Raw genomic sequence first — 57,671 nt, 5'->3', positions numbered from 1 at the left:
CAGATGTTGCAGTAGCATTGATGGGTTCCTTATTTGGTGAAACCTTAGTTTAAAGATATTTGACAAAAAATTTCCTATTGCCACAATGTATAAAAATCTTTTGCTATAATTAATAATAAAATGAAACTTTTCTTATCGATAGGTCGTATAGTATAAGACAGTTGTAAAGGTGGAGAAATCAACACAATGGATGCGTTAGTAAACAAGAGAATAAAACAAGTGCTTAAAGGTGATCAAAACGCATTTGCAGATATTGTGAGTCTCTATCAGCACAAACTGTACCAAGTATGCTATAGGATGTTAGGGAACAAGCAAGAATCTGAAGATATTACACAAGAAGCGTTTGTTCGTGCTTATATGAATTTGCATACTTTTGATCAAAAAAGAAAATTTTCGACGTGGCTTTATCGCATAGCGACAAACCTTTGTATAGACCGAATCCGGAAGAAAAAGCCGGATTATTATTTAGATGCGGAAGTAGCTGGTACAGAAGGGCTTGATATGTATTCGCAGATCGCAGCAGATGACCAGCTACCAGAGGAACAGATCGAGCAAATGGAACTGCAAGATCGCATTCAATATGAGATTGGACGTTTGCCGGATAAATACCGTTCAGTTATAGTATTGAAATATATTGAAGAATTATCATTACAGGAAATTAGCGAGATTTTAGATATGCCTCTTGGAACGGTGAAAACGAGGATTCACCGCGGACGTGAAGCATTACGTAAGCAATTAAACAATCTGTAGGAGGGGGAGCGTCATGAATACTTGTCCGGAGCATATTATAGACTATATCCATGATTATTTAGATGGTGACATTAGTCGTGAGCATGAGCAAGAGTTGAAACGCCATTTGCATACATGCAATGATTGTAAACAATTGATGCAGGAATTAAGTGAAACAATCGCCTTTGTGAAGAGTGCTTCCCACATTACAGCACCTCCGCATTTTGAAGAAGCCGTCATGGCTCGTTTACCGAAACCCAAAAGTCGTGTAGGCATGCAAAAATGGATTCGCCGGCATCCATTCTTTGTGGCAGCAGCAGTATTTTGTTTATTCATGAGTGCAACTTTACTAGGTAATTTCATGGATGACCAACATTTCTCTGTGACTAAACAGCCGAACCTTGTTGTTGAAGGTCAAACGGTTATTGTACCGGAGGGAGAAGTTGTAAAAGGCGACATAGTTGTTAAAAATGGTGATTTAATTGTTGAAGGTGAAGTGGATGGCAATGTTACCGTTATTAATGGACAGTATATGGCATCTTCGGCAGTTGTTTCAGGAAAAATAGAAGAAATCGACGAAGTATTTGAATGGCTTTGGTATACAATTAAAAATTCAGTAAAGTCTGCTGTAACATTCGAGGAGAACCAAGCAACTAAATAACACTCTATACGTCCTAATAGATAGTGCACGTGAGAGGCTGAAAGGTCTACTCTTTTGAGTAGACTTTTTATTTGAAAAAAGTTACATTTGTTAAGAATGTGCTATACTTAAATGTGTATGGATTCGCAATGAAAAGTGGGGGATGCCACGTGCAAATTATCGAACATTTCGCTAATTTAACACCTGTGAATATTGTTATTAACTTATTAGATGTACTGCTCGTATGGTACGTTATTTATAAAATTTTAACCCTCATTAAAGGTACGAAGGCTGTCCAATTATTAAAAGGGATATTCGTAATTATTATTGCGCGCCTTGCTACAGACTTTTTTGGGTTAGAAACGTTAGGGTGGATGTTACAACAAGTTATCGAGTTCGGTTTCTTGGCGATTATTATCATTTTCCAACCTGAAATAAGACGTGGTCTTGAACAAATTGGTAGAGGGAAGCTATTCCAACGTTCAATTAGTCAAGTTGAAGAAGAACAAACTAGGCTTATTGAGGCGATGAAGAAATCTGTTAGTTATATGGCCAAACGTCGTATAGGGGCGTTAATTTCTATTGAAAAAGAAACTGGTCTAAATGAATATATAGAAACGGGCATAGGACTAAATTCCGAAATTTCATCGGAGTTACTTATTAACATTTTTATACCTAATACACCGCTTCATGATGGAGCAGTGATTATGCAAAAAGATAAAATATCGGCAGCAGCTTGTTATTTACCGCTTTCTGAGAGTCCATTTATCTCTAAAGAGCTTGGGACACGCCACCGAGCTGCACTAGGCTTAAGTGAAGTGACAGATGCCATTACTATTGTCGTATCAGAAGAAACCGGTGCCATTAGTCTTACAATGAATGGTAATCTACATCGAAATCTTTCTCTAGAGGAATTCGAAGGGCTGTTACGTAAAATGTGGTTCGGATTAGCACAGGAGTCAAATGCAGCCTCTAAGTTAACTTGGAGGGGGAAAAAGAATGGATAAAATGATGGATAGCCCTTGGGTGTTACGAATCGTCGCACTATTTCTAGCCTTTTTGTTATTTTTCTCCGTTCGTACCGAATTATCTCCTAAAAATAAAACAATATCGAGTGAGCAAACAGAGGTAATTCGAGAAGTACCTGTAGATGTTTTTTATGATGATAAGAACCTCATTGTTACAGGTATACCTAAGACGGTGGATGTTACGATAAAAGGTCCAATGCCACTTGTAATGAAAACAAAGGCAACGAAGGATTTTTCTGTATTTGTGGATTTGAGTAAATTACTTATAGGTGAACATAATGTTAACCTACAATACGAAAACATTTCTGATAAGTTGCAAGTTACATTTGACCCCGAGACTATTAAGGTAAACATTGAGGAAAAAGTAACACAGGAGTTCCGTGTGGACCCTGAGATGAGTAATCGTTTACTTGAAGAAGGGTATATTTTAAATGGCATGACTGCTAATCCAGCTTCGGTGTATGTTACAGGTGCCAAAAGTGCAATTGAAAGCATTAGCTATGTAAAAGCTACTGTAACGGGTGAACAAGGCTTGAAAGAATCGTTCTCACAGGTAGCAGCAGTTCAAGTACTAGATCGTGATTTAAATAAGCTAGACGTTACGATTGAACCAGAAACTGTGAAGGTACAAGTAGATATTGGAGCATACAGCAGGGAGTTGCCTGTAGTGCTTAAGGAAATAGGGAAAGTGGCAAATGGCATTTCAGTTAACCAATTAACATTTAGCCCTACAATGGTGAGGGTATACGGTAGGAAATCTATCCTAGATAGTTTAACTGTCATACCAATAGAGGTGGACTTATCAAAAATTACAGAATCAAAAACTTATGAATTTGATGTGAAATTACCAGAAGGTGTGACAAAAATATCTGAATCAAGGATTAAAGTGAAAGCGGACGTTACGAAGGTAGAGCAGGAGAAAACAACAACTACGACAACAACTACTAACCCTCCTGCTCCTACACCTACTCCACCGCCTACACTTACTCCGCCACCTAATAAGGAGGAACCGGACACTCCTTCTGAGGAAAACACTCCACCAACAGAAAAAACAGAAGATGTTGATTCTTAAACAATAACTGACTATAATTTTATTTTGATTCAGTAGAGATTTCGTTCTCTATCGGTAGGGTGTCATTTTCGATTTTGAAACATAACGAAAAAAGTTGCTCGGGCTAAAATCAAAATACCTTATGCTCAATTTATCTTCGCTGATTTACAAGTCCGAATAAATGGGCATAGGGGTAAAATGAATAGTTACCAGAAAATGAACGAAAATAGACTTTTCCAAAAGTAAGCAGACGAGTGATCTAGTTGTCAGTGTAGACAAGCGTGACCACCGTCTTGCATTGAAGGAGAGAATAATCAAAATGGGTAAATATTTTGGAACAGATGGCGTCCGTGGCGTCGCGAATAGTGAATTAACACCGGAGTTTGCATTTAAGCTTGGCCGCGTAGGTGGCTACGTTTTAACGAAGGATGCAACGGACCGTCCAAAGGTTTTAATTGGTCGTGACACACGTATTTCAGGTGAAATGCTTGAAGGTGCACTTGTAGCTGGTCTTTTATCAATCGGCGTGGAGGTAATGCGTCTTGGTGTTATTTCAACACCAGGTGTGGCTTACCTTACTCGAATTATGAGCGCAAATGCAGGCGTTATGATTTCAGCTTCACATAACCCAGTTGCTGATAATGGCATTAAATTTTTCGGTCCTGATGGTTTTAAACTAACAGATGCGCAAGAGGCCGAAATCGAAGCAATATTAGATGCACAAGAAGATACATTGCCACGTCCAATCGGGGCAGATTTAGGTTCAGTAAGTGACTACTTCGAAGGTGGACAAAAATATATTCAATATTTAAAGCAAACAGTGACTGAAGAATTTGAGGGCATCCATGTAGCATTAGATTGTGCACATGGCGCTACGTCTTCACTAGCTACACACCTATTTGCAGATTTGGAAGCAGATATCTCCACAATGGGTGCCTCACCAACAGGCTTAAATATTAATGAAGGTGTCGGTTCAACACATCCAGAAGGGTTAGCTAAATTTGTCACAGAAAAAAGTGCTGACGTTGGTTTAGCATTCGATGGCGATGGTGACCGTTTAATCGCAGTAGATGAAAACGGAAAAATTGTTGATGGTGATCAAATTATGTTCATCATTGGTAAGCATTTAAATACAGTTGGTCGCTTGAAAAAGCAAACAATCGTGTCAACGGTTATGAGTAACATGGGCTTCTACAAAGCTGTTGAAGATAACGATATGCACAGTGTACAAACAGCTGTAGGTGATCGTTATGTCGTAGAAGAAATGCGCGCTAATGATTATAATTTAGGTGGTGAGCAATCTGGTCATATTGTTTTCCTAGACTATAATACAACTGGTGATGGCTTATTAACGGGCATTCAGCTTGTTAATATTATGAAATCTACAGGTAAAAAACTGTCAGAGCTTGCTTCTGAAATGAAAATTTTCCCACAGCGTTTAGTCAACGTACGTGTAACAGACAAGCATGCTGTGACGGAAAATGCAAAAGTTGCTGCAGTAATCGCTGAGGTAGAAGTAGATATGGCTGGTAACGGTCGCGTGCTAGTACGTCCTTCTGGTACTGAGCCACTTGTACGAGTAATGGTAGAAGCTGCGACAGAAGAAGACTGCGAGCGTTACGTAGAGCGTATAGCAGTTGTTGTCCGTACTGAAATGGGCTTAACGGAATAAAGAGTTTAGCTTCATTCAGTAGTTGATAAACACCCACTGAATGAAGTAAAGCCTCCAGCGGATATCACGGATTTTGAATTGTGCAGGCACAATTCAAAATTCAGACGAAATTACGGCAAGGCAAAATTTATCAATAACTCGATTTCCTTTCAAAGGAGGTCGGGTTTTTTTATTAGGCTCAGAAAAGTGACGGATAGAAAAGCAAGAGTTGTGGATAGAACCACCGAAGTGATGGATAGAACGATCTTGTGTTTCAAGTATTGAAAGAGCCTTTCGAGAAATGAATGTTTTCAAAGAGAATGGGAACAGTAGTACAGAGTCACAATGACAAGGAGTGTTATATTGCAATGGCTAAAATTGCTACGGTAATTACTAATATGTTCGAGGATGCCGAATTTACGAGTCCTAAAGGAGCATTAGAAGCGGCAGGTCATGAACTAATAACGATTGATACGACAGCGGGCATTGAGGTAGAAGGTAAGCATGGAGAGAAAGTAAAAATTGATAGATGCATCGATGAGGTAACTGCTTCTGAATTTGATGCATTGTTCATCCCAGGTGGGTTTTCTCCTGATATATTACGTGTAGATGATCGTGTTGTGGCATTTGTAAAGGAGTTTATGGACGATATGAAACCAACCTTTGCTATTTGTCATGGACCTCAATTACTCATTACAGCAAAAACATTAAATGGTCGTGACGCAACTGGCTACAAATCCATTCGAGTAGACTTAGAAAATGCAGGTGCAATATTTCATGACGAGGAAGTGTTTGTTTGCCAAAAACAATTAGTCACAAGTCGCACACCTGAGGATCTACCAGCATTTAATCGAGAAATTGTGAAATTATTAGAGAGTGAAGAAGGCTAAGTTTAAAAGGCACAAGTGAATTTGCTTGTGTCTTTTATGTTTTAACTTCTTGTAGCAGAATTCTCCCACCTCTATAGTGGGGGGAATTAATGCGAATTAAAGTTACTTTTCAGCGGGTGCCCAAATACCTGCTAAAATATAGGAACTCAGTCTAAGAACGCTACGTCCTGTGGCAACGACTGAGTGACCAACATCATGCTGACGCTTCGCTTTCGCACAGGCTGCGTTAGCACTACGCTTTCGGGCAAAAAACATCTGTTGGTCCAAAGCCTCCGGCGGATGTCACTGAATCGGAAAGGAATTCTTTGTGTTTAGGCTTGCACGAGGGTATGGAAAAAACATCATAAATTTAATAGGAATTTCAAAATAATACTTTATAGCAGATTTTTTGTCTACACTTTGTCACTAATAAGTAGGATAAATAGGTGTTTTTTATAACGAAAATTTGACGTATAGCATATGATTGAGTATGATGGAGAAGTTGAATATGAGGTCCGACCTTATCATTTAACGAGAGCGCATAAGGAGGGAAGTACGCGCAAAATCGGAAAAACAATTATAGCGCCTGAGCTGAAGAAATTGGACGAAGCTAACTTCAGCAGACGAGGTGGAGGTTTATCGAAAATTCGGCGGATGCCTCCCGATCGACATACCCGATTGTCACTTTTCATTTTGAAAGCATTTGAGTGATTGAATGTACAGGAAATGGAGAAGGTATAGTTAAAGCAATAGATAAATAGAAAATCTCACGTATCGAATGGTTACTATTCAGATGGCTGGATGAGTATTAAGTTTATGTATGTATGAGTATGCTTATTTTATATAAAATCGGCATAGCTTTTACATTCATAAAAAATTCGATAGGTTGAGGTCTAATTTGTCATTGCGTCAAATTGACGATATCGGAGGACAAGAAATTTATGTGTGGAATTGTAGGATATATTGGTGAATCAGATGCAAAGGAAATCTTATTAAAAGGTTTAGAGAAACTAGAGTACCGAGGTTATGACTCAGCAGGTATTGCAGTACGTAATGAAGATGGAGTAACAGTCTTCAAAGAAAAGGGACGTATTGCTGATTTACGTGATGCAGTAGACGAGGACGTTGCTGCAAAAGTTGGTATTGGTCATACACGTTGGGCAACTCATGGTGTGCCAAACCGTCTGAATGCACATCCTCATCAAAGTGCATCAGGACGTTTTACTTTAGTACACAACGGAGTTATTGAAAACTATCATTTATTACAAAAAACATATTTAAAAGGTATCCCGATGAAATCTGATACAGATACAGAAGTCATCGTGCAATTAGTAGAGCTATTTGTAAAAGAAGGTTTAAGTACAACTGAGGCGTTCCGTAAAACTTTATCTTTATTACATGGCTCATACGCATTAGCTCTTTTAGATGCAGAAGCGGCTGATACAATTTTCGTTGCGAAAAACAAATCACCACTTTTAGTAGGTGTTGGTGAAGGCTTCAATGTAGTAGCTTCAGATGCAATGGCGATGCTACAGGTAACAGATCAATATGTGGAGCTACACGATAAAGAGGTCGTAATCGTACACAAAGCTAGCATTGAAATTACAAAATTAGACGGTTCATTAGTAGAGCGCGCACCATACACAGCAGAGCTTGATATGAGCGATATTGAAAAAGGTACGTACCCTCACTATATGTTAAAAGAAATGGATGAGCAGCCAACAGTTATTCGTAAAATCATTCAAGCATACGAAGGCGAGAATGGCGATTTAACAATTGACGCAAATATTTTAGAAGCATTACGAGCAGCAGACCGTCTATATATTATTGCAGCCGGCACAAGCTATCATGCAGGTCTAATTGGTAAGCAATATTTCGAAAAAATGGCTGGTATTCCAGTGGAAGTTCATATTTCAAGTGAATTTGGCTACAATATGCCATTACTTTCAGAAAAACCATTGTTTATCTTTATTACACAATCAGGTGAAACAGCAGATAGCCGTCAAGTACTTGTGAAAATTAAAGAGCTTGGTTATCCAACATTAACAATTACAAATGTACCTGGCTCTACACTATCACGTGAGGCGGATCATACGCTTTTACTACATGCAGGCCCAGAAATTGCAGTAGCTTCTACAAAAGCATATGTAGCACAAGTAGCTGTACTTGCTGTAACAGCATATGTAACGGCGAAGGCTAATGGCAAAGGCTTAGAATTCGATTTAAAACAAGAACTTGCGATTGCGGCAAATGGTATCCAAACAATTATCGATTCAAAAGATGTATTAGAGGATATCGCAGAGGACTACTTAAAAATCGCACGCAACGCATTCTTTATCGGCCGTAACATCGACTTTTATGTAAGCCTTGAGGGTGCCTTGAAGCTAAAAGAAATCTCTTACATTCAAGCAGAAGGCTTCGCAGGTGGCGAGCTAAAACACGGAACAATTGCCTTAATCGAAGAAGGTACACCAGTGTTTGCCCTTGTCACACAAGAAGCAGTATCATTAAATATCCGTGGTAATGTTAAAGAGGTAGCTGCACGTGGAGCATACCCATGCATTATTGCCATGGCGGGAGTAGACGAAGACGGTGACCGTTTAGTGATCCCTCAAGTACATGAATACCTAACACCACTTGTATCTGTAGTGCCATTACAGTTAATTAGCTATTACGCAGCACTACACCGCCGCTGTGATGTAGATAAACCACGTAACTTGGCTAAATCAGTGACGGTTGAGTAATTTTATGTAGGTACAGGCTTCTTCTTGCCCATGTACAACTAAGTTGTACCCTTAGGTATATTTTCAAAGAAAAATTTAATTTCACATCAGAAAAGCGCGAGAAATCAACAATTTTAAAAGTTGAGTTCTCGTGCTTTTAAATTTTTTTATATTAGTTATATCCCTGCTTCTTTAAAGTTGTTTTAATGCCTGTACACAACTCAATCGTTACACATACAAATTAGTCGTGATGTATGAAACATTTGTGAATAACAAAAAGAGGTTTATTAACTGGTACTCAACAGTAAGTAAACCTCTTTTTCAAAATTAAAATGAACAAAAAACATGATTTCCATCCTCACCGTCAAGCATGATACGATCATAACCTTTTACATCTTTAAACCATTTAACAATTCCCTCTCTGAGGTTGTGAATTTAAAAAGAGCGCAAGTGGTCAGAAGAATTTAAGAAGGTGATTTTATCTTAACGCTTCACAATCAAAACTTTGGACGGATTTAAAGGAACATTCCTCAATAAAAAGTGAGAACACAGAGAGTGTTAAAAATAAATGATGGGGGTCATAGTCTATTTGCATATCCGTGCCAAAATGGCAAAAGCACTGACTTTTCTTGGTGAAAATTAGTGTACATATAAACATAAAAAAAATACAAACTAATTGTAACGTCGAAATTTTAGGAGGTTACCATGGATAATTCAAGACACTCAAAACCAGATGATAGGTCCAATAATGTTGAACGAATTCGAGATATCGTTAAGAACACTGAAGAAAAACTTCATGAAGCGGAGATTAGTTTGGAATTTGCAGACCCTATGCAAAGTGAAATGATTAAAGAAAAAAATAAGCGACGTCAAAAGTCAATTGAAGGATTAAAAGAAGAAATGCAAGATGAAATGGCAGCACGTAAAAAAGGAGAAGTGTAGAATTGGAGACTTTGGAAGAGTAACTACCTTTTCTCCAACTTAAAAGTACTTCCCAACAAAAGCAGATGGCTTAGAAGTTCTATAATGGGCTTCTATATCGCCGTCTGCTTTTATTATGAGATTGTAAATGACTTATTATAAACCTAAGGACTTTCCGGAAGAAGATTACCACATTAGATTTTTATATAGCTAAAAATATTTAGTGGATTAGTATGTCAGATTGGCGAAACCAGTGGGAATTTAACAGAACTTGAAGAGATATATTTTTAATTGAAAATCTAACTCCTACTAAATGATGTAACGTAAAAACCCAGCTTCTTTTATATTAATTTGCAGAGAAGTTGGGCTTTTGATTAAAGTAACAAGCACTTTTAAATGAGATTAACTATGACGCTCCGTTATTCTACTTTCTCAATTTACAACTTTATTATCTCTTCACATCAATCACCTCTTTAGCTTCTCTTTGAGATGGTTTTTTTTATGGGTATTTGTGTTAAAATTAATGATTGTCTTGTGAATTATATAATGAGCAATTATCAAGAAGGGTAATATGTAACTTTCTTTTTTATTGATGAGGGAGAAATTAACGGGGTCTGACGATAATTGTTTTATTGATATCATTATTGAAATCCGTTTCAATGGTGGAGGTATTCAAATTGACGATTTAGAAGATACATAGTTTTAGTTGATATATAATTAAAAAAACTTAGCTATATATTGGGTTTTTAACTAGATGAAAGTGAAAGGGAAAAGTATGAGAAAAAAAGTTATTTTATCATTAATGTTAATGACATTTCTTTCTGCTGTAGAAGGAACAATTATTAGTACAGCAATCCCCCGTATTACGAATGATCTGTCCGGTGTCGAACTTGTTAGTTGGGTTTATGCAATTTATATGCTTGCCACAGCTGTTTCGACTCCAATCTACGGGAAACTGGCTGATTTATTCGGTCGTAAAAAAGTTTTACTGATCGGAGCTACAATATTTTTAATTGGCTCTGCACTTTGCGGTATCGTTACATCGATGGAACAGCTCATCGTCTTTCGTGCCCTTCAAGGTCTAGGTGCTGGCGCTATTATGCCAATAACAATGACAATCATTGGTGACTTATATAGCGAAGTGAAAGACCGTGCAAAAGCACAGGGGTGGATTAGTGCTGTTTGGGGTATCTCTGGTGTGATCGGACCATTAGTTGGCGGATTTTTAGTCGATTCCCTTTCTTGGCGCTATATCTTCTTCTTAAACGTTCCATTTGGAATTATCGCTTGCATAATGATTGTCATTTATTATAAAGAATCTATTAAGCCAGCTAAGCATCATGTCGACTATCTTGGTGCAACAGTATTCTCTTTAAGTACAATCGCTCTACTATACGCGTTATTAACAGGTAGCAGTCAGCAAAACTGGGAGGACATGACAATTGTTGGTCTCTTAATCTTTGCAGCTGTTTCATTCATTATTTTCTTATTCATTGAGAAAAAATCTCCGGAACCATTAATTCCGCTAGCACTTTTCTCTAACCGTACATTATCTATTATTAATATACTAACACTTATTTCGGGTGCAATGATTATTAGTATTACAATGTATCTTCCGATTTGGAGCCAAGGTGTATTAGGAAAAAACGCCACAGACGCCGGACTCATTTTAATGCCACTACCTGTAATGTGGACATTCGGCACTATTTTTTCAGGTAAATTAGTTGGTAGTCTAAATACAAAACAAATTATTCTACTTGGAGCTAGCGTTCTTTCAGTTGCTGCCTTTTCATTATTTACATTATCGACAGATTCACCAGCATTCCTAATTTATGTTGCAGTTGGGTTATTCGGCTTAGGGATGGGACTTATTACACCTATCTACATGGTAACAATTCAAGCAGCTGTTCCAAATCATACGCGCGGGACGGCAATTGGCTTAAACACATTTATCAATACGTTTAGCCAAACATTAGGAGCCGCAGTTTTCGGGGCGATGTTCAATACGATGATTCATGCACGTGGTATTAAAAACCTTGATCTTGTAACTTCTGGAGGACATGAAGGAACTACAGCAAACGTAGTAACCGAATCGCAAGAAGCATTAGCTTCAAGTGTACATTTTATTTATATGGGAACTTTTATATTAGCACTAGGAACTTTAGTAATTGTTTGGTTCTTATTAAAGCCAACCACACAAACTAGGGAGCAATAAAAAAAGAGGACAAAGCTTGTCCTCTTTTTTTATATGTATATACTAGTAACTCCATATTGTTTTCGATTTTGTTTATCTAATTTATAGATTGCGGACCATCAGGTAAAGTTTGATCACAATAGATTTGTTGTTCTTTATCTATACCTTTAATAGATGCATACTTATTACCCCATGCACACATTGTGTTTAATACTGGCACAAATGATCTTCCTAAATCCGTTAAGCTGTATTCTACTTTTGGTGGTACCTCTTTAAAAATTTCTCTTCGTAAAAGTCCATCTCTTTCTAACTGTTTCAATTGATCCGTTAAGACCTTTTGTGTAATTCCAGGTAATAAATCATAAAACTCTTTTGTCCTTATTGATTTTTGGCTCAAGAAAAAGAGTATTAAACATTTCCATTTTCCACCTGCGATATTCATAAAAATGTTGATTCCAGTATTATAGTTAACCATGTGCTTTCTCCCCTAAATAGGCACATAAAAGTGGCTATACCACATTTTTGTGCGTTATTTTCTTATTTATTATTGCTTACTATAATTAAAGGTGCAATAAATAAAAATGTCGGAGTTGATACAATGAGTGTAAAAAATATTTTGGAAAAAAGACGTTCAGTTAGACATTACGATTCAAGCTATAACATAAGTTCTGAAATTCTAACGTCATTAGTTGAAAGCGCAAGTAAGTCACCTAATGGAAATAATATTCAAGCTACTCGATACTTAATTATTGATGATCCGGATTTAAGAAATTTATTAATGCCTATAGCTTTTAATCAACAACAAGTGACAGAAGCTTCAACTTTAATTGTTATGTTGGGTGATTATCAGGCATTTGACAAAGATAATATTATTAAGATACATGAAGAAGGCTTTCAAGCGGGCTATTTTGATGAATCGCTAAGAGATTATTTAGCGAATGCGGCAATAAATTATTATGAAAATAAATCAAAAGAAGATTTAAAACTAGAATTAACTCGAGATGTGAGTCTTGCGTCAATGTCATTAATTTTGTTAGCAAATGAAGCTGGTTTTGACACAATTACTATGTCAGGCTATGATTCTAAGGAATTAAAAGATATCTTAAATATTTCTGAAAGGTATTTAGACGTTATGCTTATAGCCATTGGTAAAGGTACTAAAGCCGGCCATAAGACCGTAAGGCATAATGTTAGTAAGATAATGTATAGAAACAACATAATTTAGTGTTCTTATCGTCTTTACAAAAATAGTATCACCTTAATTTATTGACAATTCAAATAAAGGTACTATAATAATTAACAAGATTTGCATAACGAAAAACTGTTGATAACAGTTTGGAGTATAAGAGTAAAAGCATAGAAGAGAACGAGTAGTTTTAATGGAACTTACAGAAAGTAGCCGGTCGATGAGAGGCGCAAGGAAAGTTAAAATGAATACATCTTGGAGCTGCGTACCGAACTTTAGTAGGCTACGACGGGTTTGCATCCGTAATCATTGCAAAGGTATCGCCATTTGGCCGTACCTATTGAGAAGGGTTATGTGAATAACTCTTAAATTAAGGTGGTAACACGTTCATACGCGTCCTTTAGGTTAATTCCTAAAGGGCGTTTTTTTTATTTTCATTAGCAAAAGAGCATCTGCTGAATGAAGATTTAGCTTTCGGACGTAATTACGCCAAGGCGAAATTGATTTTTGCTCTTATAGAACTTGCAATATGAATTCAATATTTAAGGAGTTGTATTGTATGTTTTTAAAACCAGAGGAACAATTAGAAATTATTCAAAAGGGTGTAGGTAAGATTGTTAATAGAGAAGAGTTATTAGTAAAATTAGACCATTCTTTTAAGGAACAAAAGCCTTTAACGATTAAGCTTGGTTTAGATCCTTCTGCGCCAGACATTCATTTAGGGCATGCTGTTGTGCTACGGAAAATTAAACAAATGCAAGATTTAGGTCATCGAGTGGTCATTATTATTGGCAATTTTACGGGGCGTATAGGAGACCCAACAGGAAAAGCAAAAGGGCGCATTGCGTTAAGTGATGAAATTGTAAAGGAAAACGCTAAAACATATTGTGAGCAAATTTATAAAATTTTAAATAAGGAAAAGACTGCTGTACCTTTTAATAGTGAGTGGTTATCAACGTTAACGTTTGAGGAGTTTATCAAATTAGCTGCGACGACTTCTGTAGCGCGTATGTTAGAACGTGATGATTTCCAAAAGCGCTATAACAATCATGTGCCAATTGGCATTCATGAATTTTTCTATCCTTTAATGCAAGCGTATGATTCAGTCGAAACTTTTGCTGATATTGAATTAGGCGGTACCGACCAAACGTTTAATATTTTAATGGGGCGCACATTACAAAAGCATTTAGGGCTTGAGAAACAAATTGCCATTTTCATGCCGTTATTAGAAGGTTTAGATGGTGTTGAAAAAATGAGTAAAAGCTTAGGGAATTATATTGGCGTAAATGAAGTACCAGAAGTAATGTTCAAAAAAGTAATGGAAGTACCTGATGCATTAATTATTAAATATTTTGAACTTGCAACAGATGAACATCCTAACGTGATTAAAGAAGTGGAAGAGCGATTATTAAAAGGTGAAAATCCGCGAGATATCAAACTAGAGTTAGCAGAAATTATTACTACTTTGTATCATGGGGGAAAGTCTATGAAGGAAGCGAAGTAATATTTTGAAACAGCATTTCAAAAGAAAAAAATCCCTGATAACATACCCTCGATAGTAATTGAAATAGGAAAAGAATCTGTACTAGATATTATTCCCTCATTAATTGCCAAAGACTATATTAAAAGTAAAAGTGAATTTATACGTTTAATGAAACAAAATGGCGTTTCTTTAAATGGTGAAAAACTTACAGTAGATGATATTGATAAAATCTTAATGAATGATGAAGTTTTACAAATTGGGAAGAAACGATTTATACGATTTATAAAATAAGAGTGATTAAGTTAATTATTCGTAAAAGGGTAGAAAAGATAAAATCACCTTCGAATAACGAAGGTGATTCTATCTTTTATTATTTCCCTAAAACAAATTCAGCAATTTCATCTAAAATCATTTCTTTACCAAGAGGGAAGTATCCTTTATTGACTGCATCATTTTTAATAATAAATACGTGGTTGTTCTTAACTGCGTTCATGTTTTTCCAAATTGTTTCTTCTTGGAATTCTTTTAAACGTTCAGAACCGTCACCTGTTGTAAATACGAATAGGTATTCTGGATTGTAGTCAATTAAAGCTTCTTTTTGTACTTGTACTAATGGTTCATCCATTGGTGTACCTGGAACTGCTGGTAATTTTAAATCTTTAAAGAGTACGCTACCATAACCATAGTCACCGTATACACGGAATGCATTTGGATATGCTGCCATTTTCATGAACGTCGCGTCACCAGTTTTAGCAACGATTTTGTCGTGTAACTTGCTTGCCTTTTCGTCATACTGTTTGAACCATTCTTCTGTCTCTTTTTCTTTATCGAAGATTTTGCCTAACTCCTCGAACTTTGGACGCCATTGATCTAATGGAGTTTTTAACATAACAGTCGGTGCAATTTTAGATAGTTGATCATAGATTTTTTCTTGACGATCATTGATAAGAATTAAATCTGGTTTTGCAGCAGCTACTGCTTCGATGTTAATTTTGTCACCCCATGCTGAGCCTACGGGTTTTACATCTTTTAATTTATCTGCAATATGTGGATCAATCTCTTCCTGAGACGTATTTGCAGTAATGATTGGTTTCATGCCAAAGATTAATAATTCTTCTGTTGAACCACTAAGGTCAGCAATTTTCTTTGGATTAGCAGGGATTTTAATTTCCCCTTTTGCGTGTTCTACCGTACGCTCTTCTGCTTTTGCGTCGGTCTTTTCTTCTTCTTTCTTATCTGAAGAACAAGCTGCAAATAGTATAGATGTAACAACTAATACCATTGCTAGTAACGATAGTTTAAATTTCTTCATATTTTTGTTCCTCCCGGATAATTTGTCTACGACCCATTTCATTCTAATGGGTGTTCAGCCTCTCAGGCTAAGTGAGGAGCTCAGCACCCATTAGAATGCTTCCTCTCTATCTATTTAAGAGGGGAAGGGGGATTTCCTAGTATGCTTTTTCCTGTCATAGATTATTAACTAATGTTAAATCGTAAGTTAAACAAATAGGCTTACTGTTTACAGGACACGAAACGATTAGTGCTTCAATTTCAAACACATTTCGAAGTGTGTCACTTGTCATTACTTCGTCTGGAGTTCCTTGATGCATCAGTTTACCAGCTTTTAAAGCAACCATATGATCAGAAAAACGAGAAGCATGGTTTAAATCATGAATGACCATCACGATTGTACGGCCTTCTTCCTGATTTAATTTTTTCAATAGCTTTAATATTTCTAACTGGTGAGCCATATCTAAGTAAGTTGTCGGCTCATCTAATACAAGTAAATCCGTTCCTTGAGCAAGCGCCATCGCAATCCAAACTCGTTGGCGTTGGCCACCTGATAAAGCTTCTGCTGAACGGTTTGCAAATTCTGTCATCCCTGTCACTTCAAGTGCCCAGTGAATATAGCGATAATCTTCTTCCTTCAGCGTTCCAAATCCATTTTGGTGTGGAAAACGACCATATGAAACAAGCTCAAACACAGTAAGACCTGTCGGCACTTCTGCAGTCTGCGGTAAAATTGCCATTTTCTTTGCAATTTCTTTCGTTGACTGTTTCTCAATTGCTTTTCCATCAAGATAAACAGACCCGCGTTTTGCCTTTAAGATGCGAGAAGCTGCTTTTAACAATGTAGATTTCCCACATCCATTTGGTCCAATAATCGTTGTAATCTTTCCTTCGGGGATCTCCACTGATAGTCCATCTATAATTAATCCTTCATTATAGCCAACGGATATCGAATCAACTGCTAAAGTTACCATTAAAAAAGACTCCTTTTATTTTGTCCTCATAAGTAAATAAATAAAATAGGGTGCACCAATAATAGAAATAACAAAACCGACTGGTATCTCTGAGGTTGTTAGTACACTTCTTGAAATTAAATCTGCAAATAGTAATAGAAGCGTGCCAATTAATGCTGCTGTCGGTAACATAATTTGATGTTTCCCCCCAACAAGGCGTCTTGCCAAATGGGGTGCCATTAATCCGATAAATCCAATTCCACCAGCAACGGCTACCGATGCACCGGCCAAGCAAACGGCGATAAATAATAACTTACGTCTTTCCTTCTCTACATTTAGACCAAGGCCAACCGCTGCTGCATCTCCTAAATTCATGACATTCAATACATGTGCCTTGCAAAATGCAATTGGTATAAATATGAGCATCCAAGGAAGTGTACTTAATACAAATTTCCAATCGGTACCCCATAAACTCCCTGCCAACCAAATAGTTGCAAAACGAAAATCATTTGAAGTCATTTTCATCGAGAAGATTAAACTAACAGCACCGAATCCTGCTGCAACTGCAATACCGACAAGAATTAAACGAGTGGATGAAACACCGTTCTTCCAAGCTAGCGTATAAATAATAACCGCTGCTAATAATGCACCAACTAACGCAAATAACGGAAGAATGAATACAGATAGTGGCGTACCGGTTTCAACTTTCCCGAAGAAAAAATAGACGAAAACTACAACTGTTAATCCGGCACCAGCATTTATACCGATGATGCCTGGGTCAGCAAGTGGATTTCGAGATAAACCTTGCATGATAGCCCCTGATATCGCCAGCGCTGAGCCAACTAAAATAGCAATAACCATACGAGGCATACGAAACTCGAATAAAATGACTGATTGTTCTTCAGAACCTAAACCAATTAACGATTTCAATACTTCTATTGGCGGTATTTTAAACGTTCCTGTATTTAAGCTAATGAGAAATACTGATACAATTAGGCAAGCTAAAATAGCTAAAACTGAAATATTCTTTGTTGTTAAGATACGTTGCCTCATATTTTCCCTCTCCCTTCATTACGAGCTAAATAAAGGAAGAATGGAACACCGATTAAAGCTGTAATTGCACCAATTGGCGTTTCAAATGGAGGGTTGATCACCCGCGATAACATATCTGCACATTCTATTAATAACCCACCTAGTACTGCTGAACATGGAATGACCCATCTATAATCGGATCCGACGAGAAAACGCGTCATATGTGGGATAACAAGTCCAACAAATCCGACAGAGCCTGCCATAGATACAGCTGAGCCCGTTAAAACAAGCACAAGTACAGTACCTATAAATTTAATGAAGGTTGTATTTTGCCCAAGTCCAATTGCAATCTCTTCACCGAAACTTAAAATAGTAATGTATCTTGACAATAATATGGCAATAACAAGACAAAGCAGTCCAATTGGTAGCAACATTTCAATACTTACCCATTTCACACCTGAAACGCCTCCTGCATTCCACATGCTTACTTCTTGAGCAAGATTGAAATAAAGTGCGATACTAGACGAAATGGCCCCAAGCAGTGCACTAATCGCTGCACCAGCTAACGCTAATTTAACAGGTGTTAGCCCTCCTGGTGAGAACGAACCCACACCATATACAATACTTGCACCAAATGCAGCACCAATAAATGAAGCAAAAACAAACATTATGTATGGGGAATTAGGGAAAAAAGCATATGTAATGGCAATTCCAAATACCGCACCATCTGTAATCCCCATTAAAGAAGGTGAGGCAAGAGGGTTACGTGTCATACCTTGCATAATTGCTCCAGATACAGCTAGAAACGCACCAGCGACTACTCCTCCAATTGCTCTCGGGATGCGAAGCTCCCAAATGACATTATGATGTGTAAGTGAATCATCAAATTGAAAAACAGCTTGCCAGACAGTCTTTAAACTAATATCTGCTGCTCCAAATGAAATGGACGTGCTCATACTTAAAGCTAATAAAATCGTACCTGCTATTAAAATAATAGAAGCTATAAGCGGTCTGCTCTTAATCTTTTTCATATTCGCTTCTTGTTGTTCTACGCTCTTTGCGCTTGCTTCCATTCGTTAACCATCCTAACTAACAACATATATTCTTTTGAATGAGAGATATTCTCAATCGATAATAAAAAAATATGGTTCTCATCTTAATTGATAATGATTCTCATAATCACTCGTCCTATTCTACATACCGTCCTTTTAAGTGTCAAACTTTATTTTTTTAAATATATTAATTTTGTTTATTTTTATACGTTTGAAAATTCGTTTACAGCGCTTACATTAAGTGGTTTATCAAGAATAGTGGAGGATGTAAAATTATACGTAGGATAATAAATTTGCATAGAAGTTTAAAAAGTAGATTTTACAAAATTTAGGTAAAACAGATTGAATTAAAAAGTTGAATTACTGTTTTTTTGTTTTCTTACTATAGTAATTATGTGAAGCTGCACTTGAAAGGTTGTGTACTATAACGACTTAGGACCTTCTTAAGGTTAATAGTATAGAAGGAAATCATTCAATAAATCCAAGTTCCTAATAGTTTAACCGCTACAATGCCAATCTAATTTTAGGTGTTGCATAAAATCCTTTATTTAAAAGATATTGATAAACAATTTATAAAAATGCAATGAATTGTTATGTCAAATAATAGGGTATATGTATATGTAATGTTTAACTGTAATATTGAATTTTTTGTTAATTTATCTCTCATTTTACCATTATCATGCGAATTGGTGGTATGCTATATCACGATAATAGTTTATGGAGGCGGTATTATGTATTACAGTAATGGTAATTATGAGGCTTTCGCACGTCCTAAAAAACCTGAGGGTGTTGATGAGAAGTCAGCGTATCTTGTTGGTTCGGGGTTAGCTTCACTGTCAGCCGCATGTTTTTTAATTCGTGATGGTCAAATGAAGGGAGAGAATATTCATATTCTCGAAGAGCTAGATATCTCAGGAGGTAGCCTTGATGGTATTCTAAATCCGACAAGAGGTTTTATTATCCGTGGTGGTCGGGAAATGGAAGATCATTTTGAGTGCTTATGGGATTTATTCCGTTCAATCCCATCTTTAGAAGTAGAAAACGCTTCTGTTTTAGATGAATTTTATTGGTTAAACAAAGAGGATCCTAACTATTCTAAATGTAGATTGATTGATAATAGAGGGCAAAGACTTGAGGATGATGGCAAGTTTACATTATCTGATAAATCTTCTGAAGAAATGATTAAATTATTCTTTACTCCTGAAGAGAAGTTAGACGATGTGAAAATTACAGATGTTTTCTCTGAAGAGTTCTTTGAATCAAACTTCTGGCTATATTGGTCAACGATGTTTGCTTTTGAAAAATGGCATTCAGCAATGGAAATGCGTCGTTATATTATGCGTTTCATTCACCATGTTGGGGGTCTACCTGATTTATCTGCTTTAAAATTTACGAAATATAATCAGTACGAATCGTTAGTACTGCCTATGATTAAATATTTAGAAAGCCATAATGTTGATTTCCAATTTAATACTGTTGTAGAGAATGTTTTAGTTGATAAAGTGGGAGACAAAAAAGTAGCTCATACTTTAGTGTTAAAACAAAATGGTGTGAAAAAGAACATTGAGTTAACAGAAAATGAATTAGTATTTGTTACAAATGGCAGTATTACGGAGAGTACAACTTATGGTGACAATAATACGCCAGCACCTATAAGCACTGATTTAGGCGGAAGCTGGTCACTTTGGAAAAACATCGCTTCTCAAGATTCTGAGTTTGGTAGACCAGAAAAATTCTGCGATGATCTTCCAGAAGAGAGTTGGTTTGTTTCAGCAACACTAACTACATTGGACGCTAAAGTAGCTCCATATATTGAAAAGATAAGTAAAAGAGATCCATATGCAGGCAAGGTAGTAACTGGTGGTATCGTAACTGCTACAGATTCTAATTGGATGCTAAGCTATACATTAAACCGACAACCTCACTTTAAAGATCAACCAAAAGACCAATTAGTAGTTTGGATCTATGGTTTACTATCTAATAAACCTGGTGATTTTATTAAAAAGAGTATCACTGAATGTTCTGGAAGTGAGATAGCGCAAGAGTGGTTGTATCATATGGGTGTACCAGTAGATGAAATACCGGATTTAGCGCAAAATTCTTGTAATACAATTCCGTGTTACATGCCTTATATAACATCTTATTTCATGCCTAGAGCAATGGGAGATCGTCCTTTAGTTGTACCTAAAGGATCTACTAACATAGCCTTCATTGGTAACTTTAGTGAAACAGAAAGAGACACAGTATTCACAACTGAATATTCAGTAAGAACAGCGATGGAAGCTGTTTATCAATTGTTAGATATTGATCGAGGCGTTCCAGAAGTATTTGGATCTACTTATGATATTCGTACTTTGTTAGCTTCAACTGCTCGCTTACTAGATGGTAAAAAGTTAACAGATGTAGATGCGCCGTTTATGTTAAAACAAATAGGTAAATTTGGTATTCATAAAGTAAAAGACACGATTATCTATGATTTACTAAAAGACAGTAAATTGATATAAAAATATATGTTAAAAAAGCTGATTCAATTATGAATCAGCTTTTTTATATTAAATAGTGAATTTTTTCATTTCGTCTCTTAAAGCATCAGCAATAGTATTTAGGTCTTTAGCTTTTTCAGAGACAGTCTCGATGCTTTTAAGCTGTTCATTTGCGGAAGCAGAAACTTGTTCTGTTCCAGCAGAAGTTTCTACTGCAGAAGCAGATATATTTTGTACGGCACTAATGATTTGCTCCTTACGCTCATCCATCTCATGAGATAAATGTTTCACCTCTTGTGCCACTTCACTCGTTTGATCTAGAGCAATTTTTATTGTATTAAAGATCTCACTAGTATCCTTTGTAGCTTTTGCATTTTGTTCGACAATGCTAAGGCTTGTACTAATTTCCTGCACAGCACTTTTAGAAATATCCTGAATTGCAGAGATTTTATTCTTAATATCTTCAGTAGCATTAGATGTCTGTTCCGATAATTTTCGAATTTCATCAGCAACAACTGCGAAACCTTTCCCTGCTTCGCCCACGCGAGCTGACTCAATGGATGCATTTAGAGCTAATAAATTAGTTTGAGTTGCGATATCTGTAATTGTATTGACAATACTTGATATATCAGATGAAGTTTTATCTACTTCTTGAACGATTTTACTTACCTGTTGTGAAGATTCACGATTCTTCTCTGACCAAACAGAGAGTTGGTTAACAGTTTCTACACCTTCATTACTTAAATGATCAATATCCTCTGTCATGGAAGCAATCTTCTCTGTGTGCTCAATAACACGATCAATATTTCCAGATAGTTGATTTAATTGTTCTGCACTTTTCTCTGTATCATGAGCCTGCTCCTCTGTAGCTTTTGCCATTTCATTAATGGCTGAACTAATTTCATCAGTCGTACGTACCGTATCTTCAGCTATTTGAATAAGAATCTTAGAGGAATCTGATAACTCAGAACTAGTATTATGTATATTGACTGTAACATTCTTTAATGCAGAACGCATGCTAGAGATGCCTTTTGCCATAAGACCAATTTCATCTTGATGATTTAATAGCTTCTCTAATTCTTGATTTTCGGTAAAGTCTAGGCTAGTAGTTTGATGAATGACATTTTCAAGGTTCTTAATGGCAGCAACGATGCGACCGATAATCCACCACATTAAAGCACCTATAATGATAAAACTCACTATGCCTGTAATAATCTGATAGCTTAGTACAGAGTTTGTAATAGATTGAATACCGCTTTCAGGCACCCCGATATCAATTACTCCATAAAGCTCACCATCTTTATAGATAGGCTCCATGATGTCATATGTCCATATACCTTGAACTTCGGCATACCATCTTGTGAATTGTTTTTTCCCGTGTTTAGCACCGTCGATTGTGTATGCATCCTCATATGATTTCCCTAATTTCCCCTTATCACTATGCGCCACTGCTTTTACATTGGTATCAATGACAATGGCATAGGTCACATTATCTTGTTGTGCTTTTAACTCCACAAAATCTTGTAAAGATGAGATGGGATCACTCTCGGAATTTAATATAGTTTCTGCTTGCTTTGCGATTTCATAGACTTGTTCATTGGCCTTCTCAATTAAAACTTCTTTACTATTTTTACCAACAACCCATACACCTAATACGGAATTAACTACAGATGACAATAACAGCAAACTTAATGTAAAAAACAATAATCGTCTTTTAATGCTTTTGTTTTTCATATAGGTCCCCCTCAGAGTTTTCGGAACTTTATACCTAAAAAAACTCGAAATTTAAGTATAGTATTATGTAATAAAACAGGAATGTCAATAACGGATTGCGAGACTTGCTACTTAGTTTGTAGCAAAGTGAGGTATAAAAGTCCTTTGGATTTTCGACAATTCTATGAAGCTTTGAACAGATCGAAAATACCTAGAGAGTGAACAGTTAGAGTAATAAACTAATAAATCATGCAACTAACTATCAATTAAAATGCTCTAACGGTATGTAAGAGAAAAAAGAGGTGATGACATGGAATCTGAGTTTCTTGTAAAAAAAGCAAAGAAGGGCGATGGAGAAGCGTTTATACAATTAATCCGTCAATACGAAATGACACTTTATCGGACAGCAAAACGACTTGGTTTGAAAGATGAGGATATTGCAGACCTTCTACAAGATACGATTCTGACAGCGTTTGAAAAAATAGATTCTCTAAAAGAAGCGAAATATTTTAATACATGGATTTGTCGAATTCTTCTAAATAACTGTTATCGCTTTATGAAGCAGGATCAGCGTACTGTACCACTGGATGTGACGACATTACATGAACTACGACACCAAGATCAAATTTCACTTGAGTTCGATGAAGCTTTAGAGAGTTTAGATGAGCACTATCGCATTGCTTTAACGCTTTATTATGTAAGTGGACTCACGACAAAAGAAATTAGCGAATTTCTTCATGAATCAGAAGGGACGATTAAGTCGAGGATTTCTAGAGCGAAGCAATATCTGAAAAATAATTATTATGTTGAGGAGGCAGCATTACTATGAAAAAATCATTAGACGAACGTTTACATGAGGAAATGAATAAAGAACAAGAAATACCGGATATTGTGCAAAAAGCTTTTGATCGTTCCTATACAGAGATTCGCTCTACATCAAAGAAAAAGACAAAAAAACGTTGGTTGAAGCCTATCTCAGCTGCGGCTGCATGTATAGTGTTCGCATCGAGTGTGATTTTGTCTAATGATACAGCAATAGCTAAACTAAAAGCATTCCTAGGTTTCCAGGAGGATGCTGGGATTGAACTTGCTAGTCAAAATGGTGCAGTACAATATGTTGGGGTATCACAAGATTCACAAGATATTACGGTTACACTTGAAAATACATTTGCTGATGCTTATCGTGTAGGACTTCAACTGGAAATTTTGCCGAGAAATATGGATATAAAAGATATTTATAACGTAGACATTGAATATCGTATGTATGATTCGGCAGGGAAAGAAATTAACTCCCACGTGTCAGATTCAAAACCTCTCGCCCCAACAGCCATTTCGGTAAGCCCATACATGAATACGCTAAAAGATAACGATCAATCTATAATAGTAGAACTTTTATTAGAATCCAAAGAAATAGCATGGCCATCCTTAGATAATGCCCAATTAGTCATTGAAACCATTCATTTCTATACAGAGAAGAAAGGGCTTGTCACTATTAATGGAGAATGGCCATTTACATTGACACCAATGAATGTTGTAACACAATCATTTGAAGCGGAAAAATTTGTTGAGGGCATTCAACTTCAATCAGCAACTCTTACGAATGGCTCTATGCATGTAGCTTTAACGGTCGATGCAGATATTTACGAGGATGAAAATCAATTGTTTGAATGGGCATTAACAAATGAAAAGGGACAGTCCTTTTATGCACGAGGAGCCAATATAGAAATGAAAGATGGAAAAAACGTTGTTAATTTAGTTTACCCTTATAGTATTTGGAATAAAGAAAAACAATTAAGCTTAAATATAAAAGGCTACGAAAAAATAAAATTAATAAGTAAAGAATGATAGATAATTTAAATATTTAGAAGTACATTAGCAGCTATATCGCTAATGTACTTTTTCATTTGTTTATCAATAATAAAGCGAACAGGGAACATGAATCTATAAAACCTCTTTGTATTTTTGGTAATATGGGGCTCATTACCGAAAGGTGTGGACGACATTAGTAAAAACGTATGCTATGAACATAAGTAGATCTTCGTCGTTACGCTGGGCGACTCCTTGGGGATTAGCGATTTAGAGGAACGAAGGCTAAAAGCATCACGTCCTATGATAACGCCTTCGTGACCAACATCCTGTTGCCCCAAGCGGCTCATCGGACACCCCCAGGAAGCTTTGCTCTGTGCGAAAGCGAAACGACAGCAATAACAAAGCGCCCGGCCGTAACGGAAATCAACCACACGTTTTGGTGATGAATCTTATATGGTATAATATGGGTTAAAACTACAGGGATATAAGGGGGATTGTTTGATGAGAAGGTATACTATTTTGCATAGCAAAGGCTATTGCAATATAAGATAAATAAAATAGCCTTTGCTCTTCCTAAGAAATATTAACATTTAGGAGTGCAAATATGAGCTATAAAAAGGCAAAGCATATTCTACCAGCTGAGTTATTAGAGTTAATACAAGAATATGTTGATGGTGAATATATTTATATACCGCGGAGAGCAGAACATAAGAAGGACTGGGGATCCAATACTGCGACAAGAAAAGAATTAGATGTAAGAGATTTTAATATTTATAACGATTATCTGTCGGGAGCGGACACGGTTACTTTAGGTAAAAAATATTATTTGTCTTCAAAGAGTATTCAAAGAATTGTACTAAAAGAGAAAAGAAGAAGAATAGAATAGAATTAGCCAGTGTGGTTTTGACCACATTGGCTTATTTTCTTTTAGGAAATATATATGAGGTTTTTTCAGTCAATCTAGGCAGGGTATAATTTAATCAGCTTCTTTTGAACTTTCATCTTTAGTTTATTTTGATATTCATTCAAACAAAGGGGAGAAAAAAATGAACTTTACCGAATTATTAGGAACCTCTTTTCCAACAGTACAAACTGAACGGATTATATTAAGAAAGTTGAAGTTGGAGGATGCTCCTGCGCTATTCAATTATTATTCAAATGAAAATGTATATCGTTATCTTGATTGGAACGGACCAGAGACTTTAGAAAGAAGTTATGAAGTAATTCATTTTTGGAACGAAGGCTATGATAAAGGTTGGATTATTCGTTTTGCTATTGCTAACAAAGAAACGGATGAAGTTATTGGTACCATTTTCTTGAGTGAATTTGCAGGCAAACGAGCTGAACTAGGCTATGAATTATCTGAAGAATATTGGCATCGTGGCATTATGTCGGAAGCTGTTAAAGAAGTATTATCAATAGGATTTAATCAGTTAGGTTTAGTAAGAATACAGGCAATTGTCACGGAAGAAAATATAGCTTCAAAGCAGTTATTGTCGAAATTCAACTTTAAGGAAGAAGGCTGCTTAAGACAGTTTGAATGCCATAGCGTTACAGGAAAATGTAAAGATATGTTGATCTATAGTTTGTTGAATACCGAGTTTTCGAAGAAGAATATATAAGTTATATGGTAATCTCAGATGAGTTTCCAATGAAAAAAGTGTATTGGATCATAATAATCTCGAAGATGTGATATGGAAATGATGATGATTATGCTTTGTGATATTTATAGAATATATTTATGAAACGGATTGTTATACGGGCTTTGAAAAAATGCGACAAAAACCTATTTAATGAGTTTTGTCGCATTTTTACTTAGTGTTCTATTTTTTTCTATTTTCTAAACTTCCTGTAAATAGAAATTCTGATATGTAATAATAATCATAAATTCTGGTAATTGGAGGGGATAAAATGGAGAAAAATATTTTAAGTTTAAAACTAAAAAGATACCGAGAAGAAAAAGGAATCACTCAACAAGAACTAGCTGAGATCTTGGATGTAAGTGATAAGACTATATCTAAAGGCGAGGAGGAAATTCAAATGGACGGCCTAAAGTTGCCGTAAACGAGTTGAAGTTGTTGCACTTAAAGGATGCTGGGAAAAGTAATAGAGAGATTGCACGATTACTTCGCGTTTCAGAAGCTACTATTCGGAGACGATTGAAAGATTTAGAAGGATGATTTTTCTTAGTAGTCATACGTATATATGCTAGAAAGAAAGGTTTGTATATTTCTTTATTTCAATTCCAATATGATACCGCAAACGGTTTGTTTTCAAATATTGATTTTGTGACTTATTTTAAAGAACGAGGGGATGGGTTAGGTTGGAAATATCAATTAATAGCTTACAAGAACGTGACGCAGAAGAATTGTATCAGTTTGAAACAGATAATAGACTATTTTTTGAACAAATGGTATCTAGTCGTGGGGAAGATTATTATAAGTTTGAAGCGTTTAAAATAAGACATAGAGAACTTTTAGCTGAACAAGAAGAAGAGAAATCGAAATTCTACTTAATAAGGGATAACTCAAGCAATATTGTTGGAAGAATTAATTTAGTGGATATAGATATAATGAATGATGTAGCAGAGGTTGGTTATAGAGTAGGTGAAGAATATGGTGGGAAGGGGATAGGGGCCAAAGCTTTAAAACTACTATTAGAAACAGAAATTAGTGTTAAAAAGATTAAAGCAAAAACAACAACAAATAATATTGCATCTCAAAAGGTTCTTGAAAAAAACGGTTTTAAACAAGTGTGTATAAGTAGTGATGAGTTCGAAATGAATGGCCAAAAGATGCGGTTTATCGATTACATGTTGGAACTCTAAAAGCTATACAAATGTTGTTGGCGGAAATTATTAATTTGTTTTTGATGAATAGTAAAAATCTTGTGAGAGGTGGTTGAAATACAGGTTTAAACGAATCTTGATACTTTTTTCAATCATTGTGACAAGTTATATTATTCATCAAAACGATTTATCAAAGGAAGATCAATTATTTACGCCAACAGGGAAAAGGGTAGAAGTGAATGGTCATAAGATGCATGTGTACCTAGAAGGAGCTGGAGAAGATACGCTTGTATTTATGTCTGGTATTGAAGCATTGTATTGGGCTCAAGTCTACCCGAATGAAGTAAAGCAATTATAGGATTGGATATGGCTGTTCCTGCTACATATAAAGATTATGATATAAATATGCCTCTAGTTCATTTAAGTGCCTTTACTGCTAATATTGGTTTTACTAGATGGATTTCTGGCCTGTCTGAAAGTTAGGCTATAGAATATGGGACTTTGACAGATGAAGAAAAAGAATTGTATAAAGTGATTTTTTATCGTAGAACGGCAACTAAAAATATAATGAATGAAGTAAAGCATATTCAGGCAAATGCTGAAAAAGTAGGAGCAGCAGGAATACCAAAAGTACCTATGCTTTTGTTCTCTTCAAACGGTCAAGGGACAGGTTGGAATGAGGATGAGTGGAATGAATTTCAAAAGAAGTTCATCAATAAGCATAAAGACGGCACATTAATAAAATTAGATTGCTCACACTATATTCATGATATTGAATTTAAGCGAATAGCTGATGAATCAGAGAAGTATATAGAAAGTTTAAATCGTTAAATCTTCAGAGCATGTTTTGAACAATCCTTTCAAAACATGCTCTACTTTTATGTGATATGAAAACCCCTAGTTTTTGAAATCTAATGTAATCCCAGATAGTATATAAGGAATTGACAATTTAATAAATTCCTCTGGGGATATATCCATACTATTTTTTCTCCATTCCATAGAAGCACCGTAAATTCCCCAGCTTAGTATGACAGCGGTAGTTTTTAGTGCTGCATCCTCTTTCGTATTATGTTGTTTTAATAACATCTTGTAAAAAACGATTTCGAGATGTTCCCTAATAATACGAGAAATAGTATCTTCGTATCCTCTATGACAACGATTAGATAAAGATTTCTGAAAGGTCGTTATGGCTGTGAAAATTTGAATAATCAATTCTTCATTGAGTTCGCCGTTTTCGAAATTACTATAATTTAAATTAACTAATAATACTTCTGATAATACTTTTTCCAATAGATCATATATATCTTGAAAGTGATAATAGAATGTTGCGCGATTAATCATAGCTTCTGTCGTAATATCCTTCACAGTAATATCCTTAAACTCTTTTTGACCTGAAAGTTCCATAAAAGAATCCATAATTAATTTGCGAGTACGAAGAACACGAGGGTCAGTCTTTGATTGAGTCATTTTTTTGTATCACTCCTACTTTTTAATCAATTTCTTCGATGTGTTGTATATACGACAAATCTAAAGAACTATTGGTACAGATGATTTTTATTATTTACTAAAATACGATTATAAAGCAATTAAAATGAAAGTGGTGAGTAGGATGATGAACAATAATAATTTAATCTGTGATTTGGAAACGGGTGTATGTGGTGTTTCAGAAGATAACGAAATGCAGGTGGTTGATTTCGATCAAAAACGGAAGTCGATTGATTTATATTATGTGACAGATCCAATCTGCTCGCATTGTTGGGCATTAGAGCCAGTTCTTCGTCGCTTTGTAGAGCAATATGGTCATTATGTAAATTTCCATACTGTTATGGGCGGTTTGCTAGAAAAATGGGCAGGCTTTGCTGATGTATCTAATGGTATATCAAGCCCATCAGATGTGGCTGGACACTGGAGAGAGGTTGGTGAGCATAGTCGTATGCCGATTGATGGTACGCTTTGGCTTGAGAATCCCATTCAATCCTCCTATCCTCCATCTAAGGTTTTTAAAGTGATTCAACAGCAAAATGAGGTTTTAGCAAATATATTTTTACGCCGTGCAAGAGAAGCAGTTTTCGTATCTAATCAAAATATTGCAGAGAAATCTGTTTTAATTGAAATCGTTAATAATATCGGACTTGATGGGGAAAAGGTTATAAAAGAGGCCGAACTACCGATTGGACAGCAATTATTAAGTGAAGATTTTGCGCTAGCTTCAAAACTAGGCGTTAGAGGATTTCCAACGATTATCATGTTGAACGAAGAAAATAAAGGTGTAAAAATTGTTGGTAGCCGAACGTTAGAATCCTATATTGCTGGGCTAAAACAAGTTCTTCATTTAGATGAACTACAGCCAAAATCACAACCAGCACTTTTTAGTTTACTTGAGAAAGAAAAGCTTCTTTTTTCGAAAGAGATTGAAGTTATGTATGACATTGAGCAAAAGGACATTCACAAATTTGTGGAGAACGAGCTTTCACCAACTGATTATGATGCAAAAGAAATACTTGGTGAAACCTATTTTGTAAATAAATAAAAAAGTCATTTTTGTATAAAACTAATTGTTATAAAAAAATCAAAAAGGGAGTTTTAATCATGAAATATTTATTACAAGTTGATTTTACAATGGACGGCCCATTCGGCGAAGAAATGTCTAAGGCATTCGTTGATTTAGCAAAAAGTATTAACGAAGAGCCAGGTATGATTTGGAAAATTTGGACTGAGAATGCCGCGGAGAAAGAATCTGGTGGGATCTATTTATTTGAAACTAAAACAGATGCTGAAAAATATTTAGTTATGCATTCAGAACGATTAACAAGTTTCGGTATTACCAATATTCGTGGGAAAATCTTTGAAGTGAATGAAGTATTATCAACAATTAATAATGCTCCGATTAAATAGTTTCCTAAGCTAATTAAGGCCATCATTGGCAGTTTTATCAACTAAATAACTCAGAATTGAAAACATGGGATTGTAATTTAACAGTCTCATGTTCTTTTTTTTGAGCTCAATAATAATTTATTACTTGCAAAATAAATCCAATATGTATATATTGTATATAGAGTGTATACACAATATTTTTAGGGAGATTTCGAGAAATACGGACTTATTCTATCTGTTCGTTTATTTCGCGAAAGAAACGGACGCTCAAGGAAATGCTTACATTATTGTATACGGAGGATGGATGATGGAAAATGTCATTGAATTACAGAATATTCATAAATCTTTTAAAGGATTTCAGGTAAAAGATTTTTCGATTAACGTTAAAAAGGGCTACGTAACGGGATTTATTGGAGGAAATGGTGCAGGTAAATCAACAACGATTAAGTTGATTATGAACTTATTACAGCAAGATAGTGGTACTGTTTCATTATTTGGTATGAAATATAAGGGACATGAGAAAGAAATAAAAGAACGTATTGGTTTTGTCTATGATGAAAATGTCTTTTATGAAAATGTAACGTTAAAGGATATGAAAAAGATTATTAAACCGGCCTATAAAAACTGGGATGATAAAATTTTCCATTATTATGTAAAAAAATTCGAACTACCATTGAATAAAAATATGAAGAACTTTTCGAAGGGAATGAAGATGAAAGCTTCGTTAGCCATTGCTCTAGCTCACCATGCGGAACTAATTATTATGGATGAGCCAACTGCTGGACTCGATCCGATATTTCGTAGAGAGTTACTAAACATTTTACATGAGTTAATGCAGGATGGTGAAAAAACAATTTTCTTTTCGACACATATTACAACAGATTTAGATCGTATTGCGGACTATATTACCTTTATACATAACGGAGAGCATATTTTCACGAAAGAATTTTATAAGATTGAAGAGGAATATGCCATTGTCAAAGGGAAGCTGGATTTATTGGATAAAGAAACGGAACAAGAGTTTATTTCAATCAGAAAAACGAATGTAGGCTTTGAAGCATTAACAGCTGATAAAAATCGTGTGGCGAACATATTTGGGGATTTTGTTATTATGGAAAAACCAACGCTTGAAGATATTATGTATTATACGAAGAAAGGATGGTAACTGTATGTTTAACCTTATATTTAAGGATATTTTAATACAAAAGAAAGTATTTTTATTTTACATTGCTACTTTAGTAATTTACTTATTGGTAGATATTTCTCCAATTCTTATTGTAGTCGTATATAGTCTAACATTTATTAATACGGCTTTGTCTTACGATGAAAAAGATAACGCTAATATTCTGCTCAATTCGCTTCCATATACGAGAAAGGAAATTGTATCTTCAAGGTATGTAGGTGTATTAATATTTACATCACTATTTATAATGCTTACTTACGGAGGGCGTTTCTTCTTATATGGAAAAGAAGCATCGTTTTCATGGAAAGCTATATTGTTAATTATGGGTCTTGTTATGGTCGCTATTTCATTCATGCTCCCTGTGTTTTATAAATTTAAAAGACAGTATTTAGTGTTTTTTGCAGGTGCTTTAGTTGGCATCTATCTATTAATGAAAAATTTTTTAGTCCCCAATTTAAATAATGCATTAAGGGATTTAACACAAAAGTTCTTAACTTTACAAGAAACGCAAATGTATTTCGTAGCTATCTTTACAATTGTTATATTGTATATTGGGTCATGGCTACTATCTATTCGTATATATGAGAGAAAAGCTTTTTAATACGATTTTTTACTTATAGGCTCCAACAAAAACAGCTTCATCCTAATTGACTAGCTATTAAATAAGTGTAGCTCTGTGAACACATCTAATGACATGTTTTTAAAGGAGGAGGATAATTATGGGCAAATCTATTGTAAAAGCTCTTATTTCTACATTAGTGACCTTACTTGGAATTTTTGTTGTTTTTTGGTTATTGGATAAAATTGAAGCTAGTGTAAGGGGAACTGACAATCTATTTAGCACTTTAGATAATGTAGGCATTACATTTATAAATTTATACAATTTAGAAGCTTATAATATCGGTGCGAGTATTGCTGTAATTATCTCTGTATTACATTTAATTGTTGTTGTAGCTAGTGAGAAAGTTAAAAAAGCTAATGAAAAATAACTTGATCCGATTAGACCAAGTTATTTATACATAATAGTTCGTAAAATGTAGGTAGGAGGGGCATCCACTAAGCAAAGTGATGGTTAGTATAGCTTGCTGGATTTTTTACGGTCATTAAATATTACTGTGTTCGTTTAAAAACTAGTTTCCATATAATATAGTTCATGATAATAAGCACAATTAGATAAATAATTGACCCAAAGGAAATCTGACTAGCTATTAAATAGTGTAGCCCCGCCAGCATACCTAATGGAATTAACAACAAAAGAGTTTTCCAGCTCTGGGCATCGCCAACTTCATTATAAGGCTTTGTGAAAGGAATCTTACTTCCTATGCCGAGGTAACAAATGACTGTGTACATGCAGCTTGCTACTAAAACAGTCAGTAAATCAGGGATAATTCTCGTACCATAAATGAAGCAGAAAATGATGCTCAGAACAATATACAATGGAATATACAATTTAATCAAAAATGCTTTTAAGCTACCTTTTTTTAAGTTTGTATAATCTTTCATTGGAAAGACTTTATAGATCCAAGCGGCTTTATATTTTCCTGAATGCCCAAGCAAAAGCACAGCTGTCGGAATAATTAGCATGCTGAAATAAATATTTAAATAGCCCATGCTAACGGAATAATCAGTAGCTTCGTTCCTTGAAAAAGAAAACATAAAAATAAATGGAATAACAAACGAAAATCCTAAAGATGGATATACTTTCAGTTTAAACTCTCGCTCCTGTTTCATCATAAGGGAGGCGAAGCGGTAAAAAGCTCTTTCTTCATTTGTTCTACAAATGATTGTTAATAAAAGCGTCTTAAGTCGATTGTTCTTTTCTTTTTTCGATTTGCTAGTGTTTAATAGTTTTTGCAGATTACGTTCAAAGGTTGGAATTAGCTTTAGGTAAAGCCATATCGAAATGATTGGCATGACGACAGCTAAAATACTAAATATCACTGTAGATAAAGAGAAGTCACCATTTAGCAGTAACTCATAAGGAGCGGCAAACCACATAGGAATGAGAAAAACACTCCACCAATGAAATGTTACTACCATATCAAAATTGACGAATTCAAAGGATCTAATAAGAACTTGATAGCCAATCATCAGCATTAAGGATAAGCCGATTTGTACATAATTGATGATATCTTTCAGCTTTTCTCCATCAAAGAATCTTAAAATAGCAATATATAAAACAGCAGTTAATACGACAATAAAAATATTAATTAAAACTAGTAAGAGCAACGTTAAAATAAAGAATACAATTCCTTGTCTGAATAGGCCAACGACTAGGGAGATGGCAGTAAAAGCAATCGTTAAATATGTCAAGTAGATGAAAATATGCATAAACTTGGCCGCATTGATCGTTCTAGCAGAGATAGGTTTGGTCGAGAGAATGCTTCTGTCCCGTACATCCAAAAGTACGGAAGAAAAATCAGAAATCAATGTTGTCATGATGATAAAAATAATCATGGCATAAGCAATACTCATCTGGAAAAGATAGTTTTGACCAAATCCTATAAAAGGAATTAACATCAGTCCAAATAAAACATAAATCCATAAAGATTTGATGTAGCCGTATTTTTGCTCTTCTTTGTTTTTATTTGATGCTTGGTTAAATATAGTCGGTACTTTGCGCTCATCCATTGTTAGTTTAATATGGAGGATCTTTCGCATGATATCGTAATCGACGCCCATTTTCACAAAAATAAATTGAATTTTATCAAGAAATTGTAGGATTTTGAAATCTTTCATGTTCATACCTCTTGTACAATAGAAACGAATTTCTCGCCAATTTCCTGATGATCATGGAAGCCTGTCAATTGGTTGAAAATTCTTTCCAGAGTTCCTTCAGTATTGTCTGCCTGTAGTTGGGCAAATGTCCCGTCGGCAGCAATTTTCCCATCATTCAACAGGATGATACGACTACTGATTTTTTCGACAACATCCATGATATGAGAGGAATAAAATATCGTTTTTCCTTGGGCAGCTAGTTGAGTCAAAATTTCTTTGAAAATCATCACACTATTCGCATCTAACCCATTGATTGGCTCATCTAAAAATAACAAATCAGGATTATGTATAAGGCTAGCGATAATCAATAGCTTTTGCCGCATTCCTTTTGAATAAGAAGATATTCTTGAATGATACGCTTCTCCAACACCAAATAACTCCATTAAGGATTTTGATTTATCAGCAGCGACTTCTAATTCAAGGCCATAAAGCTGGCCGATAAAGGTTAAATACTCATACCCCGTTAAATTATCATAAACGTCTGCTATCTCCGGTACATAGCCAATTCTTCGTTTATATTCAAGGCTATCTTTTCCGATACTCTCTCCGAAAAGTTTAATTTCTCCACCGTAATCGCCTTCGATCCCTAAAATGATTTTGACGGTGGTACTTTTACCTGCACCGTTTGGACCAATATAACCAATTATTTCTCCTCTCGAGACGTGCAAGTCGATCCCTTTTAAAATTTCTTTGCTACCATAACTTTTCGTCAAATTCGTAATCGTCAAGATTTCTTCCATGTTGCAACTCCTTTTTGTTTATTCACTTAATCTTATGTATAGTGTAATTGATTTAGAGAAAATATCCATAGTATTGCTTTTAAAAAGGAATAATTTAACTACCTGTAAAAATGAAGCCAGATCCTTTCTAGTCTTGTCTAACAATAGGTATGTAGTTCAGATTTATAAAAAATTTTTTCATATTATGTGAGAATTTCTTTTTTTGGAGTGAAAGGTTGACCTTTTGAAAAACCGATAAATTTTCTGTATTTCAAGATGGGTCAACTTTCTTTGAGAGATAGATAATTATACAAAATGAATAAAATTCGGGGTATTGACATATTTAGGGTTTGAATTATATATTTATCTCAGCTTAATTTTTAGAATATTCATTATAATATTACAACTTAACTTGTACCTACAACGTGTTGTCATGTAGTGGTGTTGTTGTGGATGTTTTATTGTTAGTTTTTAATTATGTAAACGTTTACGTATCACAATTGAATGCAGCATTCTTAGAGGGGGAAAATCAATGAAGAAAGTACGTATTGGAGTAATTGGAGCTGGATTAAGAGGGAATTTGGCTCAATATTGGCATAACCCTAATGGGGAATCAGAAATTGTAGCTTTAGCTGATATTTCTCAAGAACGTTTAGATAAATTTCAAGCAAAATTCGATACAGCTTTATTTTTAACGAAAGATTATAAGGAATTATTAATAAGAGACGATATTGACGCTATTGCAGTTTTATCGCCAGATTATTTACACGAAGAACATATTGTCTGTTGTTTAGAAGCAGGGAAGCACGTGTATGCTGAAAAACCTTTAGCAATTACAGTGGAAGGTTGCGATCGAATTTTAGATGCATGGAAAACATCAGGGAAGCATCTAATGGTTGGCTTTAATATGCGATATATGAGTATGTATCAAACGATGAAAGGCTTAATTGATTCAGGGGTTATTGGAGAATTAAAAGCCGTATGGGTACGTCATTTTGTTGGTTTTGGCGGTTACTTTTACTATCACGATTGGCATGGGAACTCAAAAAATACAACATCTCTGCTATTGCAAAAAGGCTCTCATGATCTAGATGTGATTCATTGGATTTCTGGAAAATATACAACGAAAGTTTCTGCGTTCGGTAGCTTAGATTATTATGGTGGAAATAAGTCAAATACGTTAACGTGTCCGACGTGTGATCAGAAAAAAACATGTCCAGAGTACGTCCCACATACATTTACGGAATGTGCGTTCCGAGAAGAAATTGATGTAGAGGATAATAACATGCTCATTATGGAATTAGAAGGCGGCATAAAAGCTTCATATTTACAATGTCACTTCACACCAGATTATTCGCGAAATTATACATTTATCGGTACAAAGGGGCGTATCGAAAATGATGATGTGAATAATAAAATTTATTTAAAAACGCGTAAATCAAACTCTTGGGAAGAGCTTAGCGATGTTGTTTATGAAATGAAACCTGAAGAAGGAAGCCATGGGGGAGCGGATCCTAAAATTGCACAAGATTTCGTAGAACTAATACTTTACAACAAAGAGCCACTAACAACTCCATTTGCAGGACGTATGAGTGTCGCAGTCGGCTGTGCAGCAACGGAATCAATCCGCGATGGAGGGAAGGTCGTTGAAATTTCACAAGAATCTACAATTCTACAGCATTAATGAATAGGGGGGGTATGTATGACGCTTTTGGACGAAAGAACTATTGAAGAAAAGCCATCCAAGGCAAGACGTTTTTTCAAAAAGCAATCAAAGGTAAAGAAAAATCACTGGGTAGAGTGGAAAAAATCTATCAGAAAAAATTGGGAGCTTTATTTATTACTAGTTCCTGTAATACTTTACTTTTTGGTTTTCCATTACTATCCATTATACGGTTTGCAAATTGCCTTTAAGGACTTCATTGCTACGAAGGGGATTACTGGTAGCCCATGGGTAGGTTTTAAGCATTTTGAACGTTTCTTTGATAGTTATTATTTTTGGAGACTTATTAAAAATACAGTAGGTATTGGTGTATTTACACTACTCATATCTTTCCCTGTACCAATCATTATTGCATTGCTGTTGAATGAAGTGAAAAGTCTTCGTTTCAAAAAATTTGTACAGACCATTATTTATGCACCGCATTTTCTATCAACGGTCGTTGTAGTTGGTATGTTGTTACTGTTTTTAAAGTCTGACGGGATGATTAACCAAGTTATCACGTTGTTTGGTGGTACACCGATTGATTTTATTTCTGAGCCAGCATGGTTTAAGTCAATCTATGTATTATCAGACGTATGGCAAACAATGGGATGGAGTTCCATTATATACATTGCAGCTTTATCGGCAGTAGATCCAGCGCAGCACGAAGCAGCAATGATGGATGGGGCATCGAAGTTCCAGAGAATTATTCATATTAACATCCCAGCGATTATGCCAACCATCGTTATCTTATTTATCTTGAACGTTGGATCCGTTATGGCAATTGGGTTTGAGAAAGTGTTTTTATTGCAAAATGAATTAAATATGTCGACTTCCGACGTCATTTCAACCTTTGTGTATCGAAGCGGAATTTTAGAAGCACAGTATAGCTTTTCAGCGGCTGTAGGTCTATTCAACTCTATCATTAACTTTATCCTTCTCATTATGGTGAACCGAATAGCGAAAAAAGTAAGTGATACAAGCTTATGGTAAGGGAGTGGCGAAATTGAAAGAATCGAGAGGGGATCGAGCGTTTACAATCTTTAATTATGTTTTCTTAGCAATTGTTGCAATTGTTGTGCTTTACCCATTGCTTTTTGTGTTAAGTGCTTCACTTAGTAATCCGCAGTATGTTATTTCAGGTGATATGTGGCTATGGCCGAAAGAGTTTACTGTCGAGGCATATAAAAGAGTATTCCAAAATCCAGATATTATTAATGGATTTATCAATACATTGAAATATACATTTTTCGGAACGGTATTGAATATTGTGATGACCATTTGTGCAGCCTACCCACTTTCACGTAGAGACTTGAAAGGTAAAGGTTTCATTATGGCATTTATGGTATTCACGATGTTTTTCAGTGGAGGGCTAATTCCAACATATTTATTAATTCGTGACTTAGGCATGATTAATACATTTTGGGTCATGATTATTCCGAATGCTGTTGCTGTATGGAACATAATTATTATGCGGACATTCTTTCAGTCGATTCCTCATGAATTAGAGGAGTCCGCAATGATTGATGGAGCAGGAAACTTCCGTATTTTATGGAGTATTGTATTGCCGTTATCATTCCCTGTTATGGCCGTAATGGTTTTATTCTATGCAGTAGGACATTGGAATTCTTATTTTCAAGCTTTAATTTATTTGCAAGACCAAAGCAAGTATCCACTTCAACTTATACTTAGACAAATCTTAATTCAAGGGCAAGCCGATGATATGATTCAAGCAACATCAGAAAGCTTTCTAGCTCAAAAACTTAGCGTCGAAGGGTTGAAATATGCTGTTTTAATCGTTGCCAACCTACCAATGCTAATGCTTTATCCATTCTTACAAAGATATTTTGTAAAAGGTGTCATGATTGGTTCATTAAAAGGTTAAAGAAAAGGAGCGATTTAAATGACGATAAAAAAGAAACGTGTTTATGGTTTAGTAGCAACTATGATGTTAGCAGCTAGTATTTTAGGAGCTTGTTCTGATAATAAAGGAAATAAAGCAGAGATAAGCGGCAACGCAGACAATATGAATGCTACGGGGATGCCCATTGCAAAAGAAAAAATTGAAGTAGATGGGTTTGCGGCTAAGTTTTTTGCTTCACAAGATTGGAATAAGTTAATGCTATGGGAAGAATACGAAAAAATGTCTAACATCCATATTAATTGGACAACGGTTCAAACCGAAGTATTAGCAGATAAAAAGAACTTACTTTTAGCTGCAGGGAATTATCCAGAAATTTTCTTTGCATCGGCATTCTCAAGAACTGATTTAATCAAGTATGGTCAGCAAGGCGTATTCGTGCCATTAAATGATTATATAGATAAATATGCACCGAATTTCAAAAAGCTTTTAGAAGAATACCCAACTGTAAAGCAAGGTATTACGATGGCAGATGGCAACATTTACGGATTCCCAACAATCTATGATCCAAAGTTTGAATCGCTTCGAGTAGGAGCACCATGGATCAATCAGAAGTGGCTAGATAAACTAGGCTTAAAATCACCTGAAACGACAGAAGATTTTTATAAAGTGCTTAAAGCATTTAAAGAAAATGATCCAAACGGTAACGGTCAACAGGATGAGCAAGGCTGGGGATCTGGCTATGGAATTAGGCAATTTATTGATTATTTAAGAGGTTCATACGGCTTGAACAAACAAGGAACAATGAATCCGAATTTAGACTTTAAAGAGGGAACTGAAGAATTCCGCTTTGTTCCAACGACAGATGAATACAAACAATTAATTGAATTTTTAAATAAATTGTACAGTGAAGATTTAATCAATAAAGATGTATTTACAACTGAGCCTCAAAAATTCGCTGCTGAAGCAGGTAAAGGGACTTACGGTATGCTAAGTGAAGTAGATCCGAAAGAATTGTTCAAATTAGATGGTTATGTAGGTGCGCAAGTTTTAGAAGGTCCCAATGGGGATCGTCAATATACAGCGATGTCTAACGGGCTTGGAAATTTAGGAATGTTTGTTTTAACAGATAAAGCGAAAAACCCTGAAGCGATGGTACGTTGGATTGACCATTTATATGGTGATGAGGGAGCAAAAATGTTCTTTATGGGCTTTAAGGGTGTAACTTACGAGGAAGATGCAGCTGGTAATGTAAAGTATGTAGATAACATCACCAACAATCCCGATGGTAAAAACTTAGATCAAGCAATAAGTGACTATTTAACATGGCCAGGTGGTTACTACCCTGGAATCGTTACGCAAAAGTATTTCCAAGGGGCAGAAGCTAAAGAAAATTCAATTAACAGTGCTAAGCAAGTAATGCCATATGCATTGAAAGATGAAGAAATTATTCCAGGCTTAAACTTCACATTAGAGGAAAATGATCAAGTGTCAGCTATTTTAACAGACATTCAAACGTATGTGGATGAGATGACAGCAAGCTTTATTACCGGTAAGTCAAGCTTTGACAAATGGGATGATTATAAGAAAACAATTGAGAAGATGGGCTTGGAGAAATATATGGAAGTAGCTCAAACAGCATATGACCGTACAAAATAATAGTGTAACGTCATACAGATGATGTCACCTCATTGCATCATAAAAACACAAGCTAAAACGCTCACTTCTTGTGAAAACCTTGTGTGAGCAACATTCTATTGTCTCGGAACAATAGGGCATTTACTGGCAGTTAAGCTACATCCGTTTTGGGACATTCCTCATAAGCGTGTGCCTTGCTGCTAGTTAATGCGGGGATAAGAATGAACATGCACGGCGAATTTAGTCGTGCTTGGATTTCTATTGTAAGGAGGCAAAGTAAATGAAATTTGAAGGATGGAAAGGGAAACTATACTGGATTGTTGAATTGATCACATTACTAGCTGTGTTACAGCTAATGTGGACTGGGCTAACCATACTAGGACTTGTTTTATTCGGGATTACCCCTGCAACTGTAGCGATGTTTACAACATTACGCAAAAGGCTGCAAGGGGAGGACGATTTAAAACTTCTTGTTAAAACATATTGGAAGTCCTATAAAACTGAGTTTATTTCAGCGAATAAAATAGGAATTTTTATTTTAAGTATCGGTTATTTTTTAACGATTAATTTCCAAATTATTTTATCGTTTCATGGAATGACAGGTTTACTATCACTTACTTTATTTGTGACGATTAGTATTCTATTTTGCATTATGGTAGTAAATATTTTTCCAATATATGCTCATTATGAGCTCCCATCCTTTCGGTACTTTGCGGTTTCGATATTATATAGCGTAGCTTATCCACTTCAAATGATTGGCTCTATTGCTGGGCTTGCTGTATTGTATCGTATTTTTAGTTGGATTCCAGGGTTATTACCGTTTTTTGGTATTAGTTTAACATCTTTATTTTTAACCTGGATGTCATCGCATATTTTCAAAAAGAAAACGGAAGCCGAAGCACAAGTAAAGGCAGAACATTATCCTAAGGAAGGGGTAACTTCATGAACAAGACATGGATAATTCATGCCAATATCGTGATGGAAGATGGCATTTTAGCAAATGGTTTTTTACAAATGGCAGACGGAAAAATTATAGAAATTGACCAAATGAATAATTGCCCTCCATTGTCTTCAACTGAAAATATTATTGATTGTCAGCAACAAGGCTATATTATCCCTGGGATGATTGATATACATGTACATGGCGCTTTAGGACATGATTTTATGGATGGCGACCCTGCTAATAATGTAAAAATCGCAAAATATTTAGCAAGTGAAGGTGTAACAGCTTTCTTAGCTACAACAACAACAAGCCCTATACCAGAAATTGAAGCTGCTATTGAAGCGCTTGCGTTTTCTTACAAAGAACAGCCTACTGGGGTAGCTGAAATGTTAGGAATTCATCTAGAAGGCCCATTTATTAATCGCTTAAAAAAAGGTGCGCAACCAGAAGAATATATATTAAAACCAAATGCTAGGCTATTTAATGATTTATACGACAAGTCAAATCAATCTATTCGCCTTGTCACATTTGCACCAGAGGAAGATATGGATTTTGAATTACTTCAGGCATTGAAAAGTAAAGATGTGATTGCATCTATTGGTCACTCTGATGCTAACTACGATACGACTATTCGTGCAATAAGAGCAGGTGTTTCACATGCCACCCATCTATTTAATGGAATGAGAGGTATTCATCATCGCGATCCAGGTGTTGTGGGGGCAGTGCTATTAGAAGATGATGTTTATGTTGAACTGATTCCAGATAATATACATTTTCATAAAGATTTGCTGTTAATGATTCGTCAAATGAAAGGTTTGAATCGCATGCTTGTCATTACTGACGGTATGCGTGCAAAGGGAATGCCAGACGGTATTTATACATTAGCTGGCGAAGAAGTAGAAGTGTTTGATAATCGCTGTGTTCAACGTAAAACAGGCTCCTTAGCAGGAAGTGTATTGAATATGAATACAGCAAGAAAAAACATAGAAGAGTGGCTGACACTATCAATAGTCGAACAAATTCGTCTTGTTTCTCTAAATCAAGCAATCCATTTAGGAGTTTCCAACCGTAAAGGCTCTCTCGCTTTAGGGAAAGATGCAGATGTTGTTTGGCTTAATGCTGAGGGAGAAATAGCGAAAACCTTTTGCTTAGGGAATCTAGCCTTTGAAAAGAATTGATATATCAATAGGCATCTATTTGATTAGATGATATATTGATAACAAAACCTAGGAGAAGGATGAGTGGAAGATGAAACCGTTAGATCAAACTAGTGTAATCCCACTATATCATCAATTGAAACAAAGATTATCTGCTAAAATTCAATCGGGTGAGTGGAAGCCAGAGGATAAAATTGATTCTGAAAATCAATTGATGGAGATGTTTCGCGTTAGTCGAAATACTGCTAAGAAAGCAATTGAAGAATTAGTACAAGAAGGAAAACTATACCGTATTCAAGGGAAAGGCACTTTTGTTGCGAAGCCAAGGTTTGAACAATCGCTTGGTGGTTTTTATAGTTTTAGTCGTGTGCTTCAAGAAAAAGGTCTAAACCCAAGAGATGAAGTGCTTGAAATTCAGGAAGTATTCCCTTCAACAAAGGTTAGACAGAGTCTTGAATTAAGTGAAGATGAACAAGTCATTGAAATGAAGCGCTTACGTTTTGCGGATAATGAACCAATTGTTTTAGAATCATCATTTTTACCTAAAAGTATCATCAAGGATAGTGAAGTATTACACGAAGTTAGTTCCTCTTCATTGTATAGCTTATTATCACAACGTTTTGACATTGTTGTTGTGCGGGCAAAAGAAGCTTTTGAGCCTGTTCTCATTAGTAAAGATGAGGCCCATTTGTTAAAAACGGAGGTAGGAAAACCAGCTTTACTACTAGAACGGACTGCATTTGATACTTCGGGAAAGCCGGTCGAATTTTGCATTTCGATTGTAAGAGGAGATCGTTGTAGATTTTATACTGAATTAAACTAAGCTCATAGTTGTTCTCTATGAGTTTTTATACTATGAATCATACCAACAACCCATTGAGGGAGGAACTTGATTATGCCGTTAGTGACGACGAAAGAAATGTTAGAGGATGCTTATAAAAATAATTATGCAATCGGTGCTTTCGGTGCGCATAATTTAGAAATTATTAAAGCGGTAATTGCAGGGGCAGAGAAAGTAGGGGCACCTGTTATTTTACAAACGACTTCAAGTACTTATAAATATGTAGAAATGCCCTATATGATTGCGCTTGCCAAAACAGCAGCTGAACAAGCAAAAGTACCAGTAGCCTTACATTTAGATCACGGTGAATCATATAAAGTTGTGATGGAATGTTTACGAGCAGGCTATACATCTGTGATGATTGATGGGTCCACATTACCTTTTGAAGAAAATATTGATCTTGTAAAAAAAGTTGTAGATGCTGCAAGTGCGATTAATGTGCCCGTTGAAGCAGAGCTAGGAACAATTGGTGGTGTAGAAGATGATTTAAATATTGATGAAAAAAGTTCCTTCTTCACTGATCCTAAACTAGCTGAACATTTTGTGAAAGAAACGGGTATCCAATCATTCGCCCCAGCTTTTGGCACAGCACATGGTAAGTATAAGCAAGAACCGCAGCTACAGTTTGAACTATTACAGGAAATTCATCGCGCTACAAATGTGCCATTAGTAATGCACGGAGCATCTGGCGTCCCAGAAGAAAGTGTGCGTAAATCATTAAATTACGGTATTGCGAAAGTGAACTTTTCAACAGAGCTAAAAGACTTATTTGCAGAGCAGTTAAGAGCCTTCTTTATAGAAAATCCGACTGAAAATGATCCGAGAAAGTATGTCCTTCCAGCACGAGAAGCATTAATTGAGTTAGTAGAACAGAAGATTGTGATGCTACAAAAATGATTACGACAGTCACTTTAAATGCTGCCATAGATCAAGTGTATGAAATGAACTCTTTAATGATTGGTCAGACAAACCGTGTCATGCAGAAATTGCAGCAAGGTGGAGGAAAAGGCATTAATGTTGCGCGCGTCATTGTAGCACTCGATGGCGAAGTGGTCATCAGTGGATTTGTTGGTGGATTAAATGGTGAAAAAATAAAGTTACTGTTACAAGAAGAAAGATTGCAAACAAGGTTTATCCAAATAGAGGGTGAAAGTCGAGTTTGTTTAACCGTTACAGATGAACAAACAAAGGAAATGACCGAGCTTTTAGAGGAAGGACCAACGATCCAACAGCATGAGTGGCAGGAAATGCTGAATTGGATTGAAATCCAAGGGGAACATTCTGCTTATTTTGTACTTTCAGGAAGCTTGCCTAAAGGTATACCAACGACTGCTTATGCAACTATTATTCGATTATTAAAACGGAAAGGTGTACGAGTTGCTCTTGATACGAGTGGAGAAGCTTTGATGCAAGGCGTTGAAGCAATACCTTTTATCATTAAACCAAATGAGGATGAAATTGTTCAATTAATCGGGAAACAAGTTGTAGCGTTGGACGACATAATTCAGGCTGGTGAAAAACTACAGGAGTTAGGAATTGAGCATGTCTGTTTTTCATTGGGCGAGAAAGGTGCTTTATTTGTTAATCGTTCAGGAATTTACCAAGTAAATGCCCCGAAGATTAATGTTATAAATACGGTTGGCAGCGGCGATGCTTTTTTAGGCGGACTGGTCTATAAACTTTCACAAGGTGAAGACTATACAGAAGCATACAAATGGGCTGTTGCATGTGGCTCTGCAAATGCAGGCGAAAAAGAAATTGCGAAAGTACAAAAGGAGACTGTTGAAAGTCTTCTAAAAGAGCTACAAATAACTAAAATAAAAGAGAGATAGGGGTCTTTGTTAATGCACACATATAATGAAATTATGGAACAAGATCAACAATTAGTTAAAACTAAAGAGATTGTTCAGTCGCTTATATTCAATGAAGAAGTTGTAGACATCGTTCTTTTTACAGGATGTGGGACATCGTTTTATTTAGCAATTGCAGCAGCACGTTATTACCAATCGGCTACAGGAGAAATAGCAGTAGCAGTACCAGCATCTGAGCTATTTTTACACAAAGATACTCATATTATTCCAACTAAAAAGTATCATATTATTGGTATTTCACGGTCAGGAACAACCTCTGAAATTATTATGGCATTGAAGCATTTGAACGGAGCGGAGAATATACGTACAATGGCAGTTACGTGTAATGGTGATACACCAATGGCTGAAGTAGCAGATGAAGTAATTGCTTTAAACGATATTTCAGAAAAAAGTGTTGTCATGACACAATCATTTTCTAATATGTTATACGCGCTTCAACTCTACGCGGCTAAAATTAGCCAAAGTACTGAATTGATGGACCAATTAGAAAAAGTCCCTGTACTCGTTAAAACAGCATTAGGCAACGGAGAGCAGTTAAAACAAGTAACGGAAGATTTAACGAAAAAACGTTTTATCTTCTTAGGTTCAGGGGCATATAACGGATTAGCTAAAGAAGCAACATTAAAGCTAAAGGAAATGACACAAACAGAATGTGAAAGCTATTCGAATTTAGAATTCCGCCACGGCCCAATTTCTATTGTCGATAATGAAACGATTGTTATTTTATTTACACAAAACGAAACAAAGGACTTCGATCAGGCGTTAATAAAGGATATTCAAAAGCTTGGTGGTTTTGTTGGGGTAATCGGTATAGCTTCGGCAGAATTGGAGGCAGATTTAATTATTAAGCTTTCAGAAGAAGTAGATGACTTGAATCGCCTTGTTGAAGCAGTTCCGTATTTCCAATTGTTAGCGTATCAAAGAGCGGTATGCAAAGGCTATAATCCAGATAAGCCACGTAATTTAACGCAAGTCGTAAACCTTTCATAATATGAACTATATTCAGTGGGGCTTCACCCTCACTGAATAATAAAGAGTCACAAGCTAAAACCTTCACATCCTATGAAAATGCTTGTGAGATGAATGTCCTGTTGTCTCGACCCAATCGGATAATACAGGACAAAAATTGGGGGTGAAAAGATGGGTAACATTTTAGTAGCAGACGTGGGTGGAACAAAATTAGCAGTGGCATTATTTAGTCAACATCACCAATTGTTAGGTAGAAGAGAAGTGCCTAGTGATAAAACAAATAAAGAGGCTTTGTTCACTTGTTTAATTGATAGCTTTGAACAGCTATGTGTAGGGAAGGAAGTTTCTTTCGATGAAATATCAAAGGTATGTATTGGTGTGCCTGGTATCGTTGATGTTCAAAAAGGTATCGCGGTTTACCAAAATAATATACCGTGGGAGAACTTTCTGATTTGTGAGCGTTTAACTGAAGTGTTTCCGCATGCCCATATTAAAATGGACAACGATGTATATATGGCTACATGGGGAGAATATCGAGCTAGAGATTTTTCAAAGGAAACGATGATCTATATTACATTAAGCACAGGTATTTCTTGCTGTACAATTGTAAATGGTGAATTTTTAAGAGGAAACGGATTAGCTGGTGAAATTGGCTTTAGTATTGTTAATAATGACGGGAAAACACTTGAAGAAAGTGTAGCTGGACCAGCTATCGAAAAGTTGGGGAGGAAGTTATTGGGAGAACCCGATATTTCATTAAAGGATATGATGAAGCTATTTTACAATGGAGATCCTATCGTTGATAAGATATTGGGACAATTAATCCACTGCGTGAGTAGACAGTTGCAGCAAATGATTTTACTGCTTGACCCACATTGTATCGTTTTAGGCGGCGGCTTTTTTAATCACCACCCTAAAATCATTGATCATATTAAAGAAGCGCTTCAGCAGTGTTTTGTAGACACACCTTTTGCAGGGAGAGAACAAATCGTTGAAAGCAGTATCCATAAAGGTGAAGCAGGGCTTTACGGAGCGGCGATAAAATAACAAAAGGCAGTAAACAAGTAAATGTTTGTTTGCTGCCTTTTTCAATTAATTTTTTTCTCGTATTAACGGGCAGTAAGACGCCCGCCTGGGTTACGTGGAACTGCTCGTAAAAGGTCAATTGATGAAGACTAATAATCAATGGGGATTAACCCCACTGATTAAAGTTTGCTTTATAGTATGGTTAGATTTTCTTTTAAGGCAAAGGTATAAATTTACGTAGGCTTCAACAGAAAGCGAATTAGATTTTACCAAACTGCATTACAGAACCTATTGCTTCTTATCGAATGCGTGTTTCTGTTTCTAAGTCAAAGAAATGCGCACGTGACATGTCAAATAGTAGATGCGCGATTTGGCCCTGTGTAATTTTTGTATCGGAGTTTACCCGTGCGATATAAGGCTGACCATTTAACTGTGTATGTAGCATCAGTTCAGCACCTGTTAATTCTGAGACCTCAATATTCGCGTCAACTGCCGTGAAGAACGGTTCGGGATTTACTGAAGATTTTTCATAAATATGCTCTGGTCGAATGCCAAGAATCAACTCTTTTTGTAAATACCCTCGTTCTTTTAATAACTTACTTTTTTCTGCTGGAATAGCTAGGGTAATATCATCAATCTGAATCCCGTTTTCTTGGAAAGTACCTTTAAAGAAGTTCATTGATGGTGAGCCAATAAAGCCACCGACAAATTTGTTTTCAGGTGTTCCATATACTTCTTCAGGCGTCCCGATTTGTTGAACGATACCATCTTTCATTACAACAAGACGAGTTGCCATTGTCATCGCTTCTGTCTGATCATGTGTTACATAAATAGTAGTTGTTTTTAATCGTTGGTGAAGTTTTGTAATTTCAGCACGCATTTGTACACGAAGCTTAGCATCTAGATTGGACAAAGGCTCGTCCATTAGGAAAATATTTGCATCGCGGACGATTGCTCGACCAAGTGCTACACGTTGTCTCTGCCCGCCTGACAGAGCTTTTGGCTTGCGATCTAAATATTTTTCTAAATCGAGAATGGCGGCTGCGTTGTGAACTCGTTCTTTAATTTCCTGCTTAGAAAACTTACGAAGCTTTAAGCCAAAAGCCATATTATCATATACCGTCATATGCGGATATAGTGCATAGTTTTGAAAAACCATCGCAATATCTCGTTCCTTAGATGGTACATTGTTCATTTTCTTGCCATCAATTAAAAAGTCCCCAGACGAGATTTCTTCTAAGCCAGCAATCATCCGTAACGTTGTAGATTTCCCACAACCAGAAGGGCCAACAAGTACAATAAACTCACGGTCCTGAATAGTTAAATTAAAATCAGATACAGCTGTTACGCTGTCATCGTATGTTTTAACAATATTTTTTAATATGACTTTTTCCATGTTTATAGTCCCCTTTGTTCATTTTTTATAGTGTAAAGAAAATGAAGAGGAAAACAAATGTGTAAAATGCATAATTTTCAGTCATTATTTTTGTGCATTTTTTAAAATGATCGAAGAAAACTAGCAAAGTAGACGAGTATTGCACCATCAAGATTTTTTGCTGAAATATTTGTTACTTCTTGAAATTTTGTCAGACGATAATTAAGTGTATTGCGATGAATATGTAGTTTCTTTGAAGTCAATGAAATATTCAAACCACATTCGTAAAATGTTTTGACTGTGTCTAGCAATTCCATATCAGACTGCAAAGGGATTAAAATTTGTTCTTCTATAAATTTCAATATGGAAACAGGCATTTGTTGCGTTAATAGAATTGGAAATACCGTTTCAAATGAATAAAACTGTTCAGCATTTCTAGAATGTAAGCATTCCTCAAACCATTGAGACTCCCTTTGGAATTTAATTGGGAATTGCTCGTTTACGTCATAAGCTTCTCCTTGATATAGATGGATTTTGACAAAAAAGTCTGCCTCAATTGTTCGAATGAGTGCAATAAGATCTTCTTTTCCATTAATCGAACTATCTACTGCTTCAATTAGTAAAAAGCGATTTGTGGCTACTTGAAGTACTACCGTATCTTGTTTAAAAAAATTTAAAAGCGCTTCTTTTAATTCTTCAACTGGAGGATTGTCATTTAAAAAGATTAGTTGAATAACACGAGCTTTTTTATAATAAGAAAATTTGGATGGTATACTACCATTTAAATACAAAAATTCATACCAAATATCTGGTGGTTGAGATATTGTAGAAGTAATCTCAGTATAAAAAACAGTGAGCCATTGGTAGTCACGTTGTGAAACCTCTTGCTTGGAAATAGAAAACCATTCATTTGCTTTTTGATGGTAGAAAAAATAAGAGTCATACATTAGCTTGGTTGGCTTTGTTTGATAATGACGGTAAGTAGAAAAAAGTGCTTTTAGATTTAAGTTCATTAGATAACTCCTTCCATTTACTATAACCATTAGACGTTTACAACGAGTGTTCAAAAGCCTTTACGGCGATACTTTTCCCTTGATTTCCTGTAACCGAATATGAACTGATCCCTGACAAGGAGACAGTGGACAGTAAAAATATTTTAAGTGGTTTGAGCCCTTTCTTGGGAATATTCTTATTTTTGTTATTGCCTTACTGTGTTGCCATTTACGCTGCACAAGATATACTAGCCATTTCAGTGTAACATTTTGTATTTCAATGAACATTATTAGGAAGTATTAAAACTAATAGAATGGCGGTAGTTATTTATATTCGGAAGAAAGATTGATAACATTTTGGAGGGTTAGCCTATATAATGAATAGATAGAATATTTTGTCTTTAAATAAGTGGAATGGAGGCGTAAAATGCTAATCAAATCAAACGAACAATTGCTAGTTGTATTAGATAATTTATTACGTGAACCACAGAAATTTTGGAATGAATTTTATGATCAAACATTTGAAAAGATACCTTTTTTTATTAATAAACCTGACGAGAACTTAGTAAGCTATTTAGAAAAAAAGATGATCCGTCCAAATAAAGTTTTAGAGTTGGGTTGTGGTGCAGGTCGAAATGCCATATACCTAGCAAAGCAAGGTTGTTCAGTTGTGGGTGTTGATTTATCTGATAAAGCATTGCAGTGGGCGCAAAAAAGGGTTGATGAAGCAAACGTAAGTGTAGAATTAATTTGTGCTAATATTTTTGAGCTGAATTTACAAGATGAGAGCTTTGATTTTATTTATGATTCCGGTTGTTTTCACCATATAGCCCCTCATCGTCGTGTGACGTATATTGAATTGATTCATAAATTATTAAAACCTAATGGTTACTTCGCATTATGCTCATTTGAGGAACATGGTTCATATGGTGGTTCTGCTATCTCAGATGAAGAAGTTTATATAAAACGTAGCTTAGAAGGCGGGTTAGGGTATACTAAAAACCAGCTAAAAGAAGTGTTTCAATCATTTGAAGAAATAGAAATACGGAACATGATCGCCAAGTCTGATGAAGAACAGTTTTTCGGTTTAGAAGGATTTCTAGTAGGTTTATTTAAAAAGACTTTATGAGGGGAGAAGCCGATGGGGGAGATTAAGGTTCAACTATTTGAATATAATCCAAATTGGGAACAGCAATATGCAGACGAACGAAAGTGAAAAGGCTATTTGAATTGAGCATAATGGAAGTACATCGATAAAGGGGTAAAAGCAAAACCTATTATCGATATTCTTGTAGGTGTACAGAGTTTAGATGAAGTGCCGAACTTCATAGACGCTTTAAGTAAAATTAACTATGAATATATTCCGAAACTTGAATTTAAAGATAGGAAATTTTTTAGAAAGGGATTGTGGGGGCAGGAAAAAATCTATTTATATATTTGTGAATATAACAGTGGATTGAAAAATTACTTTTCCGTGATTTCAAAAAGCTAAGGTGTAAGATTCATAGCGTAATGCTGATTTCTTTTTGCTATTCTTTGGAAATAATTACGGTTAATTGCTTAAAGAACGGGCTGATAGAAAGGACTACAGTAGTTAGCTCTTTATATAAAATTATAGTCAAATAAACGTATTTTTAATTCTCAATTATAATTAACATATAATAGGCGCAATTCTTCATTCTGAAGGGTTGCATTTTTTGTGAGCTAGAAACTATACCACTATGAAGGAAAAATACATATACTGTGGACCTTTTGAGTTAGATACGGTTATGCAAAAATAAAGCAAGGAGGTCAAGGAAATGTTTAATGATTTTAAGCTTATCGATGATCGTCCGGTTTATATTCAGTTAAAAGATTATTTGAAAGAAAAGATTATGAAGGGACACTTGCTGGAGCATCAGAAGCTTCCATCAACCCGTGAACTAAGTAAATTATTATTGGTCAGTAGAAATACGGTACTAAATGCATATGCAGATTTAGAGCAAGAGGGCATTATCTATGCAATAAAAGGAAAAGGAAACTTTGTAGGGAAGGTCGCAACATTGAAAGTACCCTCCATCGAGCTTAAATGGAAGGAAAGGCTCAATAAAGCTACCTTATTAGCGGATGAATTAGATTTAATGAAGCAAGATATTCACTGGGAAAAAGGCATGATTTCCTTTAATAGCATTGCCCCCGAAGAAAAGCTTTTTGATGTTGAAAATTTTAAAAGATCTTTTCTGACTCGGATGTCCCTTGAGGGAGATATCGTTTTGAATTACGGATACGCAAAGGGTTATAAACCGTTAATCGAGTACCTTCTTCACTATATGGAAATGAAGGGCGTAGATATTTCCAATAAGGATATTTTGATTACGAATGGCTTTACCGAGGGATTGGATATTTTATTATCTTCCTTAGCGAAAAAATCTGGACGTGTTATTTGCGAAAATCCTACTCATCATGCGGCATTAAAGCTTTTTCGCTTACATGGATTTGACATCCACGGAATCGACATGAAGGATGACGGTATTGATATTGAACAAGTTGAGAAAAGCTTGTCGGAAAAGGAGTTTGATTTTGCCTACTTAATCCCGTCGTATCATAACCCGACAGGCATTGTTACATCCTCTGAAAAAAGAGCTGAAATTATTAAGCTTTTTTCAAAATATCAAATTCCGATTATAGAGGATGGCTTTAATGAAGAATTACGTTATTCAGGCTCGCATTTAGCACCGTTAATGACTTTTATCGGTGAGGGCAACAATGTTATTTATATCAGTAGCTTTTCTAAAATTCTTTTTCCTGGCTTACGTGTTGGTTGGATATTAGCAGATAAGGAGCTCATCAATTGTCTGGAAAGTATGAAAAGAGCCCGTACTATTCATACATCGACACTAGATCAGGCTGTACTTTATCAATATTTACAGGATGGCTATTTTGAAAAATATTTAAAAAAGGCCAAGTTCGTTTATAAGAAAAAATATGAATTAGCCCGTCAAGCATGCCATCAATACATTCGCTTTAAGAGAATGACAGGAGATGGTGGACTGCATCTTTTTATTGAGCTAGAAGAAGGAATGAACGCTCGTACATTATTGGAAAAGTGCTATCAAAGGGGAGTTGTTTTTTATCCTGGAGATGTTTTTTACAGCAATGGCGAAGGAAGTAACACATTTCGCTTAGGGTTTTCTCGGCTAACAGAAGAGGATATTGTACGTGGTATTAAGATTATTGGAGATACCTTGAAAAATGAAATGGGGTGTTGAAATTATGAAGGTTGGCGTTATTATGGGAGGCATTTCCTCTGAAAAACAGGTCTCGATCATGACAGGGGAAGAAATGATTGCTCATTTAGATAAGAGTAAATATGAAGTTGTAGCAATTGAATTACATGATAAAAAAGAGCTTATAGAAAAGGTGAAAAACCTCGATATAGCCCTGCTAGCGCTTCACGGAAAATTTGGAGAAGATGGAACGATTCAAGGTGTGCTAGAAACGTTGGATGTTCCATATACCGGAAGTGGGATGCTTTCTAGCGGTATTTGTATGGATAAAAATATATCGAAAAAAATTCTACGTTATGAAGGAATTGAAACTCCGAATTGGCTTCATCTTTCGAATATTGAGGAGCTTAAGTGGAATGAATTAGACAAAATGGGATATCCGTTAGTAGTAAAACCTAATTCGGGTGGCTCCAGTGTAGGGGTAAAAATAGTTTATGATAAAGATTCTTTACTCACTTCGGTTGAGGAAGTATTCCAGTGGGATGCTGAAATCATTATTGAGAAATATATAAAGGGTGAAGAAATAACATGCTCTATTATAGATGGTAATCTTTTACCGATTATTTCGATTCGCCATACAGTAACATTTTTTGATTACAAGGCGAAATATGAAGATGCCGCAACGATAGAGGAGGTTGTAGAACTTCTGCCTGCTATACATGACCGAGTTGCGAAAGCTGCAAAGGCCAGTTATGTCGCATTAAAATGTAGTGTTTATGCCAGAATTGATATGATGCTCAAGGATGGAATTCCCTATGTCATGGAGGTAAACACATTGCCAGGAATGACAAAAAACAGCTTACTGCCGAAAAGCGCATCCTCGGCAGGAATGTCTTATACACAACTTTTAGATACGATTATTGAAACTTCCTTACAAGTTAGAGAATAAAGGGTTCAGTGAAGTATGAAAAGCTAAAAAACACCTTTAATGTTGATAGGGGATTGAACCCATTTTCAACAAAAGGTGTTTTCTCAGTTGTCTTATTAAGCCTTAGATAATTCAATAAATCCATGTCCAAAGACATCTCGTACATCATGAATGGCAATAAAGGCGTCCTTGTCTATTTCTTTGACAATTTTCTTCAGTTTTACAACTTCTTGTTTACTAATGACAATATACAGAATTTCTTTTTGCTCCTTCGTATAATAGCCATGACCTGATAGGACCGTCACGCCTCGATTCATAAAACCATTTACATGACTGGCAATCTCTTCTGGTTTTTTCGAAATGATCGTAACAGCTTTTTTAGGATTCACACCTTCAATAACAAACTCCATCACCTTAGTACCGACATAAAGCATAATAATAGTAAGCATTAATGCTTCTGCCCCAATAATAAAATAAGATGAAAAAGCAACGATTAAATCAAAAAACAATAAACCATAACTAATACTCCAGCCTAAATATTTGTTGGTCATTCTAGCTAAGATTGTTGAACCTGCTGTTGTTCCACCAACTCTTATAATTAAGCCTATGCCAACTCCAGCGAACACTCCGCCAAAAATAGTATTCACGATAATTTCATTTGAAGAAATTGACCACGATTCTGTTAAATGTAAAAAGAGTGAATGGAGGGATACGGCAATAATCGTATAAATAGTCGTTTGTTTACTTAAAAATTTATAACCAACTGCTAATAAAGCTGCGTTTAACACAAGGCTCACAATACTAGGCGACCATCCGAACAAATAATAAGCAATGATTGTTACACCTGTTACGCCTCCTTCACCTAAATCATTAGGTATAACAAATAAGTTTACAGCAAGTGCAAAAAGCAGCGCTCCGACCGTAATCATTAAAAAATCCATACTGAACTTCTTCATATATACACCACCAAACAAATTGATTATTCCTAAATACATACTATATCAAGTTCTAGTCAAATTATATACTTTTTGGAATGTTCATTTTTGATAAATCTATAATTAATAGTATGACCTTTATCAGGAGAAATATCGCATTGAAGAGATTGTTTACAAGGCTAGTATTAAACATACCTCTCGAAGTGTTTTTCTTCATTTTGGAGAATCGTACCTTATTTACACTACAATAACCTAACAAATGGCGAATTAAGAACTGTGTGGGAATAGTAAAGAAGGAAATGGGGTAATTTTAGAACGAGTTTAACTACTTTCAACAAATGTTTTTGTGCCGAGCATAATTGATAAAAGGATGATGATTAATAATGAATACTGACGTAATTACCAAATTAAAAATCCATAAGCCTGCAAGTGAAGTATTTGAAGCTATTGTATCTCCAGATAAAATCGGGGACTTTTGGTTCTCAAGTAGTTCAGAGAGATGGGAAAAAGGAAAAAAGCTTACTTTAACATATGATGAGTATAAAGCAGAGGTTGTTATTACGGTGCTTGATATCGAGATCAATAGGACGATTGCGTTTACTTGGGGAGAAGAGCATGGGAACGGAACGGTGGTTACAATTACACTTACGGGGGAGGAATCAAATACAGTCATTAAAGTAGTTGAATCAGGACTTAAGGAAGAAAACCTGGACGTAATAGCAAAAATGATGGAACAAAAAGAAGGCTGGGTGTATACATTAACTTGCTTAAAGGGGTATTTAGAAAACGGAATAACTACTTTAAGAGCATCGTTAATTCATTAAGAGAATTTTGATATATAGATCCGTTGTAACAAGTGAACTCCTTAAAGCTATCAGTAGTCCAAAGTGTTATGTCTAACGATGATGTTTGCAAATGGCGTACATTTCCTTAGCAAGTTGCATAGGATGTTCTTATAATGTGTGAGGGGATTGAGAAAATGTACTACATTCCTTATTACGGAAACATGTCTATGTATAACTATGGAGATCAGCTTGTTTATTGGACACTTCCTTATCAGATAGGGTATGCGAACAGCGCTGAACCTTCTCGTTTTTCCAATGGTGAAAGTATTGAATTTAAAGATTATGGAACTCAGCCACTTGTTATTGATCTTGAAAATGCGACTAAACAAAACGATACGTATCGTACGGCTCTGTGGACGGGAAAGAACTTACAGATTACTTTAATGAGTATTAATGTTGGTGATAATATTGGTTTGGAAGTACACCCTAATGTTGAGCAATTTTTATATATTGAACAGGGTGAGGGACTTGTTCAAATGGGCCCTAGTAAAAACAATTTAAACTATGAAAGAAGAGTCCATGAAAATTATGCCATAGTAGTACCTGCAGGAACATGGCATAACCTTACAAATACAGGGAATGTGCCATTAAAGCTTTATTCGATATACGCTCCTCCTAACCATCCATTTGGTACGGTACATGTTACGAAAGCAGACGCTGAGGCCTCGGAAGCAGGCTACGGACATGGCGATGAATAATCAATTTTAAATATGTAGCTTTTTCCTCGATCATACAAGCATAACTAAAAAAGACAACTCCTACTTAGAGAAGTTGTCTTTTTTGTCGTCGTTTAAATGAAATATATATAGAAAATAAGCCATTCAATGTTAAAAGAGTGACCATCATGATAGTCAAAAATGCAATATCAGGAGCAAAATATCTAATCGTATGCCAAGGTGTTTCTATACTGTAGCTTAATAGTGGAATTGAGATCATGGCTAAAACTAAAAGTATGAAACCGAATATACCCAACGCGCCTCTTTTATTCACTTTTTTAGCTTTAACCTTTATTAAAAGATAAATAAACATCACAAAAAGTAAACATATTATAGCAATCGCTATGATTTGTAATGTTGGTTTATATTTAGGTGAGTCAACGGGCTCTTTCCCATTTAAAATATTGATAATCCCTTGTTTTAAGTAAAGAAGGGACTTTTCCTCTAATATATGACTTTTGTTAGTGAGAATCACACCGCCCCAATCGGTTTCTGGTAGATAAAATACTTCTGAGCGTGCGTCAGGATTTGAACCAGAATGCCAAATCATTTCTTCTTTAGATTCTGGATAGGAGATTCGTACACCAAGGCCGTAATATCGAGATTTACTAGTTCGAACAAACGGTGAAATATAAAGATTCATCGCATTTTTACTTAAAAAATTGTTTTGCTTATGTTGACTAAGAAGTCTAATATACTGCATCATGTCTGTTGCGCTTGCCGTTATATATCCATACGGTGCACCTCCATTATCATAGGTGACTGCACTTTTGACAGGGTGGCCAAGCCATGATTGATAACCAGATAAGTATCCATTTTCATAGGCCATGCTACTATTAGCGGCTGCATTTTTCATCCCTAATGGAGAAAAAACTTGTTCCTCCATATATTCAGAAAATGTTTGATTAGTCACTTCTTCGATGAGAGCGCCAAGAATAGAAAAGTTAGCATTACTATACTGATGCTTTTCTCCAGGTGCAGCAGTCAGCATAACATTCGATAAACTTTCTACATTTTCTTTTATAGCACTCAAATCATTAGATTCTTTGTCCGATATAGATAAGCCAGTATAAGTGCTTATCCCACTTGTTTGCGTAAGTAAATGTTTAATCGTTATTTGAGAAGCGGCTTGTTTATCTTTTAGGGTAAACCAGGGCATATGCTTTTGAACTGGATCATCTAATTGTATGTTGCCTGCATCAACCAATCTCATGATGGCTAAGCCCGTTAGTGATTTACTAATAGAGCCGACTACAAATGGAGTTTCAGCAGTTACCTTTTCTTCGGATTCTCCCGTTACGCCCCACGATTTAGAATAAAAGATATCATTTTTATGAACAATAGCAATAGATGCCCCTGGAATTCGCTGCTCTTCTAAAAAGTTTTCAACAAATTTATCTATAGTACTTTTAATGTCTTGTTCTCCGGAATCTGCGGAGATTTGTGAGGCTGGTTGAAATAGATAGAACGGGATTAATAATAAACAAACTAATATAGCTTTATATATTGGTTTTTTT

57 protein-coding genes, 1 pseudogene and 1 other annotated feature (2 of these 59 only partly in view) are annotated in these 57,671 nt (G+C 35.6%); of the genes and pseudogenes, 44 read left to right on the top strand and 14 right to left on the bottom strand.

Annotated features, from left to right (window positions below; genetic code table 11):
* From rocF to AC3WSO_RS23300, 7 genes are all read left to right on the top strand, one after another.
* Positions 1–53: the final stretch of an arginase gene (gene rocF / locus AC3WSO_RS23330; RefSeq protein ID WP_492534046.1), read on the top strand. 853 nt of this gene lie to the left of the window's left edge; only the last 53 of its 906 coding nucleotides appear in the window; its start codon lies off the left edge, out of view; it ends in the stop codon at positions 51–53.
* Positions 54–186: 133 nt separating this feature from the next.
* Positions 187–750 carry an RNA polymerase sigma factor SigW gene (gene sigW, locus AC3WSO_RS23325; protein ID WP_197143159.1) on the top strand — a complete coding sequence of 188 codons (564 nt, stop codon included), beginning with the start codon at positions 187–189 and terminating at the stop codon, positions 748–750.
* A gap of 13 nt (positions 751–763) precedes the next feature.
* On the top strand, positions 764–1,390 hold the full coding sequence (locus AC3WSO_RS23320; RefSeq protein ID WP_349659505.1) for a zf-HC2 domain-containing protein: 627 nt from the start codon (positions 764–766) through the stop codon (positions 1,388–1,390).
* Between the two features lie 149 nt (positions 1,391–1,539).
* The gene (gene cdaA, locus AC3WSO_RS23315) at positions 1,540–2,376 is read left to right on the top strand and encodes a diadenylate cyclase CdaA (RefSeq protein WP_170938987.1); all 837 of its coding nucleotides are present in this window, start codon (positions 1,540–1,542) and stop codon (positions 2,374–2,376) included.
* A complete protein-coding gene (locus tag AC3WSO_RS23310; protein WP_492534045.1) occupies positions 2,369–3,469 on the top strand; it encodes a CdaR family protein in 1,101 nt (366 codons plus the stop codon). The genes cdaA and AC3WSO_RS23310 overlap by 8 nt, the downstream gene beginning before the upstream one ends.
* 298 nt (positions 3,470–3,767) lie before the next feature.
* Positions 3,768–5,120, top strand: a complete 1,353-nt coding sequence (gene glmM / locus AC3WSO_RS23305) for a phosphoglucosamine mutase (protein ID WP_492534043.1) — start codon at positions 3,768–3,770, stop codon at positions 5,118–5,120.
* A gap of 347 nt (positions 5,121–5,467) precedes the next feature.
* Positions 5,468–5,989 carry a type 1 glutamine amidotransferase domain-containing protein gene (locus AC3WSO_RS23300; protein ID WP_492534041.1) on the top strand — a complete coding sequence of 174 codons (522 nt, stop codon included), beginning with the start codon at positions 5,468–5,470 and terminating at the stop codon, positions 5,987–5,989.
* Positions 5,990–6,091: 102 nt separating this feature from the next.
* Here AC3WSO_RS23300 and AC3WSO_RS23295 read toward each other — a convergent pair whose 3' ends face one another.
* Positions 6,092–6,256 (bottom strand): hypothetical protein, encoded by a 165-nt coding sequence (locus AC3WSO_RS23295; RefSeq protein WP_492534040.1) that lies wholly within the window; start codon positions 6,254–6,256, stop codon positions 6,092–6,094.
* Between the two features lie 653 nt (positions 6,257–6,909).
* Here AC3WSO_RS23295 and glmS point away from each other — a divergent pair.
* The 3 genes from glmS (at position 6,910) to AC3WSO_RS23280 (ending at position 11,827) form a co-directional block, all read left to right on the top strand.
* Positions 6,910–8,712 (top strand): glutamine--fructose-6-phosphate transaminase (isomerizing), encoded by a 1,803-nt coding sequence (gene glmS / locus AC3WSO_RS23290; RefSeq protein ID WP_492534039.1) that lies wholly within the window; start codon positions 6,910–6,912, stop codon positions 8,710–8,712.
* A 684-nt stretch (positions 8,713–9,396) separates the two neighbouring features.
* A complete protein-coding gene (gene tlp / locus AC3WSO_RS23285; protein ID WP_492534037.1) occupies positions 9,397–9,633 on the top strand; it encodes a small acid-soluble spore protein Tlp in 237 nt (78 codons plus the stop codon).
* 754 nt (positions 9,634–10,387) lie between these two features.
* The gene (locus tag AC3WSO_RS23280) at positions 10,388–11,827 is read left to right on the top strand and encodes an MDR family MFS transporter (protein ID WP_492534035.1); all 1,440 of its coding nucleotides are present in this window, start codon (positions 10,388–10,390) and stop codon (positions 11,825–11,827) included.
* Between the two features lie 76 nt (positions 11,828–11,903).
* On the opposite strand, the gene AC3WSO_RS23275 is transcribed toward AC3WSO_RS23280, so the two are convergent.
* Positions 11,904–12,281: a winged helix-turn-helix transcriptional regulator gene (locus tag AC3WSO_RS23275; protein ID WP_492534033.1), complete on the bottom strand. Its 378-nt coding sequence runs from the start codon at positions 12,279–12,281 to the stop codon at positions 11,904–11,906.
* 30 nt (positions 12,282–12,311) lie between these two features.
* Here AC3WSO_RS23275 and AC3WSO_RS23270 point away from each other — a divergent pair, with 30 nt between their 5' ends.
* Positions 12,312–13,031, top strand: coding sequence for a nitroreductase family protein (locus AC3WSO_RS23270; protein ID WP_492534031.1), 720 nt, complete (start codon positions 12,312–12,314; stop codon positions 13,029–13,031).
* A 123-nt stretch (positions 13,032–13,154) separates the two neighbouring features.
* Positions 13,155–13,396 (top strand) — a binding site (T-box leader).
* A 155-nt stretch (positions 13,397–13,551) separates the two neighbouring features.
* Positions 13,552–14,766, top strand: a pseudogene (gene tyrS / locus AC3WSO_RS23265) (tyrosine--tRNA ligase).
* A gap of 79 nt (positions 14,767–14,845) precedes the next feature.
* Here the strand turns inward: tyrS and AC3WSO_RS23260 are convergent.
* From AC3WSO_RS23260 to AC3WSO_RS23245, 4 genes are all read right to left on the bottom strand, one after another.
* Positions 14,846–15,787: an ABC transporter substrate-binding protein gene (locus AC3WSO_RS23260; protein WP_492534030.1), complete on the bottom strand. Its 942-nt coding sequence runs from the start codon at positions 15,785–15,787 to the stop codon at positions 14,846–14,848.
* 154 nt (positions 15,788–15,941) lie between these two features.
* On the bottom strand, positions 15,942–16,739 hold the full coding sequence (locus AC3WSO_RS23255; RefSeq protein WP_492534029.1) for an ABC transporter ATP-binding protein: 798 nt from the start codon (positions 16,737–16,739) through the stop codon (positions 15,942–15,944).
* 15 nt (positions 16,740–16,754) lie between these two features.
* Complete coding sequence (locus AC3WSO_RS23250) at positions 16,755–17,771, bottom strand: FecCD family ABC transporter permease (protein ID WP_492534028.1); 1,017 nt, start codon at positions 17,769–17,771, stop codon at positions 16,755–16,757.
* Positions 17,768–18,823, bottom strand: coding sequence for a FecCD family ABC transporter permease (locus tag AC3WSO_RS23245; RefSeq protein WP_492534027.1), 1,056 nt, complete (start codon positions 18,821–18,823; stop codon positions 17,768–17,770). Before AC3WSO_RS23245 ends, AC3WSO_RS23250 begins: the two co-directional genes overlap by 4 nt.
* A gap of 710 nt (positions 18,824–19,533) precedes the next feature.
* Here AC3WSO_RS23245 and AC3WSO_RS23240 point away from each other — a divergent pair.
* On the top strand, positions 19,534–21,306 hold the full coding sequence (locus tag AC3WSO_RS23240; RefSeq protein ID WP_492534025.1) for an oleate hydratase: 1,773 nt from the start codon (positions 19,534–19,536) through the stop codon (positions 21,304–21,306).
* A 48-nt stretch (positions 21,307–21,354) separates the two neighbouring features.
* On the opposite strand, the gene AC3WSO_RS23235 is transcribed toward AC3WSO_RS23240, so the two are convergent.
* The gene (locus AC3WSO_RS23235; RefSeq protein WP_492534023.1) at positions 21,355–23,019 is read right to left on the bottom strand and encodes a methyl-accepting chemotaxis protein; all 1,665 of its coding nucleotides are present in this window, start codon (positions 23,017–23,019) and stop codon (positions 21,355–21,357) included.
* A 289-nt stretch (positions 23,020–23,308) separates the two neighbouring features.
* On the opposite strand from AC3WSO_RS23235, the gene AC3WSO_RS23230 reads away from it, so the two are divergent.
* The 9 genes from AC3WSO_RS23230 (at position 23,309) to AC3WSO_RS23190 (ending at position 28,426) form a co-directional block, all read left to right on the top strand.
* Positions 23,309–23,827 carry an RNA polymerase sigma factor gene (locus AC3WSO_RS23230; protein ID WP_492534021.1) on the top strand — a complete coding sequence of 173 codons (519 nt, stop codon included), beginning with the start codon at positions 23,309–23,311 and terminating at the stop codon, positions 23,825–23,827.
* The gene (locus AC3WSO_RS23225; RefSeq protein WP_492534019.1) at positions 23,824–24,843 is read left to right on the top strand and encodes a DUF4179 domain-containing protein; all 1,020 of its coding nucleotides are present in this window, start codon (positions 23,824–23,826) and stop codon (positions 24,841–24,843) included. The genes AC3WSO_RS23230 and AC3WSO_RS23225 overlap by 4 nt, the downstream gene beginning before the upstream one ends.
* 568 nt (positions 24,844–25,411) lie before the next feature.
* Positions 25,412–25,693 carry a CD3324 family protein gene (locus AC3WSO_RS23220; RefSeq protein ID WP_492534017.1) on the top strand — a complete coding sequence of 94 codons (282 nt, stop codon included), beginning with the start codon at positions 25,412–25,414 and terminating at the stop codon, positions 25,691–25,693.
* Positions 25,694–25,853: 160 nt separating this feature from the next.
* Positions 25,854–26,429, top strand: coding sequence for a GNAT family N-acetyltransferase (locus tag AC3WSO_RS23215; protein ID WP_492534015.1), 576 nt, complete (start codon positions 25,854–25,856; stop codon positions 26,427–26,429).
* 289 nt (positions 26,430–26,718) lie between these two features.
* Positions 26,719–26,871 (top strand): helix-turn-helix transcriptional regulator, encoded by a 153-nt coding sequence (locus AC3WSO_RS23210; RefSeq protein ID WP_492534013.1) that lies wholly within the window; start codon positions 26,719–26,721, stop codon positions 26,869–26,871.
* A 5-nt stretch (positions 26,872–26,876) separates the two neighbouring features.
* Positions 26,877–26,987 carry a helix-turn-helix domain-containing protein gene (locus tag AC3WSO_RS23205; RefSeq protein WP_492534011.1) on the top strand — a complete coding sequence of 37 codons (111 nt, stop codon included), beginning with the start codon at positions 26,877–26,879 and terminating at the stop codon, positions 26,985–26,987.
* A 143-nt stretch (positions 26,988–27,130) separates the two neighbouring features.
* A complete protein-coding gene (locus tag AC3WSO_RS23200) occupies positions 27,131–27,634 on the top strand; it encodes a GNAT family N-acetyltransferase (protein WP_492534009.1) in 504 nt (167 codons plus the stop codon).
* Between the two features lie 97 nt (positions 27,635–27,731).
* Positions 27,732–27,953, top strand: coding sequence for a hypothetical protein (locus AC3WSO_RS23195; RefSeq protein ID WP_492534007.1), 222 nt, complete (start codon positions 27,732–27,734; stop codon positions 27,951–27,953).
* Between the two features lie 143 nt (positions 27,954–28,096).
* On the top strand, positions 28,097–28,426 hold the full coding sequence (locus AC3WSO_RS23190) for a hypothetical protein (protein WP_492534005.1): 330 nt from the start codon (positions 28,097–28,099) through the stop codon (positions 28,424–28,426).
* A gap of 66 nt (positions 28,427–28,492) precedes the next feature.
* Here the strand turns inward: AC3WSO_RS23190 and AC3WSO_RS23185 are convergent, their stop codons facing one another.
* Complete coding sequence (locus tag AC3WSO_RS23185; RefSeq protein WP_492534003.1) at positions 28,493–29,062, bottom strand: TetR/AcrR family transcriptional regulator; 570 nt, start codon at positions 29,060–29,062, stop codon at positions 28,493–28,495.
* Between the two features lie 145 nt (positions 29,063–29,207).
* On the opposite strand from AC3WSO_RS23185, the gene AC3WSO_RS23180 reads away from it, so the two are divergent.
* The 5 genes from AC3WSO_RS23180 to AC3WSO_RS23160 all read left to right on the top strand — a co-directional run bounded on the left by AC3WSO_RS23180 (position 29,208) and on the right by AC3WSO_RS23160 (position 32,641).
* Positions 29,208–30,125, top strand: coding sequence for a DsbA family protein (locus AC3WSO_RS23180; RefSeq protein WP_492534472.1), 918 nt, complete (start codon positions 29,208–29,210; stop codon positions 30,123–30,125).
* A gap of 59 nt (positions 30,126–30,184) precedes the next feature.
* Complete coding sequence (locus AC3WSO_RS23175) at positions 30,185–30,490, top strand: monooxygenase (RefSeq protein WP_492534001.1); 306 nt, start codon at positions 30,185–30,187, stop codon at positions 30,488–30,490.
* A gap of 286 nt (positions 30,491–30,776) precedes the next feature.
* The gene (locus tag AC3WSO_RS23170) at positions 30,777–31,634 is read left to right on the top strand and encodes an ABC transporter ATP-binding protein (protein WP_492533999.1); all 858 of its coding nucleotides are present in this window, start codon (positions 30,777–30,779) and stop codon (positions 31,632–31,634) included.
* Between the two features lie 4 nt (positions 31,635–31,638).
* Positions 31,639–32,253, top strand: coding sequence for an ABC-2 transporter permease (locus tag AC3WSO_RS23165; protein ID WP_492533997.1), 615 nt, complete (start codon positions 31,639–31,641; stop codon positions 32,251–32,253).
* A 118-nt stretch (positions 32,254–32,371) separates the two neighbouring features.
* Positions 32,372–32,641 carry a hypothetical protein gene (locus tag AC3WSO_RS23160; RefSeq protein ID WP_492533995.1) on the top strand — a complete coding sequence of 90 codons (270 nt, stop codon included), beginning with the start codon at positions 32,372–32,374 and terminating at the stop codon, positions 32,639–32,641.
* A gap of 121 nt (positions 32,642–32,762) precedes the next feature.
* Here the strand turns inward: AC3WSO_RS23160 and AC3WSO_RS23155 are convergent, their stop codons facing one another.
* Together AC3WSO_RS23155 and AC3WSO_RS23150 are read right to left on the bottom strand one after the other, a co-directional pair.
* Complete coding sequence (locus AC3WSO_RS23155; protein ID WP_492533993.1) at positions 32,763–34,391, bottom strand: hypothetical protein; 1,629 nt, start codon at positions 34,389–34,391, stop codon at positions 32,763–32,765.
* 2 nt (positions 34,392–34,393) lie between these two features.
* Complete coding sequence (locus tag AC3WSO_RS23150; RefSeq protein WP_492533991.1) at positions 34,394–35,170, bottom strand: ABC transporter ATP-binding protein; 777 nt, start codon at positions 35,168–35,170, stop codon at positions 34,394–34,396.
* 511 nt (positions 35,171–35,681) lie between these two features.
* Here AC3WSO_RS23150 and AC3WSO_RS23145 point away from each other — a divergent pair.
* From AC3WSO_RS23145 to AC3WSO_RS23095, 11 genes are all read left to right on the top strand, one after another.
* Complete coding sequence (locus AC3WSO_RS23145) at positions 35,682–36,833, top strand: Gfo/Idh/MocA family protein (protein ID WP_492533989.1); 1,152 nt, start codon at positions 35,682–35,684, stop codon at positions 36,831–36,833.
* A gap of 18 nt (positions 36,834–36,851) precedes the next feature.
* A complete protein-coding gene (locus tag AC3WSO_RS23140; RefSeq protein WP_492533987.1) occupies positions 36,852–37,844 on the top strand; it encodes an ABC transporter permease in 993 nt (330 codons plus the stop codon).
* A gap of 13 nt (positions 37,845–37,857) precedes the next feature.
* Positions 37,858–38,736: a carbohydrate ABC transporter permease gene (locus AC3WSO_RS23135; protein WP_492533985.1), complete on the top strand. Its 879-nt coding sequence runs from the start codon at positions 37,858–37,860 to the stop codon at positions 38,734–38,736.
* Positions 38,737–38,754: 18 nt separating this feature from the next.
* Positions 38,755–40,371 (top strand): extracellular solute-binding protein, encoded by a 1,617-nt coding sequence (locus AC3WSO_RS23130; protein ID WP_492533984.1) that lies wholly within the window; start codon positions 38,755–38,757, stop codon positions 40,369–40,371.
* Positions 40,372–40,630: 259 nt separating this feature from the next.
* Entirely contained in the window at positions 40,631–41,296 is a 666-nt protein-coding gene (locus AC3WSO_RS23125; RefSeq protein ID WP_492533983.1) for a YesL family protein, read from the top strand.
* Positions 41,293–42,471, top strand: coding sequence for an N-acetylglucosamine-6-phosphate deacetylase (nagA, locus tag AC3WSO_RS23120; RefSeq protein WP_492533981.1), 1,179 nt, complete (start codon positions 41,293–41,295; stop codon positions 42,469–42,471). The genes AC3WSO_RS23125 and nagA overlap by 4 nt, the downstream gene beginning before the upstream one ends.
* A gap of 70 nt (positions 42,472–42,541) precedes the next feature.
* A complete protein-coding gene (locus AC3WSO_RS23115; protein ID WP_492533979.1) occupies positions 42,542–43,273 on the top strand; it encodes a GntR family transcriptional regulator in 732 nt (243 codons plus the stop codon).
* 72 nt (positions 43,274–43,345) lie between these two features.
* Positions 43,346–44,188: a class II fructose-bisphosphate aldolase gene (locus tag AC3WSO_RS23110; RefSeq protein WP_492533978.1), complete on the top strand. Its 843-nt coding sequence runs from the start codon at positions 43,346–43,348 to the stop codon at positions 44,186–44,188.
* Positions 44,185–45,123: a 1-phosphofructokinase gene (gene pfkB / locus AC3WSO_RS23105; protein WP_492533977.1), complete on the top strand. Its 939-nt coding sequence runs from the start codon at positions 44,185–44,187 to the stop codon at positions 45,121–45,123. The genes AC3WSO_RS23110 and pfkB overlap by 4 nt, the downstream gene beginning before the upstream one ends.
* Positions 45,124–45,135: 12 nt before the next feature.
* Positions 45,136–46,152 (top strand): SIS domain-containing protein, encoded by a 1,017-nt coding sequence (locus AC3WSO_RS23100; RefSeq protein WP_492533975.1) that lies wholly within the window; start codon positions 45,136–45,138, stop codon positions 46,150–46,152.
* A gap of 150 nt (positions 46,153–46,302) precedes the next feature.
* Positions 46,303–47,178 carry an ROK family protein gene (locus AC3WSO_RS23095; protein WP_492533974.1) on the top strand — a complete coding sequence of 292 codons (876 nt, stop codon included), beginning with the start codon at positions 46,303–46,305 and terminating at the stop codon, positions 47,176–47,178.
* 277 nt (positions 47,179–47,455) lie between these two features.
* Here the strand turns inward: AC3WSO_RS23095 and AC3WSO_RS23090 are convergent, their stop codons facing one another.
* Together AC3WSO_RS23090 and AC3WSO_RS23085 are read right to left on the bottom strand one after the other, a co-directional pair.
* Positions 47,456–48,553 (bottom strand): ABC transporter ATP-binding protein, encoded by a 1,098-nt coding sequence (locus AC3WSO_RS23090; RefSeq protein ID WP_492533972.1) that lies wholly within the window; start codon positions 48,551–48,553, stop codon positions 47,456–47,458.
* A gap of 101 nt (positions 48,554–48,654) precedes the next feature.
* Positions 48,655–49,545 carry a PucR family transcriptional regulator gene (locus AC3WSO_RS23085; protein ID WP_492533971.1) on the bottom strand — a complete coding sequence of 297 codons (891 nt, stop codon included), beginning with the start codon at positions 49,543–49,545 and terminating at the stop codon, positions 48,655–48,657.
* Between the two features lie 406 nt (positions 49,546–49,951).
* Here AC3WSO_RS23085 and AC3WSO_RS23080 point away from each other — a divergent pair, with 406 nt between their 5' ends.
* The 4 genes from AC3WSO_RS23080 to AC3WSO_RS23065 all read left to right on the top strand — a co-directional run bounded on the left by AC3WSO_RS23080 (position 49,952) and on the right by AC3WSO_RS23065 (position 53,679).
* Positions 49,952–50,653 carry a class I SAM-dependent methyltransferase gene (locus AC3WSO_RS23080; protein ID WP_492533970.1) on the top strand — a complete coding sequence of 234 codons (702 nt, stop codon included), beginning with the start codon at positions 49,952–49,954 and terminating at the stop codon, positions 50,651–50,653.
* Positions 50,654–50,839: 186 nt separating this feature from the next.
* Complete coding sequence (locus tag AC3WSO_RS23075) at positions 50,840–51,016, top strand: hypothetical protein (RefSeq protein ID WP_492533969.1); 177 nt, start codon at positions 50,840–50,842, stop codon at positions 51,014–51,016.
* A gap of 307 nt (positions 51,017–51,323) precedes the next feature.
* The gene (pdxR, locus tag AC3WSO_RS23070) at positions 51,324–52,772 is read left to right on the top strand and encodes a MocR-like pyridoxine biosynthesis transcription factor PdxR (protein ID WP_492533968.1); all 1,449 of its coding nucleotides are present in this window, start codon (positions 51,324–51,326) and stop codon (positions 52,770–52,772) included.
* The gene (locus AC3WSO_RS23065; RefSeq protein WP_492533967.1) at positions 52,756–53,679 is read left to right on the top strand and encodes a D-alanine--D-alanine ligase; all 924 of its coding nucleotides are present in this window, start codon (positions 52,756–52,758) and stop codon (positions 53,677–53,679) included. Before pdxR ends, AC3WSO_RS23065 begins: the two co-directional genes overlap by 17 nt.
* Positions 53,680–53,774: 95 nt before the next feature.
* On the opposite strand, the gene AC3WSO_RS23060 is transcribed toward AC3WSO_RS23065, so the two are convergent.
* Complete coding sequence (locus AC3WSO_RS23060) at positions 53,775–54,614, bottom strand: YitT family protein (protein ID WP_492533965.1); 840 nt, start codon at positions 54,612–54,614, stop codon at positions 53,775–53,777.
* Positions 54,615–54,976: 362 nt separating this feature from the next.
* Between AC3WSO_RS23060 and AC3WSO_RS23055 the strand changes: the two genes are divergently transcribed.
* On the top strand, positions 54,977–55,417 hold the full coding sequence (locus AC3WSO_RS23055; RefSeq protein WP_492533964.1) for an SRPBCC domain-containing protein: 441 nt from the start codon (positions 54,977–54,979) through the stop codon (positions 55,415–55,417).
* Between the two features lie 155 nt (positions 55,418–55,572).
* Positions 55,573–56,136 carry a cupin domain-containing protein gene (locus AC3WSO_RS23050; protein WP_492533963.1) on the top strand — a complete coding sequence of 188 codons (564 nt, stop codon included), beginning with the start codon at positions 55,573–55,575 and terminating at the stop codon, positions 56,134–56,136.
* A 64-nt stretch (positions 56,137–56,200) separates the two neighbouring features.
* On the opposite strand, the gene AC3WSO_RS23045 is transcribed toward AC3WSO_RS23050, so the two are convergent.
* Positions 56,201–57,671, bottom strand: the 3' portion of a protein-coding gene (locus tag AC3WSO_RS23045) for a serine hydrolase domain-containing protein (RefSeq protein ID WP_492533962.1). The gene runs 5 nt beyond the window's last position; only the last 1,471 of its 1,476 coding nucleotides appear in the window; its start codon lies beyond the right edge, outside the window — the gene reads right to left on this strand; it ends in the stop codon at positions 56,201–56,203.

This window comes from Lysinibacillus sp. EB106-09-02-XG168, assembly GCF_058791475.1.
Note: the sequence above shows the minus strand (reverse complement) of the source record. Positions and strands in the feature narration are given on the sequence as shown.

Bases quoted from the DNA above. Each gene is read 5' to 3' on its own strand.
- sigW (WP_197143159.1), top strand. From the start codon at position 187: ATGGATGCGTTAGTAAACAAGAGAATAAAACAAGTGCTTAAAGGTGAT.
- AC3WSO_RS23320 (WP_349659505.1), top strand. From the start codon at position 764: ATGAATACTTGTCCGGAGCATATTATAGACTATATCCATGATTATTTA.
- AC3WSO_RS23310 (WP_492534045.1), top strand. From the start codon at position 2,369: ATGGATAAAATGATGGATAGCCCTTGGGTGTTACGAATCGTCGCACTA.
- glmM (WP_492534043.1), top strand. From the start codon at position 3,768: ATGGGTAAATATTTTGGAACAGATGGCGTCCGTGGCGTCGCGAATAGT.
- AC3WSO_RS23300 (WP_492534041.1), top strand. From the start codon at position 5,468: ATGGCTAAAATTGCTACGGTAATTACTAATATGTTCGAGGATGCCGAA.
- glmS (WP_492534039.1), top strand. From the start codon at position 6,910: ATGTGTGGAATTGTAGGATATATTGGTGAATCAGATGCAAAGGAAATC.
- tlp (WP_492534037.1), top strand. From the start codon at position 9,397: ATGGATAATTCAAGACACTCAAAACCAGATGATAGGTCCAATAATGTT.
- AC3WSO_RS23280 (WP_492534035.1), top strand. From the start codon at position 10,388: ATGAGAAAAAAAGTTATTTTATCATTAATGTTAATGACATTTCTTTCT.
- AC3WSO_RS23275 (WP_492534033.1), bottom strand. From the start codon at position 12,281: ATGGTTAACTATAATACTGGAATCAACATTTTTATGAATATCGCAGGT.
- AC3WSO_RS23260 (WP_492534030.1), bottom strand. From the start codon at position 15,787: ATGAAGAAATTTAAACTATCGTTACTAGCAATGGTATTAGTTGTTACA.
- AC3WSO_RS23255 (WP_492534029.1), bottom strand. From the start codon at position 16,739: ATGGTAACTTTAGCAGTTGATTCGATATCCGTTGGCTATAATGAAGGA.
- AC3WSO_RS23250 (WP_492534028.1), bottom strand. From the start codon at position 17,771: ATGAGGCAACGTATCTTAACAACAAAGAATATTTCAGTTTTAGCTATT.
- AC3WSO_RS23245 (WP_492534027.1), bottom strand. From the start codon at position 18,823: ATGGAAGCAAGCGCAAAGAGCGTAGAACAACAAGAAGCGAATATGAAA.
- AC3WSO_RS23240 (WP_492534025.1), top strand. From the start codon at position 19,534: ATGTATTACAGTAATGGTAATTATGAGGCTTTCGCACGTCCTAAAAAA.
- AC3WSO_RS23235 (WP_492534023.1), bottom strand. From the start codon at position 23,019: ATGAAAAACAAAAGCATTAAAAGACGATTATTGTTTTTTACATTAAGT.
- AC3WSO_RS23230 (WP_492534021.1), top strand. From the start codon at position 23,309: ATGGAATCTGAGTTTCTTGTAAAAAAAGCAAAGAAGGGCGATGGAGAA.
- AC3WSO_RS23225 (WP_492534019.1), top strand. From the start codon at position 23,824: ATGAAAAAATCATTAGACGAACGTTTACATGAGGAAATGAATAAAGAA.
- AC3WSO_RS23220 (WP_492534017.1), top strand. From the start codon at position 25,412: ATGAGCTATAAAAAGGCAAAGCATATTCTACCAGCTGAGTTATTAGAG.
- AC3WSO_RS23215 (WP_492534015.1), top strand. From the start codon at position 25,854: ATGAACTTTACCGAATTATTAGGAACCTCTTTTCCAACAGTACAAACT.
- AC3WSO_RS23210 (WP_492534013.1), top strand. From the start codon at position 26,719: ATGGAGAAAAATATTTTAAGTTTAAAACTAAAAAGATACCGAGAAGAA.
- AC3WSO_RS23185 (WP_492534003.1), bottom strand. From the start codon at position 29,062: ATGACTCAATCAAAGACTGACCCTCGTGTTCTTCGTACTCGCAAATTA.
- AC3WSO_RS23180 (WP_492534472.1), top strand. From the start codon at position 29,208: ATGAACAATAATAATTTAATCTGTGATTTGGAAACGGGTGTATGTGGT.
- AC3WSO_RS23175 (WP_492534001.1), top strand. From the start codon at position 30,185: ATGAAATATTTATTACAAGTTGATTTTACAATGGACGGCCCATTCGGC.
- AC3WSO_RS23170 (WP_492533999.1), top strand. From the start codon at position 30,777: ATGGAAAATGTCATTGAATTACAGAATATTCATAAATCTTTTAAAGGA.
- AC3WSO_RS23165 (WP_492533997.1), top strand. From the start codon at position 31,639: ATGTTTAACCTTATATTTAAGGATATTTTAATACAAAAGAAAGTATTT.
- AC3WSO_RS23160 (WP_492533995.1), top strand. From the start codon at position 32,372: ATGGGCAAATCTATTGTAAAAGCTCTTATTTCTACATTAGTGACCTTA.
- AC3WSO_RS23155 (WP_492533993.1), bottom strand. From the start codon at position 34,391: ATGAAAGATTTCAAAATCCTACAATTTCTTGATAAAATTCAATTTATT.
- AC3WSO_RS23150 (WP_492533991.1), bottom strand. From the start codon at position 35,170: ATGGAAGAAATCTTGACGATTACGAATTTGACGAAAAGTTATGGTAGC.
- AC3WSO_RS23145 (WP_492533989.1), top strand. From the start codon at position 35,682: ATGAAGAAAGTACGTATTGGAGTAATTGGAGCTGGATTAAGAGGGAAT.
- AC3WSO_RS23140 (WP_492533987.1), top strand. From the start codon at position 36,852: ATGACGCTTTTGGACGAAAGAACTATTGAAGAAAAGCCATCCAAGGCA.
- AC3WSO_RS23130 (WP_492533984.1), top strand. From the start codon at position 38,755: ATGACGATAAAAAAGAAACGTGTTTATGGTTTAGTAGCAACTATGATG.
- AC3WSO_RS23125 (WP_492533983.1), top strand. From the start codon at position 40,631: ATGAAATTTGAAGGATGGAAAGGGAAACTATACTGGATTGTTGAATTG.
- nagA (WP_492533981.1), top strand. From the start codon at position 41,293: ATGAACAAGACATGGATAATTCATGCCAATATCGTGATGGAAGATGGC.
- AC3WSO_RS23115 (WP_492533979.1), top strand. From the start codon at position 42,542: ATGAAACCGTTAGATCAAACTAGTGTAATCCCACTATATCATCAATTG.
- AC3WSO_RS23110 (WP_492533978.1), top strand. From the start codon at position 43,346: ATGCCGTTAGTGACGACGAAAGAAATGTTAGAGGATGCTTATAAAAAT.
- pfkB (WP_492533977.1), top strand. From the start codon at position 44,185: ATGATTACGACAGTCACTTTAAATGCTGCCATAGATCAAGTGTATGAA.
- AC3WSO_RS23100 (WP_492533975.1), top strand. From the start codon at position 45,136: ATGCACACATATAATGAAATTATGGAACAAGATCAACAATTAGTTAAA.
- AC3WSO_RS23095 (WP_492533974.1), top strand. From the start codon at position 46,303: ATGGGTAACATTTTAGTAGCAGACGTGGGTGGAACAAAATTAGCAGTG.
- AC3WSO_RS23090 (WP_492533972.1), bottom strand. From the start codon at position 48,553: ATGGAAAAAGTCATATTAAAAAATATTGTTAAAACATACGATGACAGC.
- AC3WSO_RS23085 (WP_492533971.1), bottom strand. From the start codon at position 49,545: ATGAACTTAAATCTAAAAGCACTTTTTTCTACTTACCGTCATTATCAA.
- AC3WSO_RS23080 (WP_492533970.1), top strand. From the start codon at position 49,952: ATGCTAATCAAATCAAACGAACAATTGCTAGTTGTATTAGATAATTTA.
- pdxR (WP_492533968.1), top strand. From the start codon at position 51,324: ATGTTTAATGATTTTAAGCTTATCGATGATCGTCCGGTTTATATTCAG.
- AC3WSO_RS23065 (WP_492533967.1), top strand. From the start codon at position 52,756: ATGAAATGGGGTGTTGAAATTATGAAGGTTGGCGTTATTATGGGAGGC.
- AC3WSO_RS23060 (WP_492533965.1), bottom strand. From the start codon at position 54,614: ATGAAGAAGTTCAGTATGGATTTTTTAATGATTACGGTCGGAGCGCTG.
- AC3WSO_RS23055 (WP_492533964.1), top strand. From the start codon at position 54,977: ATGAATACTGACGTAATTACCAAATTAAAAATCCATAAGCCTGCAAGT.
- AC3WSO_RS23050 (WP_492533963.1), top strand. From the start codon at position 55,573: ATGTACTACATTCCTTATTACGGAAACATGTCTATGTATAACTATGGA.